50 protein-coding genes, 1 tRNA gene, 1 other RNA gene and 1 riboswitch (2 of these 53 cut by a window edge) are annotated in these 56,385 nt (G+C 63.6%); of the genes, 19 read left to right on the top strand and 33 right to left on the bottom strand.

What is annotated here, in order from left to right:
• A protein-coding gene (locus J2X56_RS14610; RefSeq protein WP_121037830.1) for a methyl-accepting chemotaxis protein crosses the window boundary here: on the top strand, window positions 1-96 show its end. The gene continues 594 nt to the left of window position 1, outside the view; the window shows 96 of its 690 coding nt (coding positions 595-690); the start codon falls outside the window, past its left edge; it ends in the stop codon at window positions 94-96.
• A gap of 72 nt (window positions 97-168) precedes the next feature.
• On the opposite strand, the gene J2X56_RS14605 is transcribed toward J2X56_RS14610, so the two are convergent.
• Genes J2X56_RS14605 through J2X56_RS14595 form a run of 3 tightly spaced genes read right to left on the bottom strand, consistent with a single transcriptional unit; the run spans window position 169 to window position 1,541 of the window.
• Window positions 169-543 (bottom strand): DUF423 domain-containing protein, encoded by a 375-nt coding sequence (locus tag J2X56_RS14605; RefSeq protein ID WP_121037833.1) that lies wholly within the window; start codon window positions 541-543, stop codon window positions 169-171.
• A gap of 11 nt (window positions 544-554) precedes the next feature.
• Window positions 555-1,073, bottom strand: a complete 519-nt coding sequence (locus J2X56_RS14600; RefSeq protein ID WP_134040124.1) for a hypothetical protein — start codon at window positions 1,071-1,073, stop codon at window positions 555-557.
• A gap of 6 nt (window positions 1,074-1,079) precedes the next feature.
• A complete protein-coding gene (locus J2X56_RS14595; RefSeq protein ID WP_039788816.1) occupies window positions 1,080-1,541 on the bottom strand; it encodes a hypothetical protein in 462 nt (153 codons plus the stop codon).
• A 176-nt stretch (window positions 1,542-1,717) separates the two neighbouring features.
• On the opposite strand from J2X56_RS14595, the gene J2X56_RS14590 reads away from it, so the two are divergent.
• Entirely contained in the window at window positions 1,718-2,632 is a 915-nt protein-coding gene (locus J2X56_RS14590; protein WP_310160659.1) for an alpha/beta fold hydrolase, read from the top strand.
• Here the strand turns inward: J2X56_RS14590 and J2X56_RS14585 are convergent.
• Window positions 2,626-4,800 carry an SLC26A/SulP transporter family protein gene (locus tag J2X56_RS14585; protein ID WP_166675531.1) on the bottom strand — a complete coding sequence of 725 codons (2,175 nt, stop codon included), beginning with the start codon at window positions 4,798-4,800 and terminating at the stop codon, window positions 2,626-2,628. The genes J2X56_RS14590 and J2X56_RS14585 overlap by 7 nt on opposite strands.
• Before the next feature lie 331 nt (window positions 4,801-5,131).
• On the bottom strand, window positions 5,132-6,979 hold the full coding sequence (locus tag J2X56_RS14580; protein WP_310160658.1) for an FUSC family protein: 1,848 nt from the start codon (window positions 6,977-6,979) through the stop codon (window positions 5,132-5,134).
• 131 nt (window positions 6,980-7,110) lie between these two features.
• Between J2X56_RS14580 and J2X56_RS14575 the strand changes: the two genes are divergently transcribed.
• Both J2X56_RS14575 and lldD read left to right on the top strand, forming a co-directional pair.
• Window positions 7,111-7,848 (top strand): FCD domain-containing protein, encoded by a 738-nt coding sequence (locus J2X56_RS14575; RefSeq protein ID WP_034333759.1) that lies wholly within the window; start codon window positions 7,111-7,113, stop codon window positions 7,846-7,848.
• Between the two features lie 25 nt (window positions 7,849-7,873).
• Complete coding sequence (lldD, locus tag J2X56_RS14570) at window positions 7,874-9,031, top strand: FMN-dependent L-lactate dehydrogenase LldD (RefSeq protein ID WP_134221639.1); 1,158 nt, start codon at window positions 7,874-7,876, stop codon at window positions 9,029-9,031.
• 44 nt (window positions 9,032-9,075) lie between these two features.
• On the opposite strand, the gene J2X56_RS14565 is transcribed toward lldD, so the two are convergent.
• From J2X56_RS14565 to J2X56_RS14515, 11 genes are all read right to left on the bottom strand, one after another.
• Entirely contained in the window at window positions 9,076-10,230 is a 1,155-nt protein-coding gene (locus J2X56_RS14565; protein ID WP_204725049.1) for a S1C family serine protease, read from the bottom strand.
• A gap of 11 nt (window positions 10,231-10,241) precedes the next feature.
• The gene (locus tag J2X56_RS14560; protein ID WP_310160657.1) at window positions 10,242-10,901 is read right to left on the bottom strand and encodes a CC0125/CC1285 family lipoprotein; all 660 of its coding nucleotides are present in this window, start codon (window positions 10,899-10,901) and stop codon (window positions 10,242-10,244) included.
• 266 nt (window positions 10,902-11,167) lie between these two features.
• Window positions 11,168-11,243 (bottom strand) — tRNA-Lys (locus tag J2X56_RS14555).
• 102 nt (window positions 11,244-11,345) lie between these two features.
• A complete protein-coding gene (ybgF, locus tag J2X56_RS14550; protein WP_121037855.1) occupies window positions 11,346-12,101 on the bottom strand; it encodes a tol-pal system protein YbgF in 756 nt (251 codons plus the stop codon).
• A 5-nt stretch (window positions 12,102-12,106) separates the two neighbouring features.
• The gene (gene pal, locus J2X56_RS14545; protein ID WP_039788992.1) at window positions 12,107-12,628 is read right to left on the bottom strand and encodes a peptidoglycan-associated lipoprotein Pal; all 522 of its coding nucleotides are present in this window, start codon (window positions 12,626-12,628) and stop codon (window positions 12,107-12,109) included.
• Window positions 12,629-12,671: 43 nt separating this feature from the next.
• Window positions 12,672-13,970 carry a Tol-Pal system beta propeller repeat protein TolB gene (tolB, locus tag J2X56_RS14540; RefSeq protein WP_134134598.1) on the bottom strand — a complete coding sequence of 433 codons (1,299 nt, stop codon included), beginning with the start codon at window positions 13,968-13,970 and terminating at the stop codon, window positions 12,672-12,674.
• A gap of 3 nt (window positions 13,971-13,973) precedes the next feature.
• Entirely contained in the window at window positions 13,974-14,945 is a 972-nt protein-coding gene (gene tolA / locus J2X56_RS14535; protein WP_134134600.1) for a cell envelope integrity protein TolA, read from the bottom strand.
• Window positions 14,946-14,962: 17 nt separating this feature from the next.
• A complete protein-coding gene (locus J2X56_RS14530; protein ID WP_039788988.1) occupies window positions 14,963-15,397 on the bottom strand; it encodes a biopolymer transporter ExbD in 435 nt (144 codons plus the stop codon).
• Window positions 15,397-16,098 (bottom strand): protein TolQ, encoded by a 702-nt coding sequence (gene tolQ / locus J2X56_RS14525; protein ID WP_034335154.1) that lies wholly within the window; start codon window positions 16,096-16,098, stop codon window positions 15,397-15,399. Before tolQ ends, J2X56_RS14530 begins: the two co-directional genes overlap by 1 nt.
• 235 nt (window positions 16,099-16,333) lie before the next feature.
• Window positions 16,334-16,795 (bottom strand): tol-pal system-associated acyl-CoA thioesterase, encoded by a 462-nt coding sequence (gene ybgC / locus J2X56_RS14520; protein ID WP_121037864.1) that lies wholly within the window; start codon window positions 16,793-16,795, stop codon window positions 16,334-16,336.
• A gap of 228 nt (window positions 16,796-17,023) precedes the next feature.
• Window positions 17,024-17,776, bottom strand: coding sequence for an SDR family oxidoreductase (locus J2X56_RS14515; protein ID WP_121037866.1), 753 nt, complete (start codon window positions 17,774-17,776; stop codon window positions 17,024-17,026).
• Window positions 17,777-18,029: 253 nt separating this feature from the next.
• A riboswitch (ZMP/ZTP riboswitch) is annotated at window positions 18,030-18,129 on the top strand.
• A 141-nt stretch (window positions 18,130-18,270) separates the two neighbouring features.
• On the opposite strand from J2X56_RS14515, the gene glyA reads away from it, so the two are divergent.
• Complete coding sequence (gene glyA, locus J2X56_RS14510; RefSeq protein WP_008326559.1) at window positions 18,271-19,515, top strand: serine hydroxymethyltransferase; 1,245 nt, start codon at window positions 18,271-18,273, stop codon at window positions 19,513-19,515.
• Between the two features lie 275 nt (window positions 19,516-19,790).
• Window positions 19,791-20,270: a transcriptional regulator NrdR gene (nrdR, locus tag J2X56_RS14505; RefSeq protein ID WP_121037869.1), complete on the top strand. Its 480-nt coding sequence runs from the start codon at window positions 19,791-19,793 to the stop codon at window positions 20,268-20,270.
• A gap of 120 nt (window positions 20,271-20,390) precedes the next feature.
• Here nrdR and ssrS read toward each other — a convergent pair.
• The 5 genes from ssrS to recG form a co-directional block, all read right to left on the bottom strand.
• Window positions 20,391-20,567: non-coding RNA, 6S RNA (gene ssrS / locus J2X56_RS14500), on the bottom strand.
• Between the two features lie 183 nt (window positions 20,568-20,750).
• On the bottom strand, window positions 20,751-21,068 hold the full coding sequence (locus J2X56_RS14495) for a cell division protein ZapA (RefSeq protein ID WP_121037871.1): 318 nt from the start codon (window positions 21,066-21,068) through the stop codon (window positions 20,751-20,753).
• Window positions 21,065-21,301 carry a hypothetical protein gene (locus J2X56_RS14490; protein ID WP_034330350.1) on the bottom strand — a complete coding sequence of 79 codons (237 nt, stop codon included), beginning with the start codon at window positions 21,299-21,301 and terminating at the stop codon, window positions 21,065-21,067. The genes J2X56_RS14495 and J2X56_RS14490 overlap by 4 nt, the downstream gene beginning before the upstream one ends.
• Window positions 21,302-21,497: 196 nt before the next feature.
• Window positions 21,498-22,184, bottom strand: a complete 687-nt coding sequence (locus tag J2X56_RS14485) for a tRNA-uridine aminocarboxypropyltransferase (protein ID WP_039789792.1) — start codon at window positions 22,182-22,184, stop codon at window positions 21,498-21,500.
• 305 nt (window positions 22,185-22,489) lie between these two features.
• On the bottom strand, window positions 22,490-24,610 hold the full coding sequence (recG, locus tag J2X56_RS14480) for an ATP-dependent DNA helicase RecG (RefSeq protein ID WP_209568747.1): 2,121 nt from the start codon (window positions 24,608-24,610) through the stop codon (window positions 22,490-22,492).
• Between the two features lie 220 nt (window positions 24,611-24,830).
• On the opposite strand from recG, the gene queA reads away from it, so the two are divergent.
• Window positions 24,831-25,847: a tRNA preQ1(34) S-adenosylmethionine ribosyltransferase-isomerase QueA gene (gene queA, locus J2X56_RS14475; protein ID WP_039788976.1), complete on the top strand. Its 1,017-nt coding sequence runs from the start codon at window positions 24,831-24,833 to the stop codon at window positions 25,845-25,847.
• A gap of 28 nt (window positions 25,848-25,875) precedes the next feature.
• Window positions 25,876-27,006, top strand: a complete 1,131-nt coding sequence (gene tgt / locus J2X56_RS14470; RefSeq protein WP_121037880.1) for a tRNA guanosine(34) transglycosylase Tgt — start codon at window positions 25,876-25,878, stop codon at window positions 27,004-27,006.
• 56 nt (window positions 27,007-27,062) lie between these two features.
• Here the strand turns inward: tgt and J2X56_RS14465 are convergent, their stop codons facing one another.
• The 6 genes from J2X56_RS14465 to J2X56_RS14440 all read right to left on the bottom strand — a co-directional run bounded on the left by J2X56_RS14465 (window position 27,063) and on the right by J2X56_RS14440 (window position 35,281).
• Window positions 27,063-28,880, bottom strand: coding sequence for a hybrid sensor histidine kinase/response regulator (locus tag J2X56_RS14465; protein ID WP_121037883.1), 1,818 nt, complete (start codon window positions 28,878-28,880; stop codon window positions 27,063-27,065).
• Between the two features lie 3 nt (window positions 28,881-28,883).
• Window positions 28,884-29,495: a response regulator transcription factor gene (locus tag J2X56_RS14460; RefSeq protein WP_121037886.1), complete on the bottom strand. Its 612-nt coding sequence runs from the start codon at window positions 29,493-29,495 to the stop codon at window positions 28,884-28,886.
• Between the two features lie 127 nt (window positions 29,496-29,622).
• Window positions 29,623-31,104 (bottom strand): PAS domain S-box protein, encoded by a 1,482-nt coding sequence (locus J2X56_RS14455; protein ID WP_121037889.1) that lies wholly within the window; start codon window positions 31,102-31,104, stop codon window positions 29,623-29,625.
• Entirely contained in the window at window positions 31,091-32,059 is a 969-nt protein-coding gene (locus tag J2X56_RS14450; protein WP_121037892.1) for an HDOD domain-containing protein, read from the bottom strand. The genes J2X56_RS14455 and J2X56_RS14450 overlap by 14 nt, the downstream gene beginning before the upstream one ends.
• On the bottom strand, window positions 32,056-33,093 hold the full coding sequence (locus J2X56_RS14445; protein ID WP_310160656.1) for an HD domain-containing phosphohydrolase: 1,038 nt from the start codon (window positions 33,091-33,093) through the stop codon (window positions 32,056-32,058). Before J2X56_RS14445 ends, J2X56_RS14450 begins: the two co-directional genes overlap by 4 nt.
• Window positions 33,074-35,281, bottom strand: coding sequence for an ATP-binding protein (locus tag J2X56_RS14440; protein ID WP_310160669.1), 2,208 nt, complete (start codon window positions 35,279-35,281; stop codon window positions 33,074-33,076). The genes J2X56_RS14445 and J2X56_RS14440 overlap by 20 nt, the downstream gene beginning before the upstream one ends.
• Window positions 35,282-35,649: 368 nt before the next feature.
• Here J2X56_RS14440 and J2X56_RS14435 point away from each other — a divergent pair, with 368 nt between their 5' ends.
• Window positions 35,650-35,949 carry a hypothetical protein gene (locus tag J2X56_RS14435; protein ID WP_121037898.1) on the top strand — a complete coding sequence of 100 codons (300 nt, stop codon included), beginning with the start codon at window positions 35,650-35,652 and terminating at the stop codon, window positions 35,947-35,949.
• Between the two features lie 22 nt (window positions 35,950-35,971).
• Here the strand turns inward: J2X56_RS14435 and chrA are convergent, their stop codons facing one another.
• Window positions 35,972-37,216, bottom strand: a complete 1,245-nt coding sequence (gene chrA / locus J2X56_RS14430; RefSeq protein WP_310160655.1) for a chromate efflux transporter — start codon at window positions 37,214-37,216, stop codon at window positions 35,972-35,974.
• Between the two features lie 271 nt (window positions 37,217-37,487).
• Between chrA and yajC the strand changes: the two genes are divergently transcribed.
• The 4 genes from yajC to tcdA all read left to right on the top strand — a co-directional run bounded on the left by yajC (window position 37,488) and on the right by tcdA (window position 41,886).
• On the top strand, window positions 37,488-37,820 hold the full coding sequence (gene yajC, locus J2X56_RS14425) for a preprotein translocase subunit YajC (RefSeq protein WP_088757356.1): 333 nt from the start codon (window positions 37,488-37,490) through the stop codon (window positions 37,818-37,820).
• A 164-nt stretch (window positions 37,821-37,984) separates the two neighbouring features.
• A complete protein-coding gene (gene secD, locus J2X56_RS14420) occupies window positions 37,985-39,889 on the top strand; it encodes a protein translocase subunit SecD (protein ID WP_310160654.1) in 1,905 nt (634 codons plus the stop codon).
• Window positions 39,890-39,959: 70 nt separating this feature from the next.
• Window positions 39,960-40,904, top strand: a complete 945-nt coding sequence (gene secF / locus J2X56_RS14415; protein ID WP_039788956.1) for a protein translocase subunit SecF — start codon at window positions 39,960-39,962, stop codon at window positions 40,902-40,904.
• Window positions 40,905-41,037: 133 nt separating this feature from the next.
• A complete protein-coding gene (gene tcdA, locus J2X56_RS14410) occupies window positions 41,038-41,886 on the top strand; it encodes a tRNA cyclic N6-threonylcarbamoyladenosine(37) synthase TcdA (RefSeq protein WP_121037907.1) in 849 nt (282 codons plus the stop codon).
• 18 nt (window positions 41,887-41,904) lie between these two features.
• Here tcdA and J2X56_RS14405 read toward each other — a convergent pair whose 3' ends face one another.
• Window positions 41,905-42,843, bottom strand: coding sequence for a DMT family transporter (locus J2X56_RS14405; protein WP_209531876.1), 939 nt, complete (start codon window positions 42,841-42,843; stop codon window positions 41,905-41,907).
• A gap of 155 nt (window positions 42,844-42,998) precedes the next feature.
• Entirely contained in the window at window positions 42,999-43,559 is a 561-nt protein-coding gene (locus J2X56_RS14400) for a DUF4337 domain-containing protein (RefSeq protein WP_034332644.1), read from the bottom strand.
• A 578-nt stretch (window positions 43,560-44,137) separates the two neighbouring features.
• On the opposite strand from J2X56_RS14400, the gene katG reads away from it, so the two are divergent.
• Together katG and J2X56_RS14390 are read left to right on the top strand one after the other, a co-directional pair.
• Complete coding sequence (gene katG / locus J2X56_RS14395) at window positions 44,138-46,387, top strand: catalase/peroxidase HPI (protein WP_310160653.1); 2,250 nt, start codon at window positions 44,138-44,140, stop codon at window positions 46,385-46,387.
• Between the two features lie 165 nt (window positions 46,388-46,552).
• Window positions 46,553-47,131: a phosphonate degradation HD-domain oxygenase gene (locus tag J2X56_RS14390; protein WP_034332666.1), complete on the top strand. Its 579-nt coding sequence runs from the start codon at window positions 46,553-46,555 to the stop codon at window positions 47,129-47,131.
• Here the strand turns inward: J2X56_RS14390 and J2X56_RS14385 are convergent.
• The 3 genes from J2X56_RS14385 to J2X56_RS14375 all read right to left on the bottom strand — a co-directional run bounded on the left by J2X56_RS14385 (window position 47,119) and on the right by J2X56_RS14375 (window position 51,003).
• Window positions 47,119-47,841: an AraC family transcriptional regulator gene (locus J2X56_RS14385; protein ID WP_310160652.1), complete on the bottom strand. Its 723-nt coding sequence runs from the start codon at window positions 47,839-47,841 to the stop codon at window positions 47,119-47,121. The genes J2X56_RS14390 and J2X56_RS14385 overlap by 13 nt on opposite strands.
• Window positions 47,842-47,931: 90 nt before the next feature.
• Window positions 47,932-50,055 carry a DNA/RNA non-specific endonuclease gene (locus J2X56_RS14380; protein ID WP_310160651.1) on the bottom strand — a complete coding sequence of 708 codons (2,124 nt, stop codon included), beginning with the start codon at window positions 50,053-50,055 and terminating at the stop codon, window positions 47,932-47,934.
• Between the two features lie 165 nt (window positions 50,056-50,220).
• Window positions 50,221-51,003: a 3-hydroxybutyrate dehydrogenase gene (locus tag J2X56_RS14375; RefSeq protein WP_034332649.1), complete on the bottom strand. Its 783-nt coding sequence runs from the start codon at window positions 51,001-51,003 to the stop codon at window positions 50,221-50,223.
• Window positions 51,004-51,502: 499 nt separating this feature from the next.
• On the opposite strand from J2X56_RS14375, the gene J2X56_RS14370 reads away from it, so the two are divergent.
• The 4 genes from J2X56_RS14370 to J2X56_RS14355 form a co-directional block, all read left to right on the top strand.
• Window positions 51,503-52,270, top strand: coding sequence for a GNAT family N-acetyltransferase (locus J2X56_RS14370; RefSeq protein WP_039788946.1), 768 nt, complete (start codon window positions 51,503-51,505; stop codon window positions 52,268-52,270).
• Window positions 52,267-53,157 carry a UDP-2,3-diacylglucosamine diphosphatase gene (locus J2X56_RS14365; RefSeq protein ID WP_204725059.1) on the top strand — a complete coding sequence of 297 codons (891 nt, stop codon included), beginning with the start codon at window positions 52,267-52,269 and terminating at the stop codon, window positions 53,155-53,157. The genes J2X56_RS14370 and J2X56_RS14365 overlap by 4 nt, the downstream gene beginning before the upstream one ends.
• Window positions 53,158-53,206: 49 nt before the next feature.
• Entirely contained in the window at window positions 53,207-54,256 is a 1,050-nt protein-coding gene (locus tag J2X56_RS14360; protein ID WP_121037928.1) for a glycosyltransferase family 1 protein, read from the top strand.
• A gap of 380 nt (window positions 54,257-54,636) precedes the next feature.
• On the top strand, window positions 54,637-56,385 hold the 5' portion of the coding sequence (locus tag J2X56_RS14355) for a methyl-accepting chemotaxis protein (protein ID WP_310160650.1). The gene runs 12 nt beyond the window's last position; only the first 1,749 of its 1,761 coding nucleotides appear in the window; the start codon lies at window positions 54,637-54,639; its stop codon lies beyond the right edge, outside the window.

Below are 56,385 nucleotides of genomic sequence, written 5' to 3'. Positions count from 1 at the left end.
GGCAGGGAATTCTCGGTGGTGGCTGGTGTGCTTTCCAACATCACCGGTGAAATCGATGAACTGGTCAAGGAAGCGCTGAGTGGCGCGGCGGCCTGAATGCGCCTTCCTGGTACCATTCATCTGCGTTTAATGCTCTTTTCCAGAGCATTGAATTTTGCTTAATGCTGCTTATCGGCTCTTCAGCGCCGCCCACGCCACCAGCAGCCACGCTGCGAGAAAGGCCACACCGCCAAACGGCGTGATGGCACCGAGGATGCGGGTGCCGGTCAGGGCCAGCAGGTAGAGGCTGCCGCTGAAGATGACGATGCCCGCCAGCATCAGCCGGCCGGCCCAGTGCAGCGCGGCACCGGCCATGCGCGGCATCAGCAGCGCCACGGCGATCATGCCCAGCGCGTGCATGACCTGGTAGGTCACGGCGGTATGCCAGATCGCCAGCATCTCTTCGGAAATCATTTTCTTCAAACCGTGCGCGCCGAAGGCGCCACAGCCCACGGCCACGAACATGTTCAGCGCGCCAGCGGCGATCAGGGTGCGTTCTTTCATCGGTCTTGCTTTCAGTCGGGAAGATTCAGGGTTTCCAGTTCCGTCTCCGGCAGGCCATCTTTGCCCGCCGTCTCGACGGCATCCGGATAACAAGCGCGATGCTGTTCCTTGCCGCTGCTGCGTTCACGCACCACCAGTCCGGAGGAATCCTTGGGGAGGTTCTGCCCCTTGAAACCGGTGCGAATCATCCGGTCGTAGTAAAAATAATCGTAGCTGTCGGTACTGAAACGGACATGCGATTCGTAACCACCCGAATACATGGTGTAGCTGCGAAAGAATCGTCCTTCCGCAGGCTGGGGCGTATCGGGAAATTGCATTTCGATCTTGCTTGCAGTCCCGAAGCGGTATTGCAAGCGACTGCGCTTGTCGGGATAGTCCGCCGAGGCGCATAGTGACGCCGTTTTCTTGCGCGCGGTCTGGCAGCTGTAAATGATTTTCTCTCCCGGTTTGCAGAGGCTCTGGGGCAGGGGCGCTGCCAGCGCAGGAAACGACGGCAATCCAAGTAACAGGACGAGTATGCGTATTTTCATTTTGATTCAATAAGTCGGACGTACGCCTTTGCCCAGCCGATATTCATGCCGCAACACGAACTGCGATGTGGCGATCAGCCCCGACAATCCCAGTATCAGTTGCGTCAGCGTATCCGGCGGCAGCACCCAGACGCTGCCTGCGGGGGCCGGCACGTTGGCGGCAGCGCTGATGACCGGGGCCGCCCATGAGGCTTCCTCGCTCACGTCCAGCAGGATCTGGCCTTCGGGCGTGGTGTGCAGATGGATCTCGCCGCCCAGCTCCAGCGTGAAGCAGATGCCCTGGCCGGCGTTGACGGTGTTCATCTTGTGACGGAATACCACAGCCTGCAGCTCGCGGTTGTAGGTGTCGATCCAGGTCTCCACCTCCTGCACGTTCTGCAGCACGATCCATGCGCGCGGTGCGGGGATGGTGTCGGCACCGGCAACGGCGTCATCGGGGAAGATCGGTTCGGGGGCTTGCTCGGACATGGTCAATGCAGGACCGCGCCACGCGCGGCCCGTGGTGGCTACGGGGAAGGCAGCAGTATATAGGATCGCCGTGACTGGAGGCGCCAGCCGTCGACTTGCAAAAGTGCTTGCCTGGCGCTCGGCACTGGCGGTAGCTTATGCGCTCCGGCCTGCTCGGCCCTCATCATAAAAATTCCATGCGCCAATTCTCTTTCTTCGCCTTCGGCAGGCTGCTGTCGACACTGGGCCTGTGCGGCCTGCTCCTGGTTCCCTTCTCTGGACGCGCCCAGCAGCTGGCACTGGACATCAACGAATCGGTCACCAGCATCGATGTCAGCGTCAAGGACCTGTATGGCCGGCAAGAGAGCGGCAAGGTCGTCATCACCCAGTTCAAGCCGGCCGGACCGGGGCCTTTTCCGGTGGTCATCCTCAGTCACGGACGCAGTCCCACCAATCGTCAGGATCCGCCGCGATTTCGCTTCACCAGGCAGGTGCGCTACTTCGTCTCGCGCGGCTTTGCCGTCTTCGAGCCGACCCGCATCGGCTACGGCGCCTACATGACGCAGTTCGATCCCGAGGACAGCGGCAGTTGCTCCAGCAAGGATTACGCGCCCATGGCCGAGGCCGGCAGCACCGAAATCCTGGCCGTGCTGGATTACGCCAGGCAGCAGCCGTATGTTGATGCCAAGCGTGTGCTGTTGGTGGGACAGTCGGTGGGGGGCTACCTCACGGTGGCTGCTTCCGCGCGCAATCCCGAGGGGGTAGTGGGCGCGATCAATTTTGCCGGCGGCTCCGGCGGCGATCCGGAAAAACGTCCCGGCAATCCCTGCGCCCCCCAGCTGCTGGAAGAGATGTATGCCCGCTTTGGCCATGCCGCGAAGATGCCCATGTTGTGGATCTATACCGAGAACGACCTCTACTTCGCCCCGGTCCACAGCAAGGCGTGGCACGAGGCCTTCGTCAAGGCCGGTAGCAATGCAGACTATCGGCTCCTGCCGCCCTTCGCCCAGAACGGGCATACGCTCTTTGCCCGTGGCCCCGAGATCTGGGAGCCCATTGTCGGCGAGTTTCTCGACAAGCTCGGCCTGCCGGCACTGCGTGCGGCTCAATAAGCCAGCCGATACGCCTCATTGGTCGATTCCAGCCGGCTGGCAATGACCTTGACCACATACGCATGCAGGCGCAAGGCCGTGGCCGGGTCCTCTTGCTCCAGCTGGCGCAGGCTGGCCAGCGTCAGTTGCCAGGCCAGTGTGGGGCGGTCGGTGACGACGTCGGCGGTGCGCCGCTGGCCGCGATAGAGCGCCATCTCGCCGACGATGGTGGCACTGCCGAAGGAACGCAGTCGCATGCGGCCGCCGCCCTCCAGCGGCAGCGAGATGCTGACCATTCCCTCGTCAATGAAATACATCGAATCACCCGCATCGCCTTTGCGGAACAGCAGCGTGCCAGCGGCCAGTTCCACCTTCTCCAAGCGCGCCATGAGCGACGCCATTTCGCGCGCATCAAAATGCTCGGCCAGGCTGCTGTGCAGGGCATCGCGCGATTCATTGCGCATGGCCTGTTCCAGCAGGCGGTCTTCCACCCATTCGAGGGCCAGGTCGAGATCGGCAAACTCGCGCGGTGCCGTGCCGCTGAAAGCGGCACGCGCAATCGGACGGCGGATGGGATCGGCAATGCCGGTCAGGATCAGGGTCACCTTGTATTGCTCGCACACCTGCGCCAGCTTGACGAAGCTTTGCGAGGTGGAAGCATCCAGTCCCTGCACGTGGCGGAAGTCGATGATGATGAACTGGCGCGGCGACTGCAATTGCTCGCGCACCCGATGCACGATCTGGTTGGCGCTGCCAAAGAACAGGAAACCCTGGAGGCGCATGCCGAACACGCGCTGGCCCAGCTGCTTGAGTTCCGCATGGGCGGCGGCACCGCGCTCCAGCTTGGAGTGCAGGGTGGCGCCGGTGAATTCCATCTTCACGCAGGACACCCGGCCATAGTCCAGCACGAACAGCACGCAGGCCACCACCACGCCCAGCGCCACGCCGGTGACGAAGCCATAGCAGGCCACCACCGCCACGATCAGCACGATCAGGAAATAATCCCCGCGCGCCAGACGGCGGCTGCGGACCAGCCATTCATTGAGCAGTCCGCCACCCAGGCCGATCAACAGCCCGGCCAGCACCGGCTTGGGGAAATAGCCCAGCAGCGGAATGAAGAACAGCGCGCACACCAGACACAGCACCGCCGCCAGCAGGGTGGCGACGCGATCGCGCGAGCCGAAGCGGTAATTGAGCAAGGTGCGCGAGAGCGAATGGCAGCCGACCACGCCCCCGAAGCATCCGCTGAGCATGTTGGCCAGGCCGGCACTGCGCAGTTCGCGGTTGAAATCCACTTCGCGCCGCGTGGCCAGACTCACACCGGTGGCATTGAGCAGGATCGCGAGCGTGGTCACGGCGATCAGGGCCAGCAATTCTCCATAGTGGCGCCACAGGATGTCCCAGTGCACCAGCGACCAGGAGACCTGCACCGGCAGCTGCACATGGCCCAGGCTCAGCGGCGCGAACATCCAGCCCAGCGCACGGGCCTGCGCCAGCGACAGTCCGCTGGCCGCCAGCGCGCCATAGAAGGCCGCACTGGCCAGTGCCAGCGAGACCGGCAGCGCCAGCGGATGATCGAACTTGCGTCCCGGCAGGCCCAGCATGCCGATCACCACGATGGCCACCGGCAGCAGTTCCTGCCAGTGCAGGTCGATGCCGGTGCGCAGGACATCCAGTCCCAGGGGATGTCCGGTCAGCACCGTGAAGGCACCGCTCCAGAGCAGATAGCCGGTCCCGGCGAGGAAGCCGCCGACCACCGGGAACGGCACGAACAGCACCAGGTTGCCGCGCCGCAGCGCGCCCAGCGCCATGAGCGCCAATCCGACCAGGAGGCTGCTGAGGGTGATGGCGATGGTGACCGTGGCCAGGATCTCGGCCGCAGAGAGCTGGGCGCGCTGCATGGTGGCGCTGATGCCGCCGACCATCAGCGAGAGCAGGCCGACCGAATTGGAGTCCGCCCCGCCCAGCATGAAGGGCAGCGAACTGGTGAAGCAGATCACCAGCAGGCACAGCACGCTGGTGACGAACATCAGCGGCAGCCCGGCCTGCAGCAGGGCATCGCCGCTGCCGCCAAAGATCATGACGGCATAGCTGACCGCATAGCTCACCGACACCAGCGCCACCACGCAAGCCGCCGGCAGGCTGCCCAGCCAGTGGCGTGCGCGCGCCAGCAGTGTGGATTGCGGCATCAGATGACTTTCCCCGAAGGCTGCGCGTTTGTGCGGCATGCCTGTACCCCCATCGATAAGGACCGGTCGTTGCTGCCGGTCGTTGTTGTTGTCTGGCGTGTGCCTGCGCGCCCCCGCGCGCGTTACCGGCCCGGCGCTTCGCGCTGCATGCCGCAGTCGTCGCCGTTGTTCCGGTAGTGCCAATCATGAAGCGCAATCTATCACACGAAAATGACAGGATGACAACATTGCCCCGGTTTGATGAGGGAAGTGAAGGTTTGGGCAGATATCCGCGCCGGTATTGCTGTTGCGCTCTTTCCCTCCGGAAAAAGATGAAGGGAAGCGCCGTTTTTCAGGGAGCGTCGGCGCGGCCGTTTTGCCGGAGCCACTGAACCGAGGCTTGCCCGGCCAGTTCACGCAGGCTGCGCAGGGAAGCGACTTCATCGGCGCTCAGGGCGTCGCGCTGGCGGCGCAGACCGCCGAGCTCGTGCAGCGCGGTTTCGGCCTCGATGCTGGCCAGTCCGGCCTGGCGTTGCAGCTGTCGCAGCACAGGAGCTGGCTGCTGCGACTGGACGGCGTCCAGATAGGCGCGATTGGCTTCCAGTCCGGCCGCGATGCGCTGGCGCGGCGTAGCGCCGAGATCGGGCCACAGCGCCAGCGCGGCCAGCAGGGCGGCAGCGCTGCCGATCAGGTTGTCCAGTGCGCGGGCCGAGGCGATCCCGGTGCCGGGCTGCAGCATGTCGGTCACGCAGATGAAGAGCATGGTCAGAAACACCACGAACACCGTGTAGTTCACCAGCCGCAGGGCAATTGCCAGCCCTGCCAGCAGGACCGCCACCAGCGGCAGCAGCAGCCCGTGGGCCGGGACCAGCTGCAGCAGCGTCAAGGCCAGCAGGCCGCCCAGCAGGCTGCCCAGGATGCGTTCCAGGCAGCGTGTCCAGGTCTGGCGCGCCGCGCCCTGCAACACCACGACCACCGCCATCGTCGCCCAATACGGATAGCCCAGATGAAAGGCCTCGGCCGCATAGAACACGGCGGCCACGCCGGCAGCCTGGCGTCCCCCCTGTTGCAAGCCCCGCAGCAGGCCGGCGCGCAGGCGCTTGCGGCGCGGGACCGCCGGGGCAGGCGAGGACGGCAACGAGCACGGGCCGGCGTGCGCGGCTTGCCGTGCCTGCAGCAGGCGGTCGGCTTGCGCCAGGGCGCGCAGGCAGCCGGCGATCAGGGCATCGGCTGCGGCAGCGTGCGGTCGGGCGCTGCGCGGCCGGTTGGCCTTCGCGGGGGATGTCTCCAGAACGGCGAGGGCGTGCAGCAGCACGGCGATGGCCACACGCGCAGCCCGGCGGCGCTCGCCCGGACTGGCCAATTGCTGGATGGCTGCATGCTCCAGTGCGATCAGGGTGTGGAAGAGCATTTCGCAGGCTTCCAGCCGGCGTTCCCATGCATCCGCCTCGGCCATGGGTGTGCCCGCATGGCGCTGCAGCATGGTCCGCAGGCGTTCCAGCGCCAGCCGTGTGGCGCGGCGATGTTCGCCGTGCTCACGGTGCCAGTGCTGGTCGCGGTGCTGTCCGGGCGGCGCGGCCAGCAGGGCCAGGCTCATGTCCATCATGCGCAGCAGCGCTGCACGGGCCGCCTGGCGCAGGGCAGCCTGGTCGTCGAGACGCCACGCCTGATTGATCAGCAGCCAGGCCCAAGCGGCACCGGCGCAGAAGGAGGCGGCCTGCAGCGCGGCCATCGCCGCCCCGTGCGGAAAACCAGCCGCCACCACGGCGACTACCGCCAGCAGCGTCCCCAGCAGGGTGCCGGACTCGATGGCAGCGGTCAGCGTCACCACGCCCAGCACCATCAACGGCGCGCTCAGGAGGGCCGCGTGCGGGCCCCAGGAGGCGCTCCAGGCACCGAAGAAGGCCACCGCCGTGCCTGCCACGGCAAAGCCGCCCAGCAGCCTGCGGCGTTGTGCGTGCGGCCCCGGCGCGTCGCACAGGCAGGTCCAGAAGGCCGCGAACACGGCCCATGCCAGCCAGCGCTGGCCGCTCAGCATCGCGGCTGCCAGCGGCAAGGCAATGGCCACGCCGGCGCGCGCGCCTTCCCCGGCATTGAACTGCTCCTGCAACAGCGGGAAGGAACGCAGTTCCAGCCGCCGGGCAATGCGGCGGGCATGGGCAGCGAGTGGACGGGCAGATGAACGGAGCAGGAGTCGCATGGTGAATACGGAAGTGGTCGGACCACTATGCAAAGGCATTGTGGCGTCCGAGAAGCGAATACTACAATCGACTGCAATTCCTCCCCAAGGATCCTGCAAAGTGGTCCGACCACCAAGAAAGTGAGTTGCCGATGACTGCCTCTCCCCTGGTTGATCGCCTGGCCAGCCTGATTGCCCGGCAAGCGCTGGCACCGGGCCAGAAGCTGCCATCTGAACGCACGCTGGCGGCCGAGTTCGGGGTGTCGCGTTCGTCCCTGCGCGAGGCCATTGGCGTGCTGGCCAGCCGGGGAGTGCTGGTGGCGCGTCACGGTGGCGGCACTTTCATGGCGGACGACGAGCAGGCGGCGCTGACCGACCCGATTGCCGAGGCCTTGCAGCCGCTGGCGCCACTGGCGCGCAGCGATGCCGGGTACTGGAAGGACGTGGCCGAGATCCGCTTTTCGCTGGAAGGCGATGCGGCCTATTTCGCCGCCCTGCGCGCCAGCGACGACGACAAGCGCCGCCTGCAGCAGGCCTATCTTGCAGTCTCCACTGCGCCGCTCGACGATCTGGCCGCGCAGGCGCGCACCGATGCGGCCTTCCATCTCGCCATCGCCCAGGCCTCGCGCAATGTGGTGTTGCGGCAGGTGATGTCGGGCCTGTTGCGGCTGCTGGAGATCAGCATTGCCGACACCCTGCGCCAGCTGTATCGCCTGCCGGACATCGTGGCCCAGCTGGATCAGCAGCATCGCCAGATCCTCGATGCCATCCTCGCCGGCCGCGCCGAGGAGGCGCGCCAGCATGCCAATGCGCATCTCGACTTCGTGCAGCAGCGCCTGCTGGACATCGAAGAAGCCCCCGCCCGTGCGCGGCGTGCCGCTGCCGTTTGATTTCTTTCACGTTACCAGGACCATCATGATCATCTCTTCCACCCACGATTACCGCGAAGCCGCCCGGCGTCGCTTGCCGCGTTTCCTGTTCGACTACATCGACGGCGGTGCCTACGATGAACACACGCTGGCGCGCAATTCGCTGGACCTGCGCCAGCTGGCCTTGCGTCAGCGGGTACTCAAGGAAGTGGGCGAAGTCGATCTCTCCACCACGCTGCTGGGCCAGTCGCTGGCCATGCCGCTGGCGCTGTCGCCGGTCGGCCTGACCGGGATGTATGCCCGGCGCGGGGAAGTGCAGGCGGCGCGGGCAGCGGAGAAGGCGGGCATCCCCTTCACCTTGTCGACGGTGTCGGTGTGCCCGATCGAAGAGGTGCAGCAGGCGGTGACGCGGCCGATCTGGTTCCAGCTGTATGTGCTCAAGGATCGCGGCTTCATGAAGAACGTGCTGGACCGCGCCTGGGCGGCGGGTGTGCGCACGCTGGTGTTCACGGTGGACATGCCGGTGCCGGGCGCACGCTATCGCGACCGCCATTCGGGCATGTCCGGGCCCAATGCGGCGCTGCGCCGCTATCTGCAGGCCGTCACGCATCCGCGCTGGGCGTGGGATGTGGGTTTGCTGGGACGTCCGCATGATCTCGGCAACGTCTCGGCCTATCTCAACAAGAAGACCGGACTGGAAGATTACGTAGGCTGGCTGGGGGCCAATTTCGATCCGGGCATCGGCTGGCATGACCTGCAGTGGATACGCGATTCCTGGCAGGGCAGCATGCTGTTGAAGGGCATCCTTGATCCCGAGGATGCGCGCGAGGCGGTCCGATTCGGTGCCGATGGCATCGTGGTCTCCAACCATGGTGGCCGCCAACTGGACGGCGTGCTGTCGACTGCGCGCGCCTTGCCGGAGATCGCCAGTGCGGTGAAGGGGGATCTCGCCCTGCTGGTGGATTCGGGCGTGCGTTCGGGGCTGGACGTGGTGCGGCTGTTGGCATTGGGTGCCGATACGGTGATGCTGGGGCGCGCCTTCATCTATGCACTCGCTGCCGAAGGGCAGGCTGGCGTGGAGAATGTGCTGGGTCTCTTTGCCAAGGAAATGCAGGTGGCCATGACCTTGACGGGGGCGCGCAGGATCGGCGAGATCAGTACGGACAGCCTGGTGAAGGCGGGTGCCAGCGCCCCCGTGATCTGAGCCTGAGAACCGGGGGCCGCTGCTGCTTCATGTTCGGTGGCCCTTCACATCTTCGCAATCACCAGCTCGCACTTGCGAACTGATTCCTGGCCGCGCAGCATGTCGCCCTTGAGCGCATAGATCGGTGCACCGGCGGTGATGCTACCGGTAAACCGGAATTGCCACATCCGGTCGGGATCGTTGACGCGGTAGCCGAAGCCGGTGATATCGAGCCGGTTGCTGCCGAACTGGCCGGTCAGATTTTCCGCCCGTATGGCATCGCGGCGATGCAGGGAGATCGCGACCTTGCCCACTTCCGCCTCGAAATGCGCCTGATAGGCTTGCGAGAACTCGCCGTTGTCGGCGCGTGCTTCGCAGGTCATCAAGCCGTACCAGCGTTCGCCACTGCGCACGCTGTTCGGATTGGCCGGCGCTGATGGAGCGGCCCCGGCGGGCGGAGCCATCGCGACGGGAGGCGCTGCCGGCGCAGGCAGCGCGGCCGGAGGCTGCGTCAATGCCGGGGGGGCGGGTGTGGCTGCGGTGGCCGTGTTGACCGTGCTGTTGCGCTTGGCGAGGACAGCGCGGCCGCGGGTCTCCAGATCGCGTATCCATTCGGCCGGTACTGCGAAGGAGAGATTCTGCACGGTGGCCCCGGCAATCATGGCGGTAGTGATGCCGATCAGCTCGCCCTTGTCATTGAACAGCCCGCCGCCGCTGGAGCCCGAGGAAATCGGCGCCGAGGTCTGCAGGAAACGCAGCTTGCCCTCGTTATCCAGCCGCAATGCCGAGAGCAGGCCATCGCTGATGGTCTCTTCCAGCGCGCGCGGTGCTCCCAGCGTGAAGACCTTCTGCCCGACCCGCAGGCTGCGCGCCGGAGCGATGGTGACGGCGGGTGCCTTGAGGCCTTCGGCACGGACCTGGCAGAGATCGCGCTCCGGATCCGGAAACTCCAGCTTGCCCCCCAGCGTGAGATTGCCGCGCCGCAGCTTGAAGCTGCTGGCGCGCGCCAGCACGTGGCAATTGGTGACCAGCCGTTCCGGCCCGATCACGACGGCCGAACCGGTACTGAAGATCTGTCCTTGCGCGTCCATGGCCTGCACTACCCAGATACTGGGCGAGAGCTGCTGGAACAGGGTTTCGGCATCCAGTGCGTGGGCTGGCGGCGCTGCAGCGAGCAGGGGGCCGAGCAGGCCAAGGAGCTTGGTCAGGCGGGATCTCATGGAGGTGCGTCTCAGGGGGTAGGCAGGAGGTTCTTGAGGTCGTCGATGGTGACCTGGCCATTGCGCCGCTGTTGCGCTGCCGGCAGGGGCGTGAAGACCAGGGCGGACTTGATGACGTCCTGTTCGGGGGGAGCGGGTGACTGGTCTGCGCTTTTCACGTAGGGGCCGATGAGCCGCAGGACCACTTCGGCGCTCAGCACGGCCTGGCCGGGATACTCGGCGGGCTTGCGCAGCATCTTGACCACGGCATTGCCGGAGTAGGTGATGATGGGCGTGCCGGGTGTGTAGATGTAGATCGGGGCAGCGTGGGTGGCGGTGGGCGTGAGCCGGGCCAGGGGATCGTTGCCGTCTAGCGGGTCGCTTTGCCAGGAGGTATTGGTCATCGGCGGCGCGACCGGTTTGGGGACGGGATCGCTGGGCTTGAGGATGATGAAGTGGGAGTAGCCCTGTTGCTGCGTCAGTTCTGCGCAGCGATAGATCCAGTAATGCCAGACCATGTCGCGGCTGGTTTTGCCGTTGCCGGAGAAGGTGACGCGGTACAGGTCATCGGCCAGTTTGGCATCGGTATAGCCCCCGGTCAGTCCGCGCGGCCCGTAGGCGGTGGCGCAGCCGGCCAGCATTGCCGCTGCCAGCACGATGCCGGCAACGCCCCTGAATGATGATGTCAGCATCATGTTGTTCTTTGTTGTCGTGGATGATGTGGGCCCGTTTTGGCCGGTATGAAGTTCTCATCCGGCAGGGCCTTGATTCAATGTGTGAATCTTCACATGGCGTTCTGACAAAGGGCTGACGGGGGCGCTGACGGGGAGTTTTCTTCAGAGAAAATTGAAACGAGCGCTGGCGAGGCGCTTCGCGGAAATTCGGGGATGTGAAGGAAGGGGCAAAAACAAAAAGGGCCCCAGCGAACTGGAGCCCTTCTCATGTACTGCTGAATTTCTGGTAGGCCGTGCGGGATTCGAACCTGCGACCAACGGATTAAAAGTCCGCTGCTCTACCAGCTGAGCTAACGACCCGAAAGACCGCTATTATAGGCAAACTCTATCGACGGTGTCAACACTGTGCCTTCACAAACGATCATGATCGTTCATCAAACACCATCACCGCGATGAACCCGCTTACTTGAGCGACGCCATCCTATCCTTGCCGGTCTGTGCGGCAGGGGTGTTCGGATACTTGGCGATCAACTGTTCCAGGGTCTTCTTGGCCGCTGCCTTGTCCTTCAGTTCAGCTTGCGAACTGGCGATGTTGAGCAGGGCGTCAGCGGCCTTGGGGTTGTCCGGATAATTCTTCACCACCACCTGCTGCGCAGCGATGGCACCCTTGTAGTCGCGCTGGGCGTACAGGGCATTGCCTTGCCAGTATTGCGCCGAGGCGGCGTAGCCGGATTGCGGATAGCGCTTGATGAAGTCGGCAAAGGCGTTGGCCGCTCCCTTGTAGTCGCCACCCTTGAATTGCGACAGGGCCGCATCATAGGCCTGCTGTTCGGACACGCCCACAGCCACGGTCTGGCCATCGACTTGCACCTGCTGCGGCTCCAGCTTGCGCAGGCGTGCATCCAGGTCGACGTAGAAATCCTTCTGGCGTTGCTGGGCGTTGGTAATCTCGTTGGTCAGCACCTCGATCTGGCCGCGCAGCGCCGCAATCTGGGATTGCAGGTTGTCGTTGCGGTCCGAGAGCGTCAGGACACTGTTCTTGTCAGCCTTGTTGGCGACATCACGCTGCAGGGCTTCGATCTTGGAACGAATGTCCAGGATGGCCTTGCGCGCCTCGTCATCATCAAACAGGCCGGCACGGGCGGTAAGCGGTAGGAAAGCCGTGGCGGCCAGCAAGGCCGCCACGGTTACCGATTTCAGTTTGAAAGCGGTATGCATGTCGATTATTGGTAAGCGATGTCAGCGCGACGGTTCTCGGCGTAGGACGCTTCATCCTGGCCCAGTGCCTTGGGCTTTTCCTTGCCGAAGGAAACCGCTTCCACTTGTGCATCCGACACGCCCAGCAGGACCAGTGCCTTGCGGACGGCTTCTGCACGCTTCTGACCCAGGGCCAGGTTGTACTCGGCGCCACCGCGATCATCGGTGTTGCCCTGGATGATCACCTTGCGGTCCTTGTGGGCCACCAGGTACTTGGCGTGGTTTTCGATGACGGTACGGTATTCCGGCTTGACAGTGTAGCTGTCGTAGTCGAAGTACACGCTACGCTTGGCCAGCACGCCTTGCGGGTCGTTCAGCGGATCAACCGAACCGGCGTTGACGGTGCCGACGGCACGGGTGTCAGCGGCGCCGTTGCTGGCACCGTTCTGCACGGGAGCGTTGGCCTTGTCGTCCAGCTTGGTCGACGAGCAGGCGGCCAGCAGAACAGCGCTGGAGACGATGAGGGCGAAGGTACTGATAGTGCGCATTTTGGATTTCTCCTTGTCGTGATGAAAGCAATATTGGATTTCTTTATTTCATGAACGGACCCCAGGTCGGTTCCCTGATATCACCGGCCTGCGTCGTCAGACGCTGTTTGATTCGGCCATCGACGGAAACGACGGCCAGGGATCCGCGACGACCAGCTTCCGTCGCGTACATGATGTATTTGCCATTGGGCGCAAAGCTGGGCGACTGGTCGCGGCTGCCATCGGAGAGGCGAATCTCCTGGCCATTGGTCAGGTCCAGTGCATACAGCTGGAACAGACCGTCGCGACGCGAGATGAAGGCCAGCGTCTTGCCATCCGGCGAAATGCGCGGGCTGATGTTGTAGCTGCCATTGAAGGTGACGCGCTGGGGCGAGCCACCATCCAGGCCCACCTTGTACACCTGCGGGCCGCCGCTGCGGTCGCTGGTGAAGTAGACGCTACCGCCATCAGGCGAAAACTGCGGTTCGGTATCGATGCCGGCACTGTTGGTCAGGCGGCGCAGGCCCGAACCGTCGGCATTGATCACATAGACCTGGGTCAGGCCATCGCGCGTCAAGGCCACGGCCAGGCGCGAGCCATCCGGCGACCAGGCCGGGGCCGAGTTGCTGCCCTTGAAGTTGGCCACGATGGAGCGCTGGCGGGTCACCAGGTTCTGGATGTAGACCACCGGCTTCTTCATCTCGAAGGAGACGTAGGCAACCTTGGTGCCATCCGGCGACCAGGACGGCGAAATGATCGGCTCATTGGAGCGCAATGCCACCTGCGTGCCTTCCCCATCGGCATCGGCCACTTCCAGGCGGTATTCGTTGCCGGACTTGGTCACATAGGAGATGCGGGTGGAGAAGATGCCCGGGATGCCGGTCAGCTTCTGGTAGATGTCGTCGGCGATCTTGTGCGCGGTCAGGCGCAGCAGTTGCGGCTGGGCACCGATGGACAGGGCCGAGAGCTGGCTCGACTGCACCGTGTCGAACAGGCGATAACGCACATCGAAACGGCCATCGGCCAGGCGCGTGACGCTGCCCACGGCCAGCGCATTGGCCCCGCGCTTCTGCCAGTCGGCATAGTTGATGGCCGAGGAATCCGAGAGCGCATCGCTGTTGTCGATCAGCTTGAAGATGCCGCTGCGGGCCAGGTCGGCCTTGACCACCGAGGTGATCTGCTGCGGAGCGGATTCTTCACCCGGGAAGGCGGCGATGGCCACCGGGATCTGCGAGGCACCCACGCCGGTGATCTCGAAGCGGATCTGCGCCTGCGAGGCCGGGGCGAAGGACAGGCCGGCCACGGCCACCATGGCAGTGGCCATGCGGGTCAGGGACAGGGTCAGGTAACGGGCTTTAATCATCGTTTACTGATCTTTCGGATAATGGGTGAATGTGAAGCTGGACGGCACCTTGCCATCCGTATCGGCCGGGAAGGGCTGGGACTTCATGACGGCAGTCCGCACGGCATCGTCGAAGCCAGGGACACCTGAAGGCTTGTTCACACGCACGCTGCGTACCGTCCCGTCCGGGAACAATTCGACAGTGTACTCCCCGGCAGGGTTTCCGCTGACGCCGCTATTGTCGAAGACCGTGTTGCTGCGGATCTTGGCGCGCAACTTGTTGGCGTAGCTGGGGCTACCCTTCGGACCTTGCGACTTCTCGGCCGTACCGGTCCCACCGGTGGCACTGGTGGCCTGGCCCATCATGCGTTTCAGGTCTTCCTGGCGACGCTGTTCAGCCGCCTTGGCGTCGGCCGCGGCTTGCTGCTGCTTCTTCTTGTCGGCAGCCTGCTTCTCGGCGTCGGCCTTCTTCTTGGCTTCTTCTTCCTTCTGCTTGTCTTCCTTCAGCTTCTTCTGCTTCTCGGCTTCCAGCTTTTCCTTCTTCTCGCGTTCAGCCTTGTCCTTCTCGGCCTGTTCCTTCTTCTCGCGCTCGGCCTTTTCCTTCTCTGCCTTGAGCTTGTCGGCCTTCTCCTGTTTCTCCTGCTCTTCCTTGCGCTTCTTTTCCTTCTCTTTTTGCAGGGCGATATCGGGCTTGTCGAGCTTGGGCTCGTCGATCACCTTGGGGGCGACGGTCTTGGGCTCGATCACGGGCTGCGGCTTGGGCGGCTCGACCACCGGATCAGGTTCGGGCTGCGGCTGTGGCGGCGTGGGCAGGGGCGCGGCTTCCTTGTACTGCGGATCCCAGATCTCGGCTTCCACCGTCAGCGGTGTTTCGCTCTGCCAGCGGATGCCGATCCAGAAGAACAGGAACAAGGCCACGTGCATCACCAGCGCCAGCGTGATGGCGCGCCAGCGGCCGGGTGGCTTGGGGATGGTGTAGTGTGCGTTATCGCTCATATCACTCGGCTGTGCGCTTACTTGGTGGCCAGGCCGACCCGCGCGATTCCCTGTTTCTTGGCTTCCGAGATGACTTGCACCACGTCGTCGTACTTGATTTCCTTGTCGGCCGAAATCATCACCGCCAGGTCCGGATTGTCCTCATGCAGCTTGCGCAGGCGTTCCGACAGGTCGGTCTTGCCAGTCACGGTCTCGGCCTTCTTGCCGCCGCTCTTGGGGCCGTTGATGCGAATGGTGGCCTGGGCGTTGGGCTTCAGGGCGATCTCGATGTAATCCGACGGCGGCTGCGTGGACTTGCCCGCCGTGGGCAGGTTGATCACGCTGGGATTGGTGATGGGCGTGGCCACCATGAAGATGATGAGCAGCACCAGCATCACGTCGATGTAGGGCACGACGTTGATCTCGGACTTGAACTTGCGGGGACGGCCCCCGCGCATCGATGAGCCAGCCATTAGCGTGCCTGACGTTGCAAGATGTTGGAGAACTCTTCGATGAAGCTCTCGAAGCGGATCGCCAGACGGTCGATGTCGTGCGAATAGCGGTTGTAGGCCACCACCGCCGGAATGGCCGCGAACAGGCCGATGGCCGTGGCGATCAGGGCTTCGGCAATGCCGGGCGCCACTGCAGCCAGGGTGGCCTGCTGCACGTTGGCCAGGCCACGGAAGGCGTTCATGATGCCCCACACGGTGCCGAACAGGCCCACATACGGGGACACCGAACCGACCGAGGCCAGGAAGGCCAGGTGCGATTCCAGCGCATCCATCTCGCGCTGGTAGGCGGCGCGCATGGCGCGGCGGGCACCGTCGAGCAGCAGGCCGGGTTCGACGGCACCGCCACGCGCGGCGACCGATGCCTTGGCCTTGGTGAATTCACCCATGCCAGCCTGGAAGATGCGCTCCAGCGCGCCACCGGCACCGGCCTTGCGGCGGTTGGACAGGGCATCCTGGTACAGCGCCGACAGGTTGCCGCCGGACCAGAAGACGCGTTCGAATTCCTCGGTCTGCACACGGGCCGAGCGGATGGTGAACATCTTGCGGAAGATGTAGGTCCAGCTGATGATCGAGGCCGACAGCAGCAGCAACATCACGAGTTGCACCAGGACGGACGCGTTGGCGATCAGTGAAATGAAGGACAGGTCTTGTGTGACGTTCATGGGGAAGTGTGGCGGCTTGAAGGCGGCGTTGGGGTGAGGAGGCTAGGTTAAAAATCTGTTGTTTTGTGTGATCGTTCAGTGAGGCGGTGACGCTATATGAAACGGTACGAAACAAAAGACGGCAAATGTGCAGAGAAGTTTTCCACGGCGCAGATTGTCCCAACCGACGGGAATGTGTCGCCACAAGGCGACAGTCCCAGCACCATAAAGGCCCGGATGAGCTTTTCCGTTGACATCATGTTGTCTTCTTGATGCGATTCAGCAATTCGTCAGGAATCGGACGCGGCCGGAAAGTGGCCTGATCCACGCAGACTACGGTGATGCTGCCTCGTGCCAGCAGACGCGGTGCGCTGCCATCGGGGCCTGCGCTACCTGAGCCGTCCCCCGACGGCAGGCACCAGGCCTCCTGAATGAATTGCATGGAGGCATTTCGAATTTTTTCGACCACGACGGTCAGGCGGAGTTCATCGTCCAGGCGGGCGGGCGAGAGATAGTCGACGCTGGTGTTCTTGACGACGAAGATGGCACCGGTGGTTTCGGCCAGGTGCTGTTGCTGGAAACCGAAGGAGCGCAGCCATTCGGTGCGGGCGCGCTCAAAGAACTTCAGGTAGTTGGCGTAGAAAACCACGCCTCCGGTGTCAGTATCTTCGTAATAGACCCGGATCTTCCAGTCGAATGGACTACTGGCGGCACTCATATGCTTCTTGTTATTGGGAAATCTGCTGTGGCAGGGGAGAAAGAATCAGGAAATCAGGAAAAGTGAACCAGGAAATCCATCGCAATCCGCGATGATGCCGTCAGGCAAGCGAACGAATTGACGGCTGCTCGCTGCCTGTAGAACTTGTCCATCAGCCAAGGTCGGGCGAGGATGGCGTTCTTGCGGTGCCAGGGCACCTTCGGCAAAAACGCCATTCTACTCCATCCCTTACTGTTTGCGCTTGATGTTGAAGGGGCTGAAGCCCTGGCAGGTCGGCATCAGTTCCATGTAATTGATGTTCACATGGGCGGGCATGGTGGCGACCCAGAAGGCGGCTTCCGCGATGTCTTCAGCCGTCAGCGGGGTCGTTCCTTCATAGACCTTCGCCGCCGCGCCATCGTCGCCCTTGAAGCGCACGTTGGAGAACTCGGTGCCGCCGCACAGGCCGGGCGCCAGGTTGGTGGCGCGCACCCCGGTACCGACCAGGTCGGCGCGCAGGTTCAGGGTGAACTGGTCAACGAAGGCCTTGGTGGCACCGTAGACGTTGCCGCCCGGATAGGGATAGGCACCGGCCACCGAGCCCAGGTTGATGATGGTGCCGCTGCCGCGCTTGACCATCTCCGGCAGCAGGGCGTGGGTGATGGTGACCAGGCCCTTGACGTTGGTGTCGATCATGGTTTCCCAGTCCGACAGCGCCACTTCGTGGGCCGGGCCCAGGCCCAGCGCCAGGCCGGCGTTGTTGACCAGCACGTCGACCTGCTTCCACTCGCCCGACAGGCTCTCCAGGCCGGCGTTGATCGATTCCTTGCTGGTCACGTCCAGCACCAGGGGCAGCACCTTGTCGGCACCCAGTTCCTTGACCAGGTCATCCAGGCGCTCCTTGCGGCGACCGGCCGCGATCACCTTGTGACCGTTGCCGGCAAATTTGCGCGCCATGGCGGCACCGAAGCCTGCGGTTGCTCCTGTAATCAACACGACCATCTCTTGATTCTCCTGTTGTGTGGCGATGAGACCGGCGCCGGCCAGTGAAACTGGATAAAGCTTCACACCGGCGTTCCGGAAGTAAAAACGAAAGAAGCGAAATTGTAGCCCAAAGCCGCTTTTTACGAGGATGGGCTCGCTTTTTTCGGGTTTTTTCCAGTTTTTCTTTCATATCGGCTCGGGAGCGGGGCTGTTGCGCGGCCACCATGGTTCTTGCCCAAATCGCCCCGTTTCACTACAATGCGCTCACCATTTCGTCTCACGTGACTGGCGAAACGCCGGGTAAAACCGGCCAAGATGGGGATCCATCGGGAAGCGTGAGATTTCAACAGCCGTGCGCCTGGGCAGCCGAATGGACAGTACGACTGAGGCTGCCCGCAATCCCATTCCATTTTTCCGGCCCTCATTCGATTTCGGAAGTCGAGCCCCCGGCATGTCCGCATGCTGCCGGTGACGCGATCTTCGGCCCCAGCTCATCAATTTGGAGAAAAGCCATGTTTGACAAGAACCAGACTCTCGCGAAAGTCGATCCCGACCTGTGGTCTGCCATCCAGAAGGAAAACACCCGCCAGCAGGATCACATCGAGCTGATCGCGTCTGAAAACTACACCTCGCCGGCCGTGATGGAAGCGCAAGGTTCGCAGCTGACCAACAAGTACGCCGAAGGCTATCCGGGCAAGCGCTACTACGGTGGCTGTGAATTCGTGGACGTGGCCGAGCAGCTGGCCATCGACCGCCTGAAGGCCCTGTTCGGCGCCGAAGCCGCCAACGTGCAACCCAACTCCGGTTCCCAGGCCAACCAGGGCGTGTTCTTCGCCATGTTGAAGCCGGGCGACACCATCATGGGCATGTCGCTGGCAGAAGGCGGCCACCTGACCCACGGCATGGCACTGAACATGTCGGGCAAGTGGTTCAACGTGGTCTCCTACGGCCTGAACGAAAAGGAAGAAATCGACTACGACGCCATGGAACGCCTGGCCCGTGAGAAGAAGCCCAAGCTGATCATCGCTGGCGCTTCGGCTTACTCGCTGCGCATCGATTTCGAGCGCTTCGCCAAGATCGCCAAGGAAGTCGGTGCCTACTTCATGGTGGACATGGCCCACTACGCCGGCCTGATCGCCGCAGGCGTGTACCCGAACCCGGTGCCCTTCGCCGACTTCGTCACCTCGACCACCCACAAGTCCCTGCGCGGTCCGCGCGGTGGCGTGATCCTGATGAAGGCCGAGCATGAGAAGGCCATCAACTCGGCCATCTTCCCCGGTATCCAGGGCGGCCCGCTGATGCACGTCATCGCGGCCAAGGCCGTGGCCTTCAAGGAAGCGGCTTCGCCGGAATTCAAGGCGTATCAGCAGCAAGTGGTGAAGAACGCTGACGTGCTGGCCAAGACCCTGATCAAGCGCGGCCTGCGCATCGTCTCGGGCGGCACCGAGTCGCACGTGATGCTGGTGGACCTGCGTCCCAAGGGCCTGACCGGCAAGGAAGCCGAAGCCATCCTGGGTTCGGCCCACATGACCTGCAACAAGAACGGCATCCCCAACGATCCGGAAAAGCCATTCGTGACCTCCGGCATCCGCCTGGGCAGCCCGGCCATGACCACCCGTGGTTTCAAGGAAGCCGAAGCTGAAAAGGTCGGCAACCTGATCGCCGACGTGCTGGACAACCCGCACGATGCCGCCACCATCGAGCGCGTCAAGGCCGAAGTGAAGAAGCTGACCGAGGCCTTCCCGGTCTACGGCTGATTGACGACGGAAATGCCGGCCCGTTGGGGGCCGGCGTGAAGTTTTCTGCCAAAAAGCGGAAACTGCACCTGTCGTAGAAGATGTTCCGGACGGCGCCCGTTACTGCGGGCGCCGTCGCTTATTTGGACCGGCCGGTTTGCCCTCGCATACGATGGCCGGGCCGGCCTGGGGATGCAACACTGTGGTGCTGGCCATGGCGTGGCCGGCGCGTCATCGAAGTACCGGGCCCCGGCCCTCATTGTCCAGCTCAATCCAACTACTGCCTCACTGCCACCATGAAGTGCCCATTCTGCAATCACGAAGATACCCCGGTGCTGGATACGCGCCTGTCCGAGGACGGCCATTCCATTCGCCGCCGCCGCCGCTGCGGCAATTGCGACAAGCGCTTCACGACTTACGAGCGCATCGAGCTGACCATGCCGGTGATCGTCAAGAAGAATGGCAGCCGTACCGACTTTGATCCGGCCAAGCTGCGCGGCAGCCTGATGCTGGCACTGCGCAAGCGCCCGGTATCGGCCGAGGCGGTCGATATGGCCATCCAGAGCATCCAGGACAAGCTGCTGCAAAGCGGCGAGCGGGAAGTGATGTCGGGGCAGGTCGGGGAGCTGGTGATGCGCGAACTGAAGCGTCTGGACAAGATAGCCTATATCCGCTTTGCCTCGGTCTACAAGAGCTTCGAGGATGTGACCGAATTCCAGGATGTGATCGATGAAGTGGGACTGGAGCGCAAGGGCGCGAAGAAACGCGAGAGCTGAGTGGGGCGAAGAGGGGGCGGCGCTGCTTGGTCCTCCGTCACGCCAGCAAACAGGCGTAACAAAGAGGCATTACAAACAGGCATAAAAAAACGGCTGCGAATGCAGCCGTTTTTCTTCAATCCAAGTCCCGCCTGTGCCGCTGTGCCGGCATCCTGAACCTGACGGTTCAAGTTGGCTGCGGTAGTTCAATTTCGGGTTCATCGGACTAGCGACGCTCACGCCCATCAAACGATCCCACAGCCTATGCTCGTAAATGGTTCAAGGAATATATGGCAATCGCGAACACGGCAGGAGTACGAAGTCTAACCGATTCATCTTCGTCCTCCAAGACCTTCCTCAAAAATAAGTCGACGATTTTGTAACCGGATTTTCTTCAGGGGAAGTGCTTGCTCCGGGAAAGCAAAATGGCTGCGCAAGGCAGCCATTTTCTCAAGCATGCGTAAAGAATTTCCGCGTGTCAGCATGGCGCTGACAGCGCACTCAAAACAGTTTTTCCTGCGGGGCCAGCGCCTGGTCCACCACTTCGGTGATGGCGGCAATCTGCTGCTGCCATTGCGCAATGGTCAGGCCGGCGAAGGGACCTTCAGCACGTTGCATGCTCAGCAACTCGGCAGCGATGCCCAGTCCGGCCATCACGGCGATGCGGTCGGTGCCCTTGATGCGGCCGGCGTCGCGGATGGCGCGCATCTTCTGGTCGAGATAGGCCACGGCATGATGCAGCGCGGCCTGTTCGCCTTCCTGGCAGGCCAGCGTATAGGACTGGCCCATGATCATGGCATTGATCTGGATGGTGGTCATGCGGCCTCCTCACCGGCGGCAGCCGCTTCTTCTTCCACTTCGGCCACGGGCAGTTGCGCCAGCACGGCGGAGACGCGCTGGTAAGCCTGGTCCACGCGGGAGGCGAGGGTGGTGTTGTCTTCGGAGAGCAGTTTGACTTTCCGGCGCAGCTCGGCATTTTCTTCGCGCAGGCCTTGTGCCAGCTTGGCGAGCTGAGTGACTTTTTCAGCCAGTTGCAGGAATTCGGAACTCATGTGTTGATTTGTTCGCAGGGATGGGATGACGCCGGCCGGCGTCAACGTATGTCAGAGATGTTCAGGACCACAACGTCTCAATCGCACAATTATAAGCGCATTGCCACGCCACCTGAACAAGAACGGCCGCACGGAGCGGCCGGATGGGTTTGGTCAGCGGTCAGTGCCTTTGGTTCCCCTGCGCCAGGCGGATCGCCTATTCGCTGCGCCGCGTCGCCTGGCCGTGCATGCGCATGTAGCCCTGTTGCAGGACGAAATTGTCGAAGGCCGTCAGCAGCGGATGATATTTCTCGCTGTTGCGTTCCAGCTGCATGAGCGCGTAGCCGGTTGCTTCCAGCGTGGCCAGCTGTTCGGGCTTGTGCGACTTGCGGATGGTGTAGCGCGAGGTCGGGGTATCGATCAGCATCATGCGCGGCAGGGTTTGCAGGATCGGGTTTTCGAACAGCATCTTGCGGCTCTTGCGCCAGGTACCGTCGATGATCACCAGGCGCACGCGCTTGAGCGTCTCCTGCTTGTCCACCATCATGGTGCGCGCATCGAAGTAGCGGGTCTCGGGCGTGCAGACATCGTCCGTGTACAACAGCACCGGATGCACCGGTTCGGTCGAAGAGACGCCGCGCAGGCGGGACGGAGCGTGCATCATTGCGTGCAGTTCCTCGGCATCAAACACCGAGCCGACCACCAGCTTGCTGTACGGCAGGCTCAGGTGCAGCAGCCGCACGCTGTTTTTGGCATTGCTCACTTCCAGCGGATGCTGAAGGATCAGCACATCGACGGCATGATCGATGGGAGAGGTCCAGTGGCAGATGCAAGCCGTCAGTGCGCGTTGGCAGATGGGGCAGAGCAGTCTGCGGGCCAATTGTTGATCGTGGTTGGAAACCAAAATGTTCAGCCTTCTGTAGTTAGCGATGGTCATCCGGCGCAACGGGAAGCCGGTGAACCAGCGTGCGCCGCGCGATCCTTCATGAACCCGTTCACCGTGGGCCGTAGATTGGACTCAGTACTGCTCTCCGTCAATCGACATAAAGCGAAGAAATTCTCGATTTTTGCGGAAATCTGGTTGGCATTTTGCTGATTTGCGTTTGCAGCCCTTGCATTGGCCTGCCGCGTGAGAGATGCTGGAAAGCTTTGCAAAAGACCAAGCCCGAAGCCCCGCGAGGCGGCCTCTGCGGCGGCCTCGCGGGTGTTTCATACCTTCAGGAAATCTTCCCGTCCGCCAAGCCAGCGTGCCAGATGGCGATCCACGATATCGGGCGCATGCTGCAGCAGTGCCTGTGCCGTATCGCGCGCTTTTTCCACCAGCCACTGGTCGGTGGCCAGATCGGCAAAACGCAGCATGGCCTCACCGGATTGTCTTGCGCCCAGGAACTCACCCGGCCCGCGAATATCGAGGTCGCGCCGTGCGATCTCGAAGCCGTCGGTAGTCTCGCGCATGGTCGCCAGGCGCTGTTTGGCGGTGCCGCCGAGGGGGCCTTGATACAGCAGCAGGCACACGCTGGCTGCCGAGCCCCGCCCCACGCGTCCGCGCAACTGGTGCAGCTGCGACAGGCCAAAACGCTCGGCATGTTCGATCACCATCAGTGAGGCATTGGGCACGTCCACGCCGACTTCGATGACGGTGGTCGCCACCAGCAGATGGATCGCCCCCCGGCTGAAGCCTTCCATGACGATCTGTTTTTCCACCGGCTTCATGCGGCCGTGCACCAGGCCGATCTGCAGGTCCGGCAGCGCGGCCGAGAGGGCGGCATGGGTGTCGGTCGCGGTCTGCAGTTGCAAGGCTTCGGATTCCTCGATCAGCGGGCAGACCCAGTAGATCTGCTTGCCTTCCAGCGCTGCCGCATGCACCCGTTCAATGACTTCATCGCGGCGGTTCTGGTCGATCACGCGGGTGACGATAGGTGAGCGGCCTGGTGGCAATTCATCGATCACCGAGACTTCGAGGTCGGCGTAATAGGTCATCGCCAGCGTACGCGGGATGGGGGTGGCCGACATCATCAGCTGGTGCGGCACGGCAGCCGCTTCGCGGTCGGCCGGATTGAAGCTCTTGTTGCGCAGGGCCAGGCGCTGGCCCACGCCGAAGCGGTGTTGCTCATCGACGATCACCAGGCCCAGGTTCTCGAATTGCACCGTGTCCTGGATGAGCGCGTGGGTCCCGATGACCAGGCGCGCCGCACCGGATTCGATGTGGGCCAGGGCCTCGGTCTTTTCCTTTTTTTTCTGGCTGCCGGAGAGCCAGGCCACGCCGACATTGAGCGGTTCCATCCAGGCCGCAATCTTGCGGAAGTGCTGTTCGGCCAGGATTTCGGTCGGTGCCATCAGCACTGCCTGGCAACCGCTGTCGATGGCCTGGGCGGCGGCCAGCGCGGCCACCACCGTCTTGCCGCTGCCCACATCGCCCTGCAGCAGGCGCTGCATGGGGAAGGACTGGCGCAGGTCGGCGCGAATCTCTTCGAGAACGCGCTGCTGGGCACCGGTCAGCTGGAAGGGCAGGACCTTGGTCAGTTCCTCGGTGATGCGCCCGGTGACCGGCAGTGCGCGCGAGGTCTTGGCGCGGCGCGCGGCCTGGGCGCGCTTGAGCGAGAGCTGCTGCGCCAGCAATTCATCGAACTTCATGCGGATCCAGGCGGGATGGGAACGTTCGATCAGGGCATGCTCATCCACGTCCGGCGGCGGATTGTGCAGCAGCCGCACGGACGGCTCGAAGCCGGCCAGGTTCAGGGTCTCCAGCATCGAAGGCGGCAGCGTATCGCTCCAGTCCAGGCGGCTCATGGCATTGGCGATGGCCTTGCGCAGATAGGCCTGGGAGAGGCCTTCGCCAGCCGGATAGACGGGCGTGAGGACATCGGGCAGCGGAGCGCCTTCGTTGACCACCTTGTAAGAGGGATGGACCATCTCGGCGCCGAAGAAACCATGCCGCAATTCGCCGCGCACCCGCACCCGGGTACCTTCGGCCAGTTGCTTGGTCTGGCTGCCGTAGAAATTGATGAAGCGCAGGGTCAACTGCCCGCTGTCGTCGCCGACTGTCACGATCAACTGCCGGCGCGGGCGGAACTGCACGTCGCAGGCAGTAACCACGCCTTCGACCTGCACCGTCTGCAGGCCCCGCATGGAGGCCTCGGCGATGCTCATGAGGGTGGTTTCATCCTCATAGCGCAGCGGCAGATGCAGCACCAGGTCCATGTCATTGTGCAGGCCCAGCTTGGCCAGCTTGTTTTCGGGCTTGGCGGCAGGCTTTGCGGTGGCCTTGGCAGCGGGAGCCGCTTTTTTCTTCGAGGCCGGCGGGGTGGTTTTCTTCGCGGTAGCGGGCATGCGGTCGGCGTGGTATGGACGGAGGGCCATTGTGGCTAGTCGCACGCGCATATGGGAAAAACGCGCAGACAGCGTAAAATAACGGGTTACGCTATTTTACTGTGAATATTTACAGTATCAATCCCGCCGGCAACACTTCTTGCCCGGGAAGTGCCCCGGCACCGGGCCATTTGGCCATGTTGGCTGCCGTGCGCATCGCCTCCACCCATATTTTGCAAGCATGTACTCTCTTTCCGACTTCGATTTCGAGCTCCCCCCCGAGCTCATCGCCCAGACCCCGCTGGCCGAGCGCAGCGCTTCGCGCCTGCTGCAGGTGCAGGGTGCGCAACTGACCGATCGCCGCTTCTCCGACATCGTCGAGCTGCTGCAGCCCGGCGACCTGCTGGTCTTCAACGATACCCGCGTCATCAAGGCGCGCTTGTTCGGTGTGAAGGAAACCGGCGGCAAGATCGAGGCCCTGGTCGAGCGCATCCTCGATCCGCGCACCGTCCACGCCCAGGTACGCGCCTCCAAGTCGCCGCCACCAGGTACCCGCATCCGCCTGGCCGATGCCTTCGATGTCACCGTAGGTGAACGTTTCGGCGAATTCTTCACCCTGCATTTCCCCGCCGATGCCTTCGAGTTGCTGGAGCAATACGGCAGCCTGCCGCTGCCGCCCTACATCGACCACGAGGCCGATGCCTATGACGAGACGCGCTACCAGACCGTCTACGCCAAGGAACCCGGTGCCGTCGCTGCACCGACCGCCGGCCTGCACTTCGATGAAGCCCTGCTGCAGCAACTGGCCGCCCGTGGCGTCAAGCAGGCCTTCGTGACCCTGCACGTGGGTGCCGGCACCTTCCAGCCGGTGCGGGTGGAAGACCTGTCGCAGCACAAGATGCACAGCGAGTGGTACACCATCTCGCCCGAGACGGTAGAGGCCGTGCGTGCCACCAAAGCCGCAGGGGGCCGTGTCATCGCGGTGGGGACCACCAGCATGCGCGCCCTGGAGTCCGGCTCGCAGAGCGGCCAGCTCCAGGCCGGCAGCGATGACACCCAGCTCTTCATCACGCCCGGCTACACCTTCAAGACCGTCGACCAGCTGGTGACCAACTTCCACCTGCCCAAGTCGACCCTGCTGATGCTGGTGTCAGCCTTCGCCGGCTATGAACACATCCGCGCAGCCTATGCGCACGCCATTGCGCAGCAATACCGTTTCTTCAGCTATGGCGATGCCATGCTGCTGACCCGTACCTGAGAAACCCGGAAAGAAAACAGAGAGCACCATGCTGGAATTTACCCTGCTGAAAACCGACGGAAAGGCCCGCCGCGGCCGCGTCAAACTGAACCACGGCACCGTCGAGACGCCCATTTTCATGCCGGTGGGCACCTATGGTTCGGTCAAGGCCATGTCGCCGCTGGAACTGAAGGAAATCAACGCCCAGATCATCCTCGGCAATACCTTTCACCTGTGGCTGCGCCCGGGACTGGAGGTGGTCAGCAAGTTTGGTGGGCTGCACAAGTTCATCGGCTGGGACAAGCCCATCCTGACCGACTCCGGCGGCTTCCAGGTGTTTTCGCTGGGCGAGATGCGCAAGATCACGGAAGAGGGCGTGCACTTTGCTTCACCCATCAACGGTGACCGCCTGTTCCTCTCGCCGGAGATCTCGATGCAGATCCAGCGCGTGCTCAATTCGGACATCGTCATGCAGTTCGATGAATGCACGCCTTACGAGATCGATGGCCGTCCCGCCACTCGCGAAGAAGCCGGCAAATCCATGCGCATGTCGCTGCGCTGGGCCAAGCGTTCCAAGGATGAATTCGATCGCGGCGAAAATCCGAACGCGCTCTTCGGCATCGTCCAGGGCGGCATGTTCGAAGGCCTGCGCGATGAATCGCTGGCTGGCCTGGAAGAACTGGGCTTCGATGGTTTCGCCATCGGCGGCCTGTCGGTGGGCGAGCCCAAGGAAGACATGATGCGCGTGCTGGAACATGTCGGCCCGCGCCTGCCGGCCGACAAGCCGCACTACCTGATGGGCGTGGGTACGCCGGAAGACCTGGTGGAAGGCGTCTCCAACGGCGTGGACATGTTCGACTGCGTCATGCCGACCCGCAATGCGCGCAATGGCTGGATCTTCACGCGCTATGGCGACGTCAAGATCAAGAACGCCAAGTACAAGAACGACGACCGCCCCTTCGACGAGAGCTGCGACTGCTACGCCTGCAAGAACTTCTCGCGCGCCTACCTGCACCACCTGCATCGCGCCGGTGAAATCCTGGGGGCCCGCATGAACACCGTGCACAATCTGCACTACTACCTGCAACTGATGCAGGAGATGCGCGACGCCATCGACGCCGGCACCTTCCAGGACTTCGTCAGGAAATTCAAGGAAGACCGCGCACGCGGCGTGGATTGATCCATTGATGCGTTAGTGCGCTGATGTGTTGGTGCCCGCCATTGCGCATCAACCCATCATTGCGGATGCACGCCTCCAGTCTTCGCCGCCAGCCGCAGCAGTGCCTCCCACAATTGCGCCGGGGCCACCGGTTTGTGCAGCATGGGAATGCCGCTCTCGCTGGCTTCGCGCAGCCGGGCCGGTGCCGTATCCCCGGTGATGAGCAGCGCACCGACATGCTCCCGGCTGGCAGCGCGGACTGCCGCAATGGCTTCGGTGCCATTGCGATGCGCACGCAGGCGGTAGTCGCTGATGACCACGTCGAATTCCTGTGAGTGGGCCAGCGCTTCGGCCTCTTCCAGGCCTTCGACGTCGATGCAATGGCAGCCCCATTGGCCCAGCAGCTGCGCCATGCTGTCGCGCACACGCTGGTCGTCATCGATCAGCAGAATGCGCAGGCCGTGCAGGTCCCGCTGTGCCGTGAGCGCGGGTACCGGCTTGCCCGGATGCGCCGGCAGCGGCATGAGCGCCGCCGGCAGTTGCAGCCGGAAGACACTCCCTCGTCCCGGACGTGACTGGACCGTCAGCTGCAAGCCCTGCATCTTCGCCAATCCCTCGGCAATCGCCAGACCCAGACCCATCCCCTTGTTGTGATCGCGTTCCGGATTGCCCAGCTGGTGGAATTCGCGAAAGATTTCCTGCTGCTGCTCCGGCGCGATGCCGATGCCGGTATCCCATACCTCCAGCCACACCTGTGGACCCCGCTGACGGCAGGCCACCAGCACGCCACCACGTTCGGTATAGCGGATCGCATTGGACACCAGATTGCGCAGGATCAGTTCGGTCAGCCCCGCATCGGCGCTGGCCACTGCCTGGCTCTCGCGGGTGCGAAACACCAGACCCTTGGCCTCGGCCTGCGCGGCCATCTCGCGGCTGATGCGATGGATCAGCGCCTGCGGGCGGAAAGGGGCTAGCTGCGGTGTCACCACGCCCGCTTCGATGCGTGAGTAATCCAGCAGGGTATGCAGCATGTCGGCGCAATTGTCGGCGGCATTGCGCAGGCGTCCGACCACCTCGCGCTGCATGGGATCGAGCGGGGTATTGGACAGCACTTCCAGGAACAGCCCCTGGGCATGGATGGGTTGCCGCAGGTCGTGGCTGGCCCCGGCCAGGAAACGCGACTTGGCGGCATTGGCCTGTTCGGCTTGCTGCAGGGCTTGCTGGGTTTTTTCGGATTCGCGCTGCAGGCGCTCGATGAGCGCGTTGTTCTCGAAGCGCAGCATGATGGCTGCGTGCGCCGCACGCGCACTGTTGCGCGCCTGGACCATGAGCGAGGCGACGTAGAGCAGGGCGGCCACGGCCAGCACCTGGAGTGCATCTTCATGCGTATGCCAGGCGCTGGCCGCCAGCATGCCCAGCTCCACCAGGCAGAAGGAGACGAAGGCCGGCAGCACCGGCGACAGGATCGACATGGAATTGCCGGCCACCCCCGCCAGCACCCCGATGAGCAGGATGCTTCCACCCGGGCTGGCGGTATCCAGCGCCAGCGGTGCCAACAGGCCCCAGGCGGCACCATCGATGCCATGCAACACGACCAGGCGGCGCTTGATCTGGTCGATGTTGGCGGGCGTGATTTCCATGCGCAGCATGCGCCGCGCATCGGCGTAGTCGAACAGTTTGGAGGCGATCACCCCGGCAGCCCACCCCAGCAGTGGCCACAGACCGGCGCTCTCGCGCAGTGCATAGGCCACCAGCAGCGCCACCAGAATGCCCGGCAGCACCGAGCTGCCCAGATTGCCGCACAACAGCCGCACCTGCTCCACGCGGACGCGGTGCAGCGTGTCGTCGCCCGCCGCGTGCACAGGTGCGCTCCCCAGCGCGCCGTCGCTCTTCATGCGTTAGCTCACCAGGCCGCGCCGGCGGGCGGCAAAGGCGGCTTCGGCGCGGTTGTCCACGTCCAGGGCCAGCAGGATGGCCTGGACATGGCCGCGGATGGTGTTTTCCGAGAGATTGAGCCGGCGGCCGATGGCCTTGTTGGTCAGGCCTTGGCTGAGCAGGCCCAGTACCTCGTACTGGCGTGGCGTGAACTGGGGTTTGCCGGTGGCATCGGCGGCGACATCGGCCACAGGGAGGACATGCCGTCCGCCAGCCACCTCCAGCAAGACCCGCAGGATGTGGTCAGCGGTGGCTGCCTTGGAGACGAAGGCGGCCGCGCCGCGCCGGGTGGCTTCACGCACGGTTTCGTCGGTATCGTCGGCGGAAAGAATGATGACCGGCACCTGCGGCCACTTGCGCGCCAGCACGGACATGCCGTCGATGCCATTGAGCCCGCCCAGCTGGATGTCCAGCAGCACCATGCCGGGCGGCTGGCCGTCCTCAAGGCGCATGGCGTCCTCCAGCGAGGCGGCCTCGCCGATGTTGGCGTGCGGCAAGGCGGCCTGCAGCACCAGCCGCAGGCCGCAACGAAAGAGCGCATGATCGTCAATGATCAGGAGACGTGAAGTCGGCATGTTTGGAAACCCTCCCGCAGCCATGCTCCCCACGGGAAGCAGCCTTCGGAAACTGTTTTTGTTGTGCCGCGATTCTACGCTGTTGTGGTGGATTGGCGCACGCCGAGATGTCACGGCATGCGCTGGCTCAAGTGCTCTCTTCGAGGCAGAGCGTGAAACGGCTGCCGGTCCCGACCCGGCTTTGTACCGTAATCGTGCCGCCCATGTGGTTGGCCAGCTTCTGGCTCAGGTAGAGGCCCTGGCCCATGCCCTCGTGCTTGCGCGAGGCGGTGGCGTCGAGCTGGGTGAAGGCGCGAAACAGCTTCTGCTGGTCCTGTTCGCTGATGCCGCAGCCGCTGTCGCTGACCTCGATCCAGCTGGTCAGGGTCTTGTCGTGGTGTTGCTGGCGCAGCTTCACCAGCACCTGGCCGCGATCGGTGAACTTGATCGCGTTGCCGACCAGGTGCATCAGGATCTGCGCCAGGGCGCGCCGGTTGGCATGGATGCGCACTTCGCCCGCATAGGGTGCCAGCTCCAGCTGCAAGCCTTTCTTCATTGCGGCCGGGCGCAGTACGGCCACGGCTTCCTCGATCAGTTCCGAGCAGAGCAGGGCCTCGGGGATCAGGTCTTCCGCCTCGGCCTCCATGCGCGAGACATCCAGCAGGCTGGTGATCAGTCCCAGCAGATGCTGGGCGCTTTCATGCACGGTCTGCAGCTGTTGTTCCTGCTCGGCCGTGAGCGGTCCGCCCATGCGTGTGAGCAGGATTTCGGTAAAGCCCAGGATGGCGTTCAGGGGCGTGCGCAGCTCGTGCGAGGTATTGGCCAGGAAGCGGTTGCGCGACTCCACGGCCTCCTGCAAGGCGCGGTTCTTTTCGGCCAGATCTTCTTCGATGCGCTTGCGGTCACTGATGTCGCGCACGGCGATCATGAGGAAGGTCTCGCCCTCGATGGCCAGCGGGCTCAGGCTGACGTCAACCGGGAATTCGCTGCCATTGCGCTTGAGCCCGCACAGGTCGGGCGTGGTATTGCTGGCCGGAGCGGCGCGGCCGGACAGGTACTCCGCCAGGTTTTGCGCATGCATGGCCAGGAAGCGCTGCGGGATCAGGACATCGATGGCACGGCCGGTCAGTTCGCCAACCTCCCAGCCGAACAGCTCGCCGGCGCGGCGATTGGCCAGCACCACGCGGTCCAGCGCGTTGACCACGATGATGCCGTCGGGCAGCGAATCATAAAGCCCGTGGACACTGGCCGCGATCAGGCTGATGTCACGCTGCACCGTGGCCTGGCTGATGTCCCGCTTGCAGGACAGCACGTATTGCGGTTGCCCTTGCTCATCGCGCAACAGCTTGTTGGAGACTGACAGGTGCAAGAGCGAGCCGTCCTTGCGGCGGCGGATGGACTGGCATTCGGCCCGGCCCAGCGCCAGCGTATCGGCGAACACCCGCTCTTCCTCTGCGCGCCGCTCGGGCGGCACGATGAAGTCCGACAGATGCTGGCCCAGCACTTCCTGGCCGCTGTAGCCGAAGATCTGTTCGGCGCAGCGGTTCCAGTAGACCACGCCGCCTTGCATGTCCATGAGGACATAGGCGTCGGGTGCTTCGCTGAGCAGCAGTTGTTCAAGTGCCTGCATCGTCTCCGCCGACGGCCTCTTGCAGGCGCAGCAGTTTGTCGTGGACCTGCCCCGGGAGACCCTGCCACAGCGTCTTGGCGGTCAGGTGCATGGTCTGGGTCCAATCCTGCCAGTCCTCCCCTGCGGCCTGATACAGCGCCGGGAAATCATTCGGTGCCAGTTGCAGTTGCGGCAGCGCCCGCGCGATCTTGGGCAGGGCGGCCTCGGCGACCTGCGGTGTGCCGCAGCCCAGTTCGGCCATGGCGGCCGAGAGATACAGGGTCCAGATGATTTCCAGCGGGCGCGGAGCCGGCAGCTCCTCCGGCAGGGCCGGGGCTTCGTAGTGCAGCACGGCATCGCAGAACAGTTCCGGGATCTTCCAGTCCTGCATCAGTGCCGCCGCGATGTTGAGGTGATTGAAGCCAAACAGCGATTGTTCCATCGCTAGTTGCCCCGACGGTTCCAGCGGGCGCGTCAGCAGCGACGAATAGCCGGCCGGATGGGCCGAGGCCAGGGTCAGCTTGCCGATGTTGGCCAGCAGGCCGGTGGTGAACATTTCTCCCAGCGGTGCCACGCGGGTGTGGCCACTGATGGCCTGGGCACTGCAGGCCATGGCGAAGCTGTGGGCCCAGAAGGCCGGCAGCTTGAAGTTGGCGCAGGAGGCCGGGGCCGTCGTTTCCGCCAGCGACAGCGCCAGGGCCAACTGGCGCACGGCCTGCAGGCCGACCAGCAGCATGCTGTCCATGCTGACCGAGGCGATCGGGCGCACGCGGTCGGCATTGAGTACGTTGACGATGCGGATGATGCGCCCGGACAGGGCCGGATCGGCCTGCACCAGGTGGATCAGTTCATGCATGTCGGGATCATCCTGCGCACACAGGCGCATGATGGTCAGGCGCACCCCGCCGGGCGAGGGCAGGGCTTGGGCGCTCCTGAGCTTCTCGAACAGCGTGGGTTCAATGAAGGTGAGCATCATTTGCCGTCCTGGTTGCGGTTGTAGATATCGACCACTTCCTCCCAGCCGGCAAAGAAGGCTTCCACGCAGCGCGGATCGAAGTGGCTGCCCGCATTGTCGCGCAGATAACGCGCTGCGTCTTCCAGGCTCCAGCCTTTTTTGTAAGGACGTGAGGAGGTCAGCGCGTCGAACACGTCGGCCACGGCCACGATGCGGCCATACAACGGGATGTCATCGCCCTTGAGCGCATTGGGGTAGCCGCTGCCATCCCATTTTTCATGATGGGTCTCGGCGATCCGGGAGGCGGTCTGCAGCAGGGAGGACGGACTGCCGCGCAAGATGTCGGCACCGATCTGCGCGTGCAGGCGCATGACCTTCAGTTCTTCCTCGTCCAGCCGTCCGGGTTTGAGCAGGATATGGTCGGGGATGCCCATCTTGCCGATGTCGTGCATGGGGGAGGCCGCCAGCAGCAGGTCCTGCTCCTCCTTGGGCAAGCCGAGATGGGCGGCGATGATGCGGGTGTAATTGGACATGCGCACCAGGTGTTCGCCCGTTTCCGGATCGCGATAGCCGGCCGCGCGCGAGAGCAGGTCCACCGAATTGAGCGCCAGGCTGGTGCTCTGCTGCGCCTTCTGTTCCACCTCTTCAGACAAGTCTTCGATCTTCCGGCTCATGGCCAGCTGCGACTTGCGCATGGCCAGCATGTTCTTCACCCGCGCCAGCAGTTCCACCCGGTTCACCGGCTTCGACAGGAAATCATTGGCCGACATCTGCAGCGCCTTGTGCCGCACCTGCAGGCCCATGTCGGCGGTGATCATGATGACCGGCGTCATTTCCTGGCCCGGCATGGCGCGAAAACGCGAGAGGAAATCGAGGCCATCCATGCCCGGCATCATGTAGTCCAGCAGGATCAGGTCCGGATCGTGGCTGCCGCACCAGTCCAGCGCTTCGTACGCATCGGGGCAGGTGCTGATGCTGGTATCGGGCAACTGCGCCAGCATGTGCGTGAATAGCGACAGATTGGTCTTGTCGTCGTCAACGATCAGAATCTTCATGTGTTCCCCCGGCCCTCTCTTTTAGGTGTTGTTGCAAGGCGGCGAAGGCGCTTGCGCACTCCTCGGCGAGCTTGCGCACGTGTGCCAGTTCGCCCTGGCGTGCCGCCAATTCCATGTTGCGTCCCGCCTGTCCCAGCGCCTGGATGCCCAGGTTCAGGCAGCTGCCCGCCAGCCGGTGGCCCAGCGCCTGGATCTCGCCCAGCAGCGGATCGCTGGCCTGGCAATGCCGCGCCAGATCGTCCATGACCGGCGTAGTGTGTTCGACGAACATGTCCAGCATCTGGCCAGCCAGCACGGTGTCCTCGCCGAACAGTTCCTGCAGTCGGCTCTCGTCGAGCATGAGCGGCGCAGCACCGGTGTCGGCGGCCGCTTCCTGCGCCGCCGGCAGGTAATGCTCCAGCATCGCCGCCAGTTGCGAACGCAGCAAAGGCTTGGTCAGGTAATCGTCCATACCGGCCTCCAGGCACTGTTCCCGATCCCCGGCCATGGCATTGGCGGTCATCGCGACAATGGGGGTGTGGGCCAGCTCGCCCTGCAGACGCCGAATGCGGCGCGTGGTTTCGTAGCCATCCAGCACCGGCATCTGGCAATCCATCAGGATCAGCGCGTAAGCGCGCCGTGCCAGCTTCTCCAGCGCCTCCGCACCGTTGGAGGCGATATCGACCGCGTAGCCCATGGCATTGAGCTGGTACACCGCCACCTTCTGGTTCATCACGTTGTCTTCCACCAGCAGGAGTTCGCGCTGTTCCTGCTGCCCCTGCTGCCCCTGTTGCCCCGGATGGGACGCCCGGGCCGGGCGCGCTGCCGTCAATTCCCCGTCGGCCGCGTCCTTGCCTCCCGCCTGCGGATCGACCGCACGCAGCAGCTGTTGCTTGCGCAGCGGCAACTGCAGGGCTGGCGACGTTGATTTTCCGTCTATATTAAGGCCGTGTACGCCATGGTCAAGCAGCACGCACGTAACTGTCGGCCTTTCCGCGTGCAGGCGTGCCAGCACTGCGGCCGGCGGCACATCCCGGATCTCGCTGCTGACGATGAGGGTATCGATGCCGGTGGCCGTGGCCGCCGGGCCGGTCAGCGCCGCCAGGGCGTCGCTGGCACTGCTGTAGCGCACCGTTTCCAGCCCGGCCCCGCGCAGGTATTCGTGCAGCATGGCGGCACTGGCATCGTGCGTTTCGAGCAGGGCCACCTGTCGTTTTTTGGCTGCATGCGGACGGGTGGCGAACTGCGCGGGTTGCGCCACGGGAATGCCCAGTTCGAACCAGAAGCAGGAACCGTTACCGGGCGTGCTCTCCACGCCGATCTTGCCGCCCATCAGTTCCACCAGGCGCTTGCAGATCGACAGGCCCAGGCCGGTGCCGCCGTATTGGCGGGTGACCGAGTTGTCGGCCTGCGAGAAGGGCGAGAACAGGCGGCGCAGCGTATCGTCATCCATGCCGATGCCGCTGTCGCGCACCTCGAAACGCACCCGGCAGTGATCGCCCGACACGTGCAAGGCCTGCACCCGCAGCAGCACTTCGCCCACATGGGTGAACTTGAGCGCGTTGCCCAGCAGGTTCAGGAGGACCTGGCGGATGCGTCCGGGGTCGCCCAGCAGCCGCACCGGCAGGCGCGGATCGACGTGCGCCAGCAAGCGCACGCGCTTTTCGTGCGCCTTGAAGGACAGCGCTTCGGCGCTGGCTTCCACCACTTCCAGCAGGTCGAACTCGACCACGGCGATGTCCATCTTGCCGACGTCGATCTTGGAGAAGTCCAGCACGTCATTGACGATGCCCAGCAGGGCATTGGCCGAATCCTCGATGGCCTTGGCGAATTCGGCTTGCTGCGTATCCAGGCGCGTGGTGCGCAACAGTCCGGCCATGCCCAGTACCGCATTCATGGGTGTGCGGATTTCGTGGCTCATGGTGGAGAGGAAGGCCCCGCGCGTGAGCATGGCCTGGTCGGCCGCTTCCTTGGCCAGGACCAGGTTGCGCGCGGCACGCTGATGGTCGCGCAGCAGGCGCAGCAGGATCAGGGCCCGTACCAGCCACAGCGCCAGCAGTCCCACGATCAGCCAGGGCGGCAGGTCGGCATGCCACAGCGCGGCCACCGTCAGCACGGCAAAGCCGGCCTCGGCCAGCGCCAGCGGCAAACGCCCGTCGCGCGGGCGCGCCGGGGCGTGCTGCGCATTGTTGTGGGTGCTGCCTGGCATCACGAGCTTGTCTCCATGTTTCCCGACTCCGGTTCGATTCCGCCCGCAAGTGCGAAGAGGCAGTGCGGGTTTGAATGGAATCAATTATAACGAATCGGTTCGCAAATTGCCGAAATTGTTTTATTTGTTCCGCTGGGGAAGCCCGTCTGTGGTCAAAATGCGGCACAATGATGAGCTTGTCATTGCGATAATAATTGGCCTCTGTCACGCTGCTGCTGGTACTGCGCGGCTTCCGCTGCAAGTTCGAAATAAGCAATATTGTTATTTTGTTCTGTCAAATTAATTTTATTGATTTATTCGATTAATTTATTTAAGATGACAGCACAACCAAACAATGCAGTGGCCCAACCCGACAAGGAGCCCGCACCATGGCACATCCCCCCTCGATGGCACGCGCCCGACTGGCCCGTCCTGACCTGCTGCGCTGGCATGCCGCGCTGCTTCTGCTCACGCTTGGCTGCTGGGCCTGGCCGCATTTGCAGGCGGCCACCACGGCCAAGCTCTCCATCTCGGTGCTGGTGACTACGCGCTGCAACGTGGTGGTCAATATCATCAATGGCATGGCGGCCGTGACCAATACCTGTGGTGCCGCGCCGGTGGGCAGCCCGGATGGGCGTGCCTTTCTGCTGGTGAACCAGCAGGAGCGTTCGGTGGTGGTGGTTTACTGAGTCCGCTGCAACTGCTCGCCAGTCAGATCCCGGCCAGCGCCGGCAGGGCCGCGGCCAGCACCGCCAGCAGCACGACCGCCCAGGAGGGCAGTTTCAGCCACACCAGAGCAGCAAAGGCCGCCAGCGCAATGAGCAGGTCACGCCCGCCGAAGATGGCGCTGGTCCACACCGGCTGGTAGAGCGCTGCCAGCAGCAATCCCACCACCGCGGCATTGACGCCCGCCAGCACCGCCTGCATCGCGGCCTGACGGCGCACCGCATCCCAGAACGGCAGCAGCCCGGTCACCAGCAGGAAGGACGGCGCAAAGATGGCCAGCAGGCACAGTACGCCACCGGCCACCCCATTGGGCCAGGAAGACATCACCACGCCCAGATAGGCCGCCAGTGTGAAGAGCGGGCCGGGGATCGCCTGGGCTGCGCCATAACCGGCCAGGAAAACATCCTTGTCGACCCACCCCGTGGGCACCAGCTCGGCCTGCAACAGCGGCAGCACCACATGGCCGCCCCCGAAGACCAGGGAACCGACGCGATAGAAGATGTTGATCTGCTGCAGCCAGGCCGCCGGATGGAGCGCGGCCAGCAGCGGAATGCCCGCCAGCAGGACGAAGAACAGCAGCAGGCAGGCACGCCCCGTGCGGCGGCTGACCACCAGTGGCAGATGTTCCTGCAGGACAACTTGCGGGCCGTGCAGCAGCAGCCGTCCGGCCAGACCGGCGGCCACGATCACGCCCAGCTGTACCAGGCTGCCCTGCAGCTGCCACGCCGCCAGCGCAGCCAGCGCCATGATGGCCAGGCGTACCGGACCGCGGCACAGCGTCTGCGCCATCCCCCATACCGCCTGCGCCACGATGGCCACGGCCACGATCTTCAAGCCGTGCACCACCTCCCCGGAGAGCCAGTGCGCATCCTCCAGCACCGACAAGGCCACCACCATCAGCAGCAGCGCCGAGGGCAGCGTAAAGCCCAGCCAGGCCGCCAGCGCACCGCGATAGCCGCCCCGGATCAGGCCGATGGCCAGCCCGACCTGGCTGCTGGAGGGGCCGGGCAGGAACTGGCACATGGCCACCAGGTCGGCGTAGGTCTGCTCGGACAGCCAGCGCCGCCGGGCCACGAATTCATGGCGGAAATAGCCGAGATGGGCGGCCGGCCCGCCAAAGGAGGTCAGCCCCAGCCGCAGGAAGACCAGAAAGATCCCCCACGCCGGTTGGCGCGGGGCGGCGGGCAATGCAGTGGGGGCGGCGGGTTCGGGAGCGGGGGAGGCTGGCATGCGGTGTCGGATCGGGGTGAATCGGGCGCGCGGGGCAGGAGGCCGGCGCGCCGCCTATATTAGGGGCGGCTTGAGGGCGAAATGAAGCTTTTTTCATGTGCTCTGCCATTTCATGCGGGATACGCCGCTTTTCCAGTTTGCGCAGGTGACAAAAAAGCCCGATTTTGCCTGGTTCCCCCTTGATCTGCGGCAATGCACCCCGATTTGGCGGTTTGGTGCCTGCGCAGTGCTAGAATGCAGGGCTATTTTCAATCAACCTTTGGAGCCTTACGTGTTTATTTCCGACGCATACGCGCAAACGGCCGCAGCAGCCCCTGGTGGCGCGATGGGCAACCTGGCCAGCTTCCTGCCGATCATCCTGATGTTCGTGGTCCTGTATTTCCTGATGATCCGCCCGCAGATGAAGCGTCAGAAAGAACAGAAAGCCATGATGGACGCACTGGGCAAGGGCGACGAAGTCGTCACCTCCGGTGGTCTGCTGGGCCGCATCACCAAGGTGGCCGATGGTTACATCACCATCGAAGTCTCCGAAGGCACCGAAGTCATCGTGCAAAAGGGCGCTGTCACCACCTTGCTGCCCAAGGGCACCATCAAGGGCCTGTAATCGGCCTCACCGGTTGGCCGGCCTGAACCGGCGAACCCATGGGCGCATCGCTGATGCGCCCATGTCGTTAGAACGGTGTGCAGAAACTTCCGGTTCCTGGCACCCGTTCTGAACAGGGCGGCAGGTCCCTGCCTCCCTCTCCCGCAAGCAAGAAGCACAAGACCATGAATCGTTACTCTCTCTGGAAATACGCACTGATCGTCCTGGCCCTGCTGTTCGGCGTGATCTATACCGTCCCGAACTTCTTCGGCGAATCCCCCGCGGTGCAGATCAGCAGTGCCAAGTCGACCCTGAAGGTCGAGCCTGCCGTGGCCGGCCGTGTCGATCAGATCCTGAAACAAGGCAATCTCGGCGCAGAGAGCGTGGCGTTCGACAATGCCGGTTCGCAGCCCTCGGTGCGAGCCCGCTTTGCCACCACCGACATCCAGTTCAAGGCCAAGGCCCTGCTGGAGAAGGAACTCAATACCGACCCCAGCGACCCGACCTACATCGTCGCCTTCAACCTGCTGCCCAATACCCCGCAATGGCTGCAAAGCCTGCACGCCTTCCCGATGTACCTGGGCCTGGACTTGCGCGGCGGCGTGCACTTCCTGATGCAGGTCGACATCAAGGCGGTCCTGAACAAGCGCCTGCAAGGCATGCAAGCCAGCGTGCGCAGCCTGCTGCGTGACAAGAACATCCGCCACAGCGGCATCAACCGCTCGGGCGACAGCATCGAGATTTCCTTCCGCGATGCCGATACCCGCAACAATGCCCGCGCCGCCCTGGGCGAGCTGCAGGAAATGCTGCTCACCGACGCCGGCAGCGGCGATGACCTCAAACTCATCGCCACCCTGCGTCCGGAAGCCCTGAAGCAGACTCAGGAAGACGGCGTCAAGCAGAACATCAGCACCCTGTCCAAGCGTGTCAACGAACTGGGCGTGGCCGAGCCGCTGATCCAGCGCCAGGGCGCCGACCGCATCGTGGTCGAGCTGCCGGGCGTGCAGGACGTCTCGCGTGCCAAGGACATCATCGGCCGTACCGCGACCTTGGAAGTGCGCATGGTCGATGAAAGCGTGGTGCGCGGCACCGAAGAAACCTCGGCCATCCCCTTCGGCTCCGAACTGTTCAAGATCGGCAAGGGCGCACCCGTGGTGCTGAACAAGGAACCGGTGCTGACCGGCGACTACATCTCCAACGCCTCGGCCAGCTTCGATGAAAACCACCAGCCGGCGGTGAGCATCGACTTGAACGGCGACGGCGGCCGCAAGATGCGCGAAGCCACCCGTGACAAGGTCGGCAAGGCCATGGCCATCGTCCTGTTCGAAAAGGGCAAGGGCGAAGTGCTGACCGTGGCCACGATCCGTTCCGAACTGGGTTCACGCTTCCAGATCACCGGCATGGGTTCGCCCGAAGCGGCCAGCGACCTGGCCCTGCTGCTGCGCGCCGGTTCGCTGGCCGCACCGATGGACATCATCGAAGAGCGCACCATCGGCCCGCAACTGGGTGCCGACAACATCAAGAAGGGCTTTGATTCGGTGCTGTATGGCTTCCTGGCCATGGCCGTCTTCATGGTGATCTACTACCAGCTGTTCGGTTTCTTCAGCGCCCTGGCGCTGTCGGTGAACGTGCTGCTGCTGGTGGCGCTGCTGTCCACGCTGCAGGTCACGCTGACCCTGCCGGGTATTGCCGCCATCGCGCTGGCACTCGGTATGGCGATCGACTCCAACGTGCTGATCAACGAACGCATCCGTGAAGAACTGCGCGCCGGCAATTCGCCGCAGGCAGCGATTGCCGCCGGTTTCGACCGTGCGTGGGCGACCATCCTGGACTCCAACGTTACCACCCTGATCGCCGGCCTGGCGCTGCTGATCTTCGGCTCCGGCGCGATTCGCGGCTTCGCCGTGGTGCACTGCCTGGGCATCCTGACCTCGATGTTCTCGGCCGTGTTCTTCTCGCGCGGTGTGGTCAACCTCTGGTATGGCCGCAAGAAGCGTCTGTCGGGCCTGGCCATCGGCCAGATCTGGAAGCCCGAGGGCGATGTGCTCTCGACTTCCGGCAAGGCCGCCGCCAAGCGCGACGCCAAGTAATCACCAGCAGCACAGCCAGATTTGAGCCAGGCACCCCGCTGCAGGTGGTGCCGGCACCGAAAGGATAGTGATGGAATTTTTCCGCATCAAAAAAGACATTCCCTTCATGCGTCATGCCCTGATCTTCAATGCGATCTCGGCACTGACCTTCGTGGCCGCGGTGTTCTTCCTGTTCTCCAAGGGATTGCACTTCTCCATCGAATTCACCGGCGGCACGGTCATGGAAGTGGCCTACAACAAGCCGGCCGACCTGGAGAAGATCCGCAAGTCGATTGAAGGACTGGGTTACCGCGACACCCTGGTGCAAAGCTTCGGCACCGCCCAGGACGTGATGATCCGCCTGCCCGCCCAAGCCGGCGTGAACGCCAGCCAGCAGAGCGAAAAGGTCAATGCCGCCCTGAAGGCAGAGGATCCGGACGTGCGCCTGCAGCGCGTGGAATTCGTGGGCCCCCAGGTGGGCGATGAACTGGCCCATGATGGCCTGCTGGCCCTGGGCATGGTGGTGCTGGGCATCGTGATCTACCTGGCCTTCCGCTTCGAATGGAAGTTCGCGGTGGCGGCGGTGATCGCCAACCTGCACGACATCATCATCATCCTGGGCTTCTTCGCCTTCTTCCAGTGGGAATTCTCGCTGACCGTGCTGGCCGCCATCCTGGCCGTGCTGGGCTACTCGGTCAACGAATCGGTGGTGGTGTTCGACCGGGTGCGCGAAGCCTTCCGTGATCGCCGCTTCGGCAAGCTTTCCGCGCCCGAAGTCCTGAACCACGCGATCACCAGCACCATGTCGCGTACCGTCATCACCCACGGCAGCACTGAAATGATGGTGCTGGCGATGTTCTTCTTCGGTGGCCCGACGCTGCATTATTTCGCGCTGGCGCTGACCATCGGCATCCTGTTCGGTATCTATTCCTCGGTGTTCGTCGCCGCAGCGCTGGCCATGTGGCTGGGCGTGAAGCGCGAAGACCTGATCAAGCCGGTCAAGGTCAAGGACGAAAACGGCGGCGCAGTGGTCTGATTTCCAGATTCACCTGCGTTGCACAGGGAGGGCCGCCGCGATCACGCAGCGGCCCTTTTTCATGAAAGGCCCGCAAAGGCGGGATAATGCTGATCTTCACGACAGCGCATCACTGCATTCCCCTTTTTTCATCATGACCGCATCCATCGATCTGAACGATATCGACTATGAGCGCCGCTTCGGCGGCGTTGCCCGCCTGTACGGCGCGGCAGCCCTGCAACGCTTCGGCCAGGCGCGCGTGTGCGTGGTCGGCGTCGGCGGCGTGGGCTCCTGGATCGTCGAGGCGCTGGCCCGCAGCGCCATCGGCCACCTGACCCTGATCGACCTGGACAACCTGGCTGAATCGAATGTCAATCGCCAGATCCATGCGCTCACCGGCACCCTGGGACAGGCCAAGGTGACGGCCCTGCATGAGCGCATCCGGCAGATCAATCCGACCTGCGTGGTCACCGAGGTGGAGGATTTCGTCGATCCGGAGAATGTCGAGCAGATGCTGGGCGGTGGCCGTTTCGATTACGTCATCGACGCCATCGACAATGTCCCGGCCAAGGTGGCGATGATCGCCTGGTGCCGCAAGAACGGCATGCCCATGGTCACCATCGGCAGCGCCGGCGGGCAGATCGATCCGACCCAGATCGAGATCCGCGACCTCTGCCGCACCGAGCAGGAACCGCTGCTGGCCAAGGTGCGCAAGCGCTTGCGCTCACAGCATGGTTTCCCGCGCGGGACCAAGAACAAGTTTCATATCGACGCAGTGTTCTCGACGGAACCGCTGCGTTTCCCGGATCTGGCCGAGGGCGAAGCCTGCGAGATTGCGCCGGCAGAGGATCTGGATGTGGGTGAGGATGCCGCCGACAGCACGCAAGCCGGCGTGACAGGGCTGAATTGCGCCGGTTTCGGCTCGGCCATGGTGGTCACGGCCACCTTCGGCCTGGTGGCCGCAGCGCATGTCTTGAAGAAGCTGGCCGAGAAGGCCAGCTGAGGCAAGGAGGAGGGGGCTTCAGTGCCCGCCGCCCTCATCGACCCGGTGCGCGGACACGCACAGCAGCACGCTGACGGTGACCAGCACCATGGCCGCGATCTCCAGCAGGGTCGGCCAACGCTGTTCCCACAGGAAGCCGTAGAGCAGGGCAAAGAGGGTCTCGAACAGGATCATCTGCCCGATCATGGTCAGTGGCAGCAGGCGGCTGGCCTTGTTCCAGCAGGCATTGCCGAACAGCGACGCAAAGATCGCCACTCCCGCCGACACCGCCACGAAATGCATCCACTCGCTGCCCGGATGCGGCTGCAGCATCACCGTGAAGGCCGGCACTGCGATGAACAGCGACAGCAGCCCCGTGACCACGCCGATCAGCAGATTCCAGTCGTGCGCAGAAACTTCATGCAGGCGCGCCAGCCAGCGGCTGTTGCCGACCGCATAGGTGGTCCAGGAGGCCAATGCGGCCAGGGCGCAGAAGAAGCCGATGACACTTTGCTTCATATCGCCTCCAGCCGACCCGGATAGCGACTGCCAGGCCACGCAGGCGATGCCGGCCAGGCCCAAGGCCAGCGACGGGGCCAGCTTGCGCAGCGAGACCGCGCCATGGCCGCGGCTGCCGATGATGCTCACCGCCACCGGCAGGAAGCCGATCACCAGCGAGGTCATGGCCATGCCCCCCAGTTGCACGGCACTGGCCAGGAACACGTAATACACCACGTTGCCCAGCAAGCTCAGCCACACCAGCGCGCGCCATTCGTCACGGCCCAGATGCGGCAGCAGTTTCTTGATGCGCGGCGCGATCAGCAGCGCTGCGAACAGTCCGTAGGCCAGATAGCGCCCGGCCGTCAGTTGCCAGGGCGAGAAGGCGCGCGTCAGTTCAGGGGCCAGGAATACCAGGCCCCAGGCGGCACCGGCCAGTGCGCCATAGAAAATGCCTTGCAGGATCGTGTTGGAACTCATCGGGAATCAAAGCCAGCCATGTTGCAAAGGGGGGCAGTATGCCCCAGCCGACGCGGGAAGGATTGTTGCAGGCTACGGTTTTCTTGTGGCGGGCGAGGGCAGAAACGAAAACGCCGGCACGAGGCCGGCGTTGGTCTGCTGTGCGGTCAAGCCGTTCAGATCGCGGTGCCGAACAAGCCCGCACCGATAAAGGCCAGCGCCACCACGCCGATGCCCATCGACAGGTAGGCCAGCACGGCCACGCCGGTGATGATGGTGGCCGAGGCCAGCACGATGGCGACTTGCAGCATGCCGGCGGCCATTTCCATCTTTTCGTATTTCTCCATGTAGGCATGCGCTTCATGCTCGGCTTCGCGCGCCTTGTGGGACAGTTCCTTCTTGCCTTCGCCGCTCTTCTCGTCGCTGTCGTAATGGGCGATGGCGTCGTCGAGCTTGGCCACGGCCGCGCTGATGCGTTCATCCTTGGGATTGCCCAGCAAGGTCAGTTGCTGCTTGGCCAGCTGCGCCGCATTGCCGCGCACCGACTTGGCCTGGAAGAAGGACCACAGGTTGGCCGCCTCCTGATGCTTCAGGATGACCTCGGTCTGGTAGGACTTGGACAGGGTTTCGGTAATGGCCAGCACCAGCGCCAGGATGGCGATGAGCAAGGCCAGCTTCTTGTTGCCGGAGGCATGGGCGTGCTCGGCGTGTTCCAGGTTTTCGGTGGCTTCCGTCATGATGGTTCTTGTAATGTGGGAAAAGGAGGGCAGCCCGGCACGCGGGCAGCGTCCCATCAACGATTCACCTCCATATCGGTTGACCTGAAGAATCTCGAAACTCGTATTCTCCCGTAGGCCAGGATGGCGGCTTCCCTCAGCCAAGATTGCCCCAGCAGGCAATGTACGCTTCCGATATTCGCATTTCCTCACGGTCGGGTCGATCGCGTTCTCCGCTGCTGTTGCGCACGGTCTGCACAAACAATGTGCCGCAAGTCCAGCAGGAATATTTGCCTTTGGCTACACTGTTCACCCACAAATTCTGAACCTGTGGGATTGGATTTATTGACTGGCATTATACAAAAAGACAATCACGGAATTGTTTTCAATCAATTACATTAATGGTTCTTCGCAAGCACGACCGGAACAAGGCGAAGCTGGCCCCGCAGTACGGCGTCATGGTGCCGTAGCAGAACGCAGTCAGCCTGTCGCTGCAGTACAAGCCGCTATGTCCAGCCAGGCTGGAGGTAGCCACGAAGATGCCCGTTTCCCGGTCCGGGCGTCATGACCCATCGGGTCGATCAACAGGAGAGAACGCAATGTCGAATGAAGCCAAGTGCCCCTTCAACCACACCGCCGGTAGCGGCACCAGCAACCGCGACTGGTGGCCCAAGCAGCTGCGTGTGGATCTGCTGGCCCAGCATTCTTCCAAGTCCAACCCCATGGGTGAGGATTTCAACTACGCCGAAGCCTTCAAGAGCCTGGACCTGGCCGCCGTCAAGGCCGATCTGGCCAAGGTGATGACCGATTCGCAGGACTGGTGGCCGGCCGACTTCGGCCACTATGGTCCGCTGTTCATCCGCATGGCCTGGCACAGTGCCGGTACCTATCGCATCGGCGATGGCCGCGGCGGTGCCGGCCGTGGCCAGCAGCGCTTCGCGCCCTTGAACAGCTGGCCCGACAACGTCAACCTGGACAAGGCACGCCGCCTGATCTGGCCGGTCAAGCAGAAGTACGGCAACAAGATCTCCTGGGCTGACCTGCTGATCCTGACCGGCAACGTCGCGCTGGAAACCATGGGTTTCAAGACCTTCGGTTTCGCCGGTGGCCGCCAGGACGTGTGGGAACCGGACCTGGACGTCTACTGGGGTACCGAATCGACCTGGCTGGGCGGCGATGACCGCTACGGCAAGGGCAAGGCCGGTGCCAGCCACGGCGAGATCACGGCCGATGCCGACCGTCACGGCAATGAGCAGAGCCGCACCGGCCCCACCGGCCGCAACCTGGAAAACCCGCTGGCCGCAGTCCAGATGGGCCTGATCTACGTGAACCCGGAAGGTCCGGAAGGCAACCCTGATCCGGTGGCCGCCGCCCATGACATCCGCGAAACCTTCGCCCGCATGGCGATGGACGATGAAGAGACCGTGGCCCTGATCGCCGGTGGCCACACCTTCGGCAAGACCCACGGTGCAGGCGACGCCAAGCACGTGGGCCGTGAACCGGAAGGCGAGGGCCTGGAACACCAGGGCATGGGCTGGAAGAGCAGCTTCGGCAGCGGCGTCGGTGGCGACACCATCAGCTCCGGCCTGGAAGTGACCTGGACCCAGACTCCGGCCCAGTGGAGCAATTACTTCTTCGAGAACCTGTTCAACTATGAGTGGGAACTGACCAAGAGCCCGGCCGGTGCCCATCAATGGGTGGCCAAGGGCGCCGATGCGGTGATCCCGCACGCCCACGGCGGCGCACCCCTGCGTCCCACCATGCTGACCACGGACTTGTCGCTGCGCTTCGATCCGGCTTACGAAAAGATCTCGCGCCGCTTCCTGGAACACCCGGAGCAGTTTGCTGACGCCTTCGCCCGCGCCTGGTTCAAGCTGACCCACCGCGACCTCGGTCCGCGTGCGCGCTACCTCGGCCCGGAAGTGCCGGCTGAAGAACTGATCTGGCAAGATCCGCTGCCCAAGGCAGAAGGTGCGCCGATTGATGCAGCCGATGTCGCGGCCCTGAAGAGCAAGATCCTGGCCTCGGGCCTGTCGGTGAGCGAGCTGGTCTCGACCGCCTGGGCTTCGGCCTCCACCTTCCGGGGTGGCGACATGCGCGGTGGTGCCAACGGTGCGCGTATCCGCCTGGCGCCGCAGAAGGATTGGGCTGCCAATCAGCCGGCCCAGCTGGCCAAGGTCTTGAAGGCACTGGAAGGCATACAGTCCGAGTTCAACCAAGGTGCCAAGAAGGTGTCGCTGGCGGACCTGATCGTGCTGGCCGGTAGCGCAGCCGTCGAAAAGGCGGCCAAGGATGCAGGCGTGGCCGTGACCGTCCCCTTCAGCGCAGGCCGTGTGGACGCGTCGCAGGAGCAGACCGATGTGGCCTCCTTCGAGCCGCTGGAACCCGTCGTTGATGGTTTCCGCAACTTCCAGAAGCAGCGTTATGCAGTGCGTGCCGAAGACATGCTCATCGACAAGGCCCAGCAACTGACCCTGACCGCGCCGGAAATGACGGTCCTCATCGGTGGCCTGCGCGTGCTGGGCAACACGGTGGGTGGCAGCACCAAGGGTGTGTTCACCGCCAAGGTGGGCGTGCTGTCCAATGACTTCTTCGTCAATCTGCTGGACATGGGCACCGAGTGGAAGTCCACCTCGCCCGCCCAGGAAGAGTTCGAAGGCCGTGATCGCAAGAGCGGTGCCGTCAAGTGGACCGGAACCCGTGTCGACCTGGTGTTCGGCTCCAACGCCGTGCTGCGCGCCCTGGCTGAAGTCTATGCCAGCTCGGACGCCAAGGAAAAGTTCGTCAAGGACTTCGTGGCGGCCTGGGTCAAGGTGATGGATCTGGATCGCTATGACCTGAAGAAGTAAGCAGCAAAGCAGTCAAGCAGTGAGGCAGTGAAGCGATGAACGACGGCGGGCCGCAAGGCTCGCCGTTTTTCTTTGCGCGTGCGCATGTCATGGAGATGTCACGGAGTGCGCCGATGCAGGGGCTATAGTGGCGTTCGGTCTTTTTCTTCACCTGCGAGGCGCATGATGGCCCTGAGCCTGGATGACATTGCCCTGCTGTTCACACGGCACGGCCACACGCAATACACCGGCGAGCCGGTCACGCAACTGGAACACGCGCTGCAATCGGCGCTGCTGGCCGAGCAGGAGGGCGCAGCGCCCAGCCTGATCGTGGCCAGCCTGCTGCACGATCTCGGCCACCTGCTGGAAGACCTGGGCCAGACGCCCACCCTGGCCGGCATCGATGACCTGCACCAGTATCGCGTGCTGCCTTTCCTGCGCGGCGTCTTCCATGAATCCGTGCTGGCGCCGATTGCCCTGCATGTGGATGCCAAGCGCTACCTGTGCGCCACTGATCCGGACTACTTCGCGCAGCTCTCGGCCGATTCGGTGCGCAGCCTGCAATTGCAGGGCGGAATCTTCGATGTGGAACAGGCCGCGGCTTTCATCGATCGGCCCTATGCCGAGGATGCCGTCAGGTTGCGGCGCTGGGATGATCGTGCCAAGACGGCGGGTCTGCCGACGCCCGATTATGCGCACTATGCCGGCTACTTCAATGAATGCCTGCTGCGGCCGGGCAAGGCCAGCCGTCCTCAGGGCAAATAACTTTTCCGATACGCTGATGGGGTCGTGCCGCGCAGCTTGCGCAGCGCATGCGTGAGCGCACTCTGGTCGCCATAGCCGCAGCGCTGGGCAATCTGCGCCAGCGGCAGGCTGCTGGTGCGCAGCAGCTGGCAGGCCCGGGCTACGCGCACTTCGGCCAGCCAGGCGCGCGGCGACGTGTCCAGTTCAGCGCGAAACCATTCATGCAAACGGCTGGGAGAGATCGCCGCCAGTTCCGCCATCTGCGCCACCGTCCAGGGATGCTCGGCGCGCGCCTCCACCCGTGCCAGCATCAAACGCAGCCGCGACAGTGCCTGCGGCTGTTGCGTGAGCGCGTCCAGCAGCAGGGGAACCCAATGCTGCAGGGTGTTGCCGGCGGGGCGGGTGTCGCTGAGTGCCACCGCCATGAATTCCACCAGTTTCCCTGCGGCGCGGGACAAGGGCAGGAACGGGCGCTGTGCCAGCGCCTCCAGTTGCAGGCTGCCGACCGCATCGGGTGCCAGGTCGACCACCAGCGAACGATTCTCGCCGCCTGCGCGCGTGGCATGCCGCGCACCGGGTTCGACGAAGGCCGCCGTGGCGGTATCGGCCAGGCCTTCGCGGCCGGCGATGTCCATCGCCAGATGGCCTGCCAGCGGCAGCACCAGTTGCGGAAAATCATGCCGGTGCGCCAATGACTCCTCGCGATAGCTGCGCAGGTGCAGCTGCGCCACGGGTGGGGCAGTGTCGGGATGCGGTCGCGAGGATGGGATCATGGCGGGCAGGGATGCAAAGCAATCCCGCCATGATAGCGGACTTCGCTGCTACAGCCGGATCTGCTCGAAGGCCGTGATGCGCTGGCGCGCTTCGCCGACCTGCGGCTGCTTGCCATCGGCGATGGTATCGGCGGCGCGTACCCTGGAACCGAAGTCCAGCCCGGTCATCCTTTCCAGTTCGGGAATGGCCACGCGCCAGTGGTTGACGTCCACCGAGGGCAGGTCGCGCGGCGTTCCCAGGCTGTGCCGGCTCTCCGACAGCAGGGCCGACTGGTCGGCCAGCAGGCCTACCGCTTTCAAGCCTTGCTTGCCCTTCCACACCACGATCTTGAAGAAGGCCGAAGGGATCTGGACCTCATCGGCCCACAGGTCCACCTGGTCGTTGAACACCGGGCCTTGGAAGACGCACAGGCGGCCCTTGCTGCTGGCAGCCAGCACGCCGTTCTCCAGCACATAGCGCTCCAGGCCCTGCCAGTAGGTCGCGCTCTGGTTGAAGCGGAAATGCTGGGGCGAGCAATTGGTGAAATGGAAGGTATCGGCATTGGCGCGCTCGGCTTCTTCCGGCGTACCCCAGCTGGGATCGGAGCGGCGCGTCAGGTGGCCGCGATCGAAATAGGTCGACCACGCCGAATAGAAATCCTGCTCCAGCACGCTCCCCGTCGCCACGCGCGGATCGCGGAACCAGGCATCGCCTTCGGCCGCATTGACCTGGCCGCTGCCGCGATCGACTGCGAGGTAATGCGTACCGTCGATGTTGGTGGCAGTGACGGCGGCCATGCGGCGGCGCTTCAACAGCTTGATGCTGAAGTGTTCATATTTCAGTTCGCCGTCATCGCCAGCGGCACCGGCCACGGTAGGCAGCAGCGGGACGATGTCGCCCGCCAGCTTCGCATCCGGCTGCGGCAGCGGCAGTTCGGCACCGGGGATGAAAGCGGCATCGTAGCCGCTGCGATTGCCGTAATCCGGATCGATGTGCAAGGCTTCTGCGCCTGCAGAGGGGCGGGGCGGAGAGAGCCGGCGTGGTGGCAGCAAGGTCGCGTTGTTGGCAGAGAGGCTTGCGTTGGCGGCAGCGGGTGTCGTCGCCTGGGCGACGGTCGCTGCACCTCCCGCAACCCGCACCGTCACTTCCAGCGGAATCGTCAGGGTTGCGGTCTGCAGAGCGATGTCTTTGCCACTGTTGTTCATGCTGATCTCCTGTGTCATGTCGGATGCGGTGTTGTCGGCGACGGTGAGGGCAGCGGGCGCGCTGGCCACCTGATAGCTCAAGGCTTCCTGCAGCAACGCCCGGGCCTCAGGTGGCAAGGTGGGCAGGCGTGCCAGCAGGTCACGGTAGAGGGCGCTGATGCGGATGCCTTCGTTGACCTTGCGCAGCCGTTGATCTCCCGCACCAGCATCGCGATAAGGCTCCCCCCAGTGATGCAGGGCCACCAGCTGCCAGTCGTCATTGAAGACCGGCGAGCCGGACGAGCCTTGCTGGGTATCGGTCTCGTAGAGCAGGGTGTGTTCGGTGCGCGCGGTGACGGTGTTGTTGCGGATGCTGATCATCTTCATCCAGCCGGACGGATGCTGGATGATGTTGGCCGCCATGCCGATGACGTGCTTGTCGGGCTGGTCCGAGAGCGGGCAGAAGCCCAGCTCCTCCACAGTGGCCGTCCCTGACTGGCGTTCGCCCAGTGCGATGAGGGCATAGTCCAGCTGATCCGCTGGCGAGAACAGCGCCAGCCGCTCCGGTGCCAGCAGGTAGCTGGTGGTGGCACGCGGCACTCCGCGTGCGTCGAGTTCGCGCAGGAAGGTGAGTCGTGTGCCGCGTGCGGCGGCGGCATCCGCGATGACGTGCTGGTTGGTCAGGAACAGGCGCGGGCTGATCAAGAAGCCGGTGGCCAGTTCGCTGCTCTGATCGCTGTTGACCTCGACGTAGGCCACCGCTCGCGCCACCGCTGCGCCTTGCGCCAGGAAGCTGGCGCGCAGGAAATCCTCGCTGTCGCCGATGATCGATTCCGGACCGGCCGGATGGCCCAGGTTGCGCTGGCGCAGGGCATAGGCGCGCGCCCGTTCACTGTCGGGCTCGGCCTCGCGCCATTGCCCGCAGGCCACCAGCGAGCGCACACGCTGGCGTTCGCTGGCAGTGTCGGCCACGCAGGCGCGGAAATCCTTGAGGGCTTGGGCATCCATGGCATCTCCAGATTCTCGGGGGAGGGTCCGGGGACGTTATTACCTTCATATGACATCGGCATGACCTGAAACATCTTGCAAAACATCAGTGTTTCCGGTGGCCAAGACAAAGCCGCCGGGCTTGCGCCACGGCGGCTTTGGGAGAAGCCTGGATGCGGGTGAAGCTTACTGCATATGCCAGCCGTGGCTGACCACGACGGACTGGCCGGTCAGCGCATTGGTCGGGAAGGCCGCCAGGAACACGGCGGTCTGGGCCACGTCCTGGGTGGTGGTGAATTCACCGTCCACGGTGTCCTTGAGCATGATCTTCTTGATGACGTCTTCTTCGCTGATGCCGAATTCCTTGGCCTGCTCGGGGATCTGCTTTTCCACCAGCGGCGTGCGCACGAAGCCGGGACAGATGACATTGGTGCGGATCTTGTCCTTGGCCCCTTCCTTGGCCACGGTCTTGGCCAGGCCCAGCAGGCCGTGCTTGGCGGTCACGTAAGGCGACTTGAGCGCCGAGGCCTGATGCGAGTGCACCGAACCCATGTAGATGATGGAGCCGCCACGGCCCTGCTTGATCATGGCTTTCATCGCCGCGCGGGTGGTCAGGAAGGCGCCGTCCAGGTGGATCGCCAGCATCTTGCGCCAGTTTTCCAGCGACAGTTCGGTGACCGGGCTGATGATCTGGATGCCGGCATTGCTGATCATGATGTCCAGCCCGCCGTAGGTGTTCACGGCATCGGCCACGCCCTTGTCGACCTGGGTTTCATCGGTGACGTTCATGGCCACCGCCATCGCGGTGCCCCCGTTCTTGACGATCTCTTCAGCCGTGGCCTTGGCGGCTTCCAGGGCCAGGTCGGCGATGACGACCTTGGCGCCTTGTTTGGCGTATTCGATCGCGATTTCCTTGCCGATGCCGCTGGCCGAACCGGTAATGAGTGCGACTTTATCCTTGAGTAGCATGATCTTCCTTTATGTTTCGAGTTGACGGACATTGCAAAGCCAGACCGTCCTCGGCACCGGCGCTGTCGCACGCGGTCCCCGACGACGGTCATCAATCCCTGGTTTCGATGAACTGCGCATCGAAAGATTCCACGGGTGCCGATCTCGCCCTTGCACCCGTTTTCCTTGCCCTCGCGCATGCGTCTGCTCCCCGCAGGGAGGTCTCCGGACGCCGCTTTGTCACGCCATTGTAACGCTGGGCCGCTGGTTGTTGCTGCACTGCCAAAACGCCCGCAAAGGTCATGTGCGTGAAACATTCGCTGGTTAGTCTGTGCAGCGTTATCCCGGGGACATCGGCTGTTTCTCGAAATTAATCGATCAATTCTTCGATTTCATTTGAGGCAGCCGCAATTCTGAAGGGGACGCGGGAAGCAGTTCAGGTGAGGTCGCTTATGTTGTCTGGTTGACCTGGCTGACATCTTCCACGGTCTCTTTCAAACATCACCACAAAGGACAATGCATGAGACTGCTTACCATTCCTGCCGATGCCAATCCGAGTTTTGCCAAGCTGAACCTGAGCCTGGCCAGCACCCCGGAAGAAGTGCGCGAAGTTCAGCGCCTGCGCTACAAGGTCTTCATCGAAGCGATGAACCTGTCGGCCCTGGCCAACCCCGAAGGCCTGGACAAGGATGAGTTCGACGACTACTGCGATCACCTGATCGTGCGCGACAGCAAGACCCTCTCCGTGGTCGGCACCTATCGCGTGCTGAGCCCGCACGGTGCGCGCCGCATGGGCAAGTTCTACTCGGAACAGGAATTCGATCTCTCGCGCCTGGACAACATCCGCGGCGTCATCGCCGAGGCTGGCCGCGCCTGCATCCACCCGGACTACCGCAGCGGCGGCGTCATCATGATGCTGTGGGCCGGCCTGGCCGCCTACATGCGCAAGGAACGCTGCGAATACCTGATGGGCTGCGCCAGCGTGAGCCTGGCCGATGGCGGCCACAACGCCGCCGCGCTGTACCACGCCTTCCGCGAAAAGAACCTGGCGCCGCCGGACTATCGCGTCACGCCGCTCCTGCCCTTCCCGCTGGAAGACCGCCAGGCCGGCGTCGATCCGCAGATCCCGCCGCTGCTGCGCGGCTACCTGCGCAGCGGTGCGTGGGTGTGCGGCGAACCGGCCTGGGATCCTGATTTCCACTCGGCCGATTTCTTCCTGCTGCTGCCGCTCTCCAAGCTCGACAGCCGCTATGCCCGCCACTACCTCAAGGATTCGAGGACCGCATGAAGCCACGCGAACAGTTCATGGAAAAAGCCCAGGGGCTGTTCGCCGACCTGGGGCCCGACAACGATGCCGGTGACGAGGAAGCCAGGCGCGATCCGCTGCGCTTCCGCACCATCTGGATTTCCGATATCCACCTGGGCACCACCGGCTGCCAGGCTGAACGCCTGCTGGAGTTCCTGCGCGCCACCGAATCCGAAACGCTCTACCTGGTCGGCGACATCATCGACGGCTGGCAACTCAAGCGTCGCTGGTACTGGGACCAGTCCCACAACAACGTGGTGCAGACCGTGCTCAAGAAAGCCAAGAAGGGCACCAACGTCATCTTCGTTCCCGGCAATCACGATGAAGTGATCCGCCAGTTCATCGACCTCGATTTCGGCGGCATCAAGATCCGCGACGAGCTGGTGCACGTGACCGCCGAGGGCAAGCGCATGCTGGTACTGCACGGCGACCGCTTCGATGGCGTGATCGCCTGCGCCAAGTGGCTGGCCTACGTGGGCGACAGCCTCTACACCATGATCCTCAAGTTCAACCAGTGGTTCAACAGCTGGCGCGCGCGTGCCGGGCTGCCTTACTGGTCGCTTTCGCAGTACCTGAAATCCAAGGTCAAGAATGCGGTGAACTACATCACCTCCTTCGAAGACGCGCTCGCTGACGAGGCCAAGAAGAAGGGCCTGGATGGCGTCATCTGCGGCCACATCCACAAGCCCGAGATCCGCGACATCGGCGGTGTCGTCTACTGCAACGACGGCGACTGGGTCGAGAGCCTGTCGGCACTGGTGGAAGACCCCAGCGGTGAACTGCGCCTGGTGACCTGGCAGGAAATCATGCAACTCAAGCGCGCGGGCAAGGAAGCGCGCCAGGCCGCCCGCGAACTCGCCACCGCCTGAGGCAGCGGGTTCCTTGCGAATCATATCGTTTATATTGTTTATATAGTTTATGCGCATTGCCATCATCAGCGACGCCGGAGAGCCGCAAGTCAACGGCGTCGTCAACACCTTGCGCTCCACCGTGCGTTGCCTGCGCGGTCTCGGTCACGAAGTGCTGCTGCTGTCGCCGCGCGACTTCCGCACCTTCGCCTGTCCGACCTATCCTGAAATCCGCCTGGCCTACAAGCCCTATGCCCGCATCGTGGCGGCGCTCGAAGCCTTCCAGCCCGATTGCATCCACATCGCCACCGAAGGTCCGATGGGGCTGGCGGCGCGCCGTTATTGCGTGCGCCACAAGCTCAGTTTCACCACGGCGTATCACACCCGTTTCCCGGAATACCTGGCTGCGCGCAAGCTGCTGCCCAAGGCGATCACGTATCGCCTGCTGCGCTGGTTCCATGGCCGCTCCGAAGCCATCATGGTGCCCACTCCCGCGATGAAGACGGCGCTGGAAGAGGAGGGCTTCCGCAACGTCGTCCTGTGGGGGCGCGGCGTGGATACCAATCACTTCCGCCCGGCGGTGGAAGACCATGCCTGCATCGAACGTCCACTGTTCCTCTACGTGGGCCGCGTGGCGGTGGAAAAGAATATCGAAGCCTTCCTCAAGCTGGACCTGCCCGGCACCAAGTGGGTCGTGGGCGATGGCCCGCAACTGGAAGACCTGAGCGCGCGCTACCCGGAAGTGCGCTTCCTGGGGGCCAAGGGCCACGATGAGCTGCCGGCGTATTACAACTGCGCTGATGTGTTCGTCTTCCCCAGCAAGACCGATACCTTCGGCCTGGTGCTGCTGGAGGCAATGGCCTGCGGCATTCCGGTCGCGGCCTATCCGGTGGAAGGCCCGATCGACGTGGTCGACAACGGCGTGTCCGGCGTATTGCGCCAGGACCTCAAGCAAGCCTGCCTGCAGGCCATGAAGCTCGACCATGAGGCGGTGCGCGCCCACGCGGCCACCCGCTCCTGGGAATCGGCCACCCAGCAGTTCCTGCAGCACCTGCACCTGGCGCACCGCAGTGCGCCCGGCAAGGCTGCGGCCATCAAGCCGGTGCGAGAGATCCGCTGACCCGGCAACGGCAGCCTTGCGCAGCCGTTCAGTTCTTCATCTTTTGATAACTATGCAAGACGCACATGAGGGCATGCCGACAAAGCATTGGCATGCCCGCGTACCCCTCTTCTAAGATGCGCCACGCCCGCGTGCGCCGCTTGTAATACCGATTACAAAAAACCAAGAATCCACACCGGAGGCACGCCGCAGACCGGTCGCGTGGGCCTGAGAGCCGCTACAGGCGGGCCTTGCCGGGGCAAGGTAGCGGGCCGGGCATGAATCATGCTCCACCGTGAGCGCAACAATACGCAGTAAAAAGAGCAACTCGCAGGGTGCTGGTTCACCGTGCGCGCAATTGCATCACCGTCGACGTTCGCGTTATCAGGAAGAGACACGCCATGATTCAACATCTCAAGATCGGCAGCCGCCTGGCATTCGGCTTCTGCCTCATTCTGCTGCTGGCCACCGCCATCCTGCTGATCGGCCTGTGGCGCATGGCCGAGCTGGAAGCCAGCAGTGAATACGTGATCGACCAGAAGGTCGCCGCCATGACCAGCGCCATGAACATGCGCGAGGCCGGCAGCCAGCTGGCCCTGGCGCTGCGCAAGGTGGTCACGCCCACCGATGCCGCCGAGGGCAAGGCCGAGGACGCACACCTGGGCGAGATCCTGAAAGCCTATGCCGGCTTCGAGAAGCAGATCACAGGCTTGTCCGCCGATGGCCGTGGCAAGGATTTGCTGGCAGCCACCAGCGGCGAGAGCAAGAAGCTGTTCCCGCTGGTGGAGCAGATCCGCCAGCAGGTGGCCAGCAACAATTACTTCGATGCAGCCCAGCAGCTCAAAAGCGATTTTCTCCCTGCGCATGAGAAGTGGATGGCCAGCGTGGCGGCGCTGGCGGCGTTCCAGCAGGAGGACATGAAGCAGGCCCACGCTGACGCCAAGGACAGCTACCGCAAGGCGCAGATCGGCATGCTGGCCATGGGCGTGCTGACGCTGGGCCTGGGCTTCTTCTTCACCTTCATCATCACGCGCTCCATCGTCAATCCGCTCAAGCGCGCCGGCAGTATTGCGGAAACGATTTCCCGTGGCGATCTCACCCACGACTTCCACGACCAGGGGCGCGATGAAGCCGCACATCTGGTCAACGCCCTCGATGCCATGCAGGGCAATCTGGCGACCACGCTCAACGAGGTCAAGGAAAGCGCCGCCGTCATCGCCGTGGCCTCGCATGAAATCGCGCGCGGCAACGTCGATCTCTCCAACCGCACTGAATCGCAGGCCTCCAGCCTGGAAGAAACCGCCAGCTCGATGGAACAGCTGACCTCCACCGTGCAGCAGAACGCCGCCAACGCGCAGCAGGCCAACCAGCTGGTGCTGTCGGCCTCGGATTACGCCACCAAGGGCGGGCGTGTGGTCGGCGACGTGGTCGCCACCATGGGTTCGATCAAGGAGAGCTCGGGCAAGATCGTCGACATCATCGGTGTGATCGATGGCATTGCTTTCCAGACCAATATCCTCGCGCTCAACGCGGCAGTGGAAGCGGCCCGCGCGGGCGAGCAGGGACGCGGGTTTGCGGTGGTCGCCTCGGAAGTGCGCGCGCTGGCCCAGCGCAGCGCGGCGGCCGCCAAGGAAATCAAGGAGCTCATCAGCGATTCGGTGGACAAGGTCGATGCCGGCGGCAAGCTGGTCGATGAGGCCGGGGCCACCATGAGCCAGATCGTGGCGTCGGTGAAGCACGTGGCTGACATCATGGGCGAGATCACGGCCGCCAGCCAGGAGCAGAGCGCCGGTATCGCCGAGGTCAACAATGCCATCGCGCAGATCGACGAGATCACCCAGCAGAATGCGGCACTGGTCGAGCAGGCCGCCGCCGCTGCCGAAAGCCTGCAGGAGCAATCCGATGTGCTGGCCCGTGCCGTGGCCGTGTTCAAGCTGAAGACGGCGGCGCAGGCGCGGCCTCATTCACAGCCTCAACATCCCGCGCACAAGCAGTCCGCCGCGCCGGTGATGAACAGCCCGGCAGCGGTGCGCACGATCAATCCGCCGCCCGCGGTGGCTGCCGCCAGGAAGCCAGCCGTGGCCAGCTTGCCGCCTGCCTCCGGTGCGTCCAAAGGCAAGCCGGCGACGGCCGCGCGTGATGATGATTTC

The sequence above is a fragment of the Herbaspirillum sp. 1173 genome, from assembly GCF_031455335.1.
GTDB lineage: Bacteria > Pseudomonadota > Gammaproteobacteria > Burkholderiales > Burkholderiaceae_D > Herbaspirillum > Herbaspirillum huttiense.
Note: the sequence above shows the minus strand (reverse complement) of the source record. Positions and strands in the feature narration are given on the sequence as shown.

What these genes read in the sequence shown, in the direction of transcription:
- J2X56_RS14440 (WP_310160669.1), bottom strand. Translation starts at nt 35,281, where the DNA reads ATGCCAGGCAGCACCCACAACAATGCGCAGCACGCCCCGGCGCGCCCG.
- J2X56_RS14370 (WP_039788946.1), top strand. Translation starts at nt 51,503, where the DNA reads ATGAGACTGCTTACCATTCCTGCCGATGCCAATCCGAGTTTTGCCAAG.
- J2X56_RS14450 (WP_121037892.1), bottom strand. Translation starts at nt 32,059, where the DNA reads ATGATGCTCACCTTCATTGAACCCACGCTGTTCGAGAAGCTCAGGAGC.
- J2X56_RS14465 (WP_121037883.1), bottom strand. Translation starts at nt 28,880, where the DNA reads ATGAAGAGCGACGGCGCGCTGGGGAGCGCACCTGTGCACGCGGCGGGC.
- J2X56_RS14445 (WP_310160656.1), bottom strand. Translation starts at nt 33,093, where the DNA reads ATGAAGATTCTGATCGTTGACGACGACAAGACCAATCTGTCGCTATTC.
- secF (WP_039788956.1), top strand. Translation starts at nt 39,960, where the DNA reads ATGGAATTTTTCCGCATCAAAAAAGACATTCCCTTCATGCGTCATGCC.
- ybgF (WP_121037855.1), bottom strand. Translation starts at nt 12,101, where the DNA reads ATGCATACCGCTTTCAAACTGAAATCGGTAACCGTGGCGGCCTTGCTG.
- J2X56_RS14360 (WP_121037928.1), top strand. Translation starts at nt 53,207, where the DNA reads ATGCGCATTGCCATCATCAGCGACGCCGGAGAGCCGCAAGTCAACGGC.
- J2X56_RS14515 (WP_121037866.1), bottom strand. Translation starts at nt 17,776, where the DNA reads ATGGTCGTGTTGATTACAGGAGCAACCGCAGGCTTCGGTGCCGCCATG.
- pal (WP_039788992.1), bottom strand. Translation starts at nt 12,628, where the DNA reads ATGCGCACTATCAGTACCTTCGCCCTCATCGTCTCCAGCGCTGTTCTG.
- J2X56_RS14405 (WP_209531876.1), bottom strand. Translation starts at nt 42,843, where the DNA reads ATGAGTTCCAACACGATCCTGCAAGGCATTTTCTATGGCGCACTGGCC.
- J2X56_RS14490 (WP_034330350.1), bottom strand. Translation starts at nt 21,301, where the DNA reads ATGAGTTCCGAATTCCTGCAACTGGCTGAAAAAGTCACTCAGCTCGCC.
- J2X56_RS14380 (WP_310160651.1), bottom strand. Translation starts at nt 50,055, where the DNA reads ATGGATGCCCAAGCCCTCAAGGATTTCCGCGCCTGCGTGGCCGACACT.
- nrdR (WP_121037869.1), top strand. Translation starts at nt 19,791, where the DNA reads ATGAAGTGCCCATTCTGCAATCACGAAGATACCCCGGTGCTGGATACG.
- J2X56_RS14460 (WP_121037886.1), bottom strand. Translation starts at nt 29,495, where the DNA reads ATGCCGACTTCACGTCTCCTGATCATTGACGATCATGCGCTCTTTCGT.
- tolB (WP_134134598.1), bottom strand. Translation starts at nt 13,970, where the DNA reads ATGATTAAAGCCCGTTACCTGACCCTGTCCCTGACCCGCATGGCCACT.
- J2X56_RS14560 (WP_310160657.1), bottom strand. Translation starts at nt 10,901, where the DNA reads ATGCTGACATCATCATTCAGGGGCGTTGCCGGCATCGTGCTGGCAGCG.
- ybgC (WP_121037864.1), bottom strand. Translation starts at nt 16,795, where the DNA reads ATGAGTGCCGCCAGTAGTCCATTCGACTGGAAGATCCGGGTCTATTAC.
- J2X56_RS14600 (WP_134040124.1), bottom strand. Translation starts at nt 1,073, where the DNA reads ATGAAAATACGCATACTCGTCCTGTTACTTGGATTGCCGTCGTTTCCT.
- tolA (WP_134134600.1), bottom strand. Translation starts at nt 14,945, where the DNA reads ATGAGCGATAACGCACACTACACCATCCCCAAGCCACCCGGCCGCTGG.
- J2X56_RS14595 (WP_039788816.1), bottom strand. Translation starts at nt 1,541, where the DNA reads ATGTCCGAGCAAGCCCCCGAACCGATCTTCCCCGATGACGCCGTTGCC.
- J2X56_RS14495 (WP_121037871.1), bottom strand. Translation starts at nt 21,068, where the DNA reads ATGACCACCATCCAGATCAATGCCATGATCATGGGCCAGTCCTATACG.
- J2X56_RS14375 (WP_034332649.1), bottom strand. Translation starts at nt 51,003, where the DNA reads ATGCTACTCAAGGATAAAGTCGCACTCATTACCGGTTCGGCCAGCGGC.
- tgt (WP_121037880.1), top strand. Translation starts at nt 25,876, where the DNA reads ATGCTGGAATTTACCCTGCTGAAAACCGACGGAAAGGCCCGCCGCGGC.
- J2X56_RS14435 (WP_121037898.1), top strand. Translation starts at nt 35,650, where the DNA reads ATGGCACATCCCCCCTCGATGGCACGCGCCCGACTGGCCCGTCCTGAC.
- katG (WP_310160653.1), top strand. Translation starts at nt 44,138, where the DNA reads ATGTCGAATGAAGCCAAGTGCCCCTTCAACCACACCGCCGGTAGCGGC.
- chrA (WP_310160655.1), bottom strand. Translation starts at nt 37,216, where the DNA reads ATGCCAGCCTCCCCCGCTCCCGAACCCGCCGCCCCCACTGCATTGCCC.
- J2X56_RS14575 (WP_034333759.1), top strand. Translation starts at nt 7,111, where the DNA reads ATGACTGCCTCTCCCCTGGTTGATCGCCTGGCCAGCCTGATTGCCCGG.
- J2X56_RS14400 (WP_034332644.1), bottom strand. Translation starts at nt 43,559, where the DNA reads ATGACGGAAGCCACCGAAAACCTGGAACACGCCGAGCACGCCCATGCC.
- lldD (WP_134221639.1), top strand. Translation starts at nt 7,874, where the DNA reads ATGATCATCTCTTCCACCCACGATTACCGCGAAGCCGCCCGGCGTCGC.
- J2X56_RS14365 (WP_204725059.1), top strand. Translation starts at nt 52,267, where the DNA reads ATGAAGCCACGCGAACAGTTCATGGAAAAAGCCCAGGGGCTGTTCGCC.
- J2X56_RS14590 (WP_310160659.1), top strand. Translation starts at nt 1,718, where the DNA reads ATGCGCCAATTCTCTTTCTTCGCCTTCGGCAGGCTGCTGTCGACACTG.
- queA (WP_039788976.1), top strand. Translation starts at nt 24,831, where the DNA reads ATGTACTCTCTTTCCGACTTCGATTTCGAGCTCCCCCCCGAGCTCATC.
- glyA (WP_008326559.1), top strand. Translation starts at nt 18,271, where the DNA reads ATGTTTGACAAGAACCAGACTCTCGCGAAAGTCGATCCCGACCTGTGG.
- J2X56_RS14455 (WP_121037889.1), bottom strand. Translation starts at nt 31,104, where the DNA reads ATGCAGGCACTTGAACAACTGCTGCTCAGCGAAGCACCCGACGCCTAT.
- J2X56_RS14585 (WP_166675531.1), bottom strand. Translation starts at nt 4,800, where the DNA reads ATGCCGCAATCCACACTGCTGGCGCGCGCACGCCACTGGCTGGGCAGC.
- tolQ (WP_034335154.1), bottom strand. Translation starts at nt 16,098, where the DNA reads ATGAACGTCACACAAGACCTGTCCTTCATTTCACTGATCGCCAACGCG.
- J2X56_RS14565 (WP_204725049.1), bottom strand. Translation starts at nt 10,230, where the DNA reads ATGAGATCCCGCCTGACCAAGCTCCTTGGCCTGCTCGGCCCCCTGCTC.
- recG (WP_209568747.1), bottom strand. Translation starts at nt 24,610, where the DNA reads ATGCCCGCTACCGCGAAGAAAACCACCCCGCCGGCCTCGAAGAAAAAA.
- J2X56_RS14580 (WP_310160658.1), bottom strand. Translation starts at nt 6,979, where the DNA reads ATGCGACTCCTGCTCCGTTCATCTGCCCGTCCACTCGCTGCCCATGCC.
- J2X56_RS14605 (WP_121037833.1), bottom strand. Translation starts at nt 543, where the DNA reads ATGAAAGAACGCACCCTGATCGCCGCTGGCGCGCTGAACATGTTCGTG.
- J2X56_RS14530 (WP_039788988.1), bottom strand. Translation starts at nt 15,397, where the DNA reads ATGGCTGGCTCATCGATGCGCGGGGGCCGTCCCCGCAAGTTCAAGTCC.
- tcdA (WP_121037907.1), top strand. Translation starts at nt 41,038, where the DNA reads ATGACCGCATCCATCGATCTGAACGATATCGACTATGAGCGCCGCTTC.
- J2X56_RS14390 (WP_034332666.1), top strand. Translation starts at nt 46,553, where the DNA reads ATGGCCCTGAGCCTGGATGACATTGCCCTGCTGTTCACACGGCACGGC.
- secD (WP_310160654.1), top strand. Translation starts at nt 37,985, where the DNA reads ATGAATCGTTACTCTCTCTGGAAATACGCACTGATCGTCCTGGCCCTG.